The organism is Microbacterium enclense (genome assembly GCF_001456955.1).
Lineage (GTDB): Bacteria > Actinomycetota > Actinomycetes > Actinomycetales > Microbacteriaceae > Microbacterium > Microbacterium enclense.
Genome location: NZ_KQ758467.1, coordinates 654,725 through 712,395 on the forward strand (window position 1 = coordinate 654,725; position 57,671 = coordinate 712,395).

The 57,671-nt window shown below is 70.4% G+C and carries 44 protein-coding genes and 1 riboswitch (1 of these 45 cut by a window edge); of the genes, 15 read left to right on the plus strand and 29 right to left on the minus strand.

Features of this window, described 5'->3' with window-relative positions; translation table 11 throughout:
* Positions 1 to 271: 271 nt before the first annotated feature.
* The 6 genes from AS029_RS03045 to AS029_RS03070 all read right to left on the minus strand — a co-directional run bounded on the left by AS029_RS03045 (position 272) and on the right by AS029_RS03070 (position 7,229).
* Entirely contained in the window at positions 272 to 1,078 is an 807-nt protein-coding gene (locus AS029_RS03045) for an aldolase/citrate lyase family protein (protein WP_058231086.1), read from the minus strand.
* Positions 1,063 to 1,848: a fumarylacetoacetate hydrolase family protein gene (locus tag AS029_RS03050; protein ID WP_058231087.1), complete on the minus strand. Its 786-nt coding sequence runs from the start codon at positions 1,846 to 1,848 to the stop codon at positions 1,063 to 1,065. The genes AS029_RS03045 and AS029_RS03050 overlap by 16 nt, the downstream gene beginning before the upstream one ends.
* Positions 1,849 to 1,943: 95 nt before the next feature.
* A complete protein-coding gene (gene hpaD, locus AS029_RS03055; protein WP_058231088.1) occupies positions 1,944 to 3,095 on the minus strand; it encodes a 3,4-dihydroxyphenylacetate 2,3-dioxygenase in 1,152 nt (383 codons plus the stop codon).
* Positions 3,096 to 3,268: 173 nt separating this feature from the next.
* On the minus strand, positions 3,269 to 4,789 hold the full coding sequence (gene hpaE, locus AS029_RS03060; protein ID WP_058231089.1) for a 5-carboxymethyl-2-hydroxymuconate semialdehyde dehydrogenase: 1,521 nt from the start codon (positions 4,787 to 4,789) through the stop codon (positions 3,269 to 3,271).
* Positions 4,790 to 4,863: 74 nt separating this feature from the next.
* Positions 4,864 to 5,568, minus strand: coding sequence for a GntR family transcriptional regulator (locus AS029_RS03065; protein ID WP_058231090.1), 705 nt, complete (start codon positions 5,566 to 5,568; stop codon positions 4,864 to 4,866).
* Positions 5,568 to 7,229 carry a fumarylacetoacetate hydrolase family protein gene (locus AS029_RS03070; RefSeq protein ID WP_058231091.1) on the minus strand — a complete coding sequence of 554 codons (1,662 nt, stop codon included), beginning with the start codon at positions 7,227 to 7,229 and terminating at the stop codon, positions 5,568 to 5,570. The genes AS029_RS03065 and AS029_RS03070 overlap by 1 nt, the downstream gene beginning before the upstream one ends.
* A 116-nt stretch (positions 7,230 to 7,345) precedes the next feature.
* On the opposite strand from AS029_RS03070, the gene AS029_RS03075 reads away from it, so the two are divergent.
* Positions 7,346 to 8,728 (plus strand): MFS transporter, encoded by a 1,383-nt coding sequence (locus AS029_RS03075; protein WP_058231092.1) that lies wholly within the window; start codon positions 7,346 to 7,348, stop codon positions 8,726 to 8,728.
* 212 nt (positions 8,729 to 8,940) lie between these two features.
* On the opposite strand, the gene AS029_RS03080 is transcribed toward AS029_RS03075, so the two are convergent.
* Positions 8,941 to 9,360, minus strand: a complete 420-nt coding sequence (locus AS029_RS03080; protein ID WP_058231093.1) for a GNAT family N-acetyltransferase — start codon at positions 9,358 to 9,360, stop codon at positions 8,941 to 8,943.
* A 10-nt stretch (positions 9,361 to 9,370) separates the two neighbouring features.
* On the minus strand, positions 9,371 to 11,029 hold the full coding sequence (locus tag AS029_RS03085; protein ID WP_058231094.1) for a thiamine pyrophosphate-binding protein: 1,659 nt from the start codon (positions 11,027 to 11,029) through the stop codon (positions 9,371 to 9,373).
* A 414-nt stretch (positions 11,030 to 11,443) separates the two neighbouring features.
* Here AS029_RS03085 and AS029_RS03090 point away from each other — a divergent pair, with 414 nt between their 5' ends.
* Positions 11,444 to 12,919, plus strand: coding sequence for an aldehyde dehydrogenase family protein (locus tag AS029_RS03090; protein WP_228375862.1), 1,476 nt, complete (start codon positions 11,444 to 11,446; stop codon positions 12,917 to 12,919).
* Between the two features lie 359 nt (positions 12,920 to 13,278).
* Here the strand turns inward: AS029_RS03090 and AS029_RS03095 are convergent, their stop codons facing one another.
* The 5 genes from AS029_RS03095 to AS029_RS03115 form a co-directional block, all read right to left on the minus strand.
* Positions 13,279 to 14,760 (minus strand): APC family permease, encoded by a 1,482-nt coding sequence (locus tag AS029_RS03095; protein ID WP_058231095.1) that lies wholly within the window; start codon positions 14,758 to 14,760, stop codon positions 13,279 to 13,281.
* A 358-nt stretch (positions 14,761 to 15,118) separates the two neighbouring features.
* Positions 15,119 to 16,075: an AraC-like ligand-binding domain-containing protein gene (locus tag AS029_RS03100; RefSeq protein WP_058231096.1), complete on the minus strand. Its 957-nt coding sequence runs from the start codon at positions 16,073 to 16,075 to the stop codon at positions 15,119 to 15,121.
* A gap of 115 nt (positions 16,076 to 16,190) precedes the next feature.
* Positions 16,191 to 16,784, minus strand: a complete 594-nt coding sequence (locus AS029_RS03105) for a TetR/AcrR family transcriptional regulator (protein WP_058231097.1) — start codon at positions 16,782 to 16,784, stop codon at positions 16,191 to 16,193.
* A 150-nt stretch (positions 16,785 to 16,934) separates the two neighbouring features.
* Complete coding sequence (locus AS029_RS03110) at positions 16,935 to 18,986, minus strand: primary-amine oxidase (RefSeq protein WP_058231098.1); 2,052 nt, start codon at positions 18,984 to 18,986, stop codon at positions 16,935 to 16,937.
* 242 nt (positions 18,987 to 19,228) lie between these two features.
* Positions 19,229 to 19,933, minus strand: a complete 705-nt coding sequence (locus AS029_RS03115) for an IclR family transcriptional regulator (RefSeq protein ID WP_058231099.1) — start codon at positions 19,931 to 19,933, stop codon at positions 19,229 to 19,231.
* A gap of 97 nt (positions 19,934 to 20,030) precedes the next feature.
* Here AS029_RS03115 and AS029_RS03120 point away from each other — a divergent pair, with 97 nt between their 5' ends.
* Both AS029_RS03120 and AS029_RS03125 read left to right on the plus strand, forming a co-directional pair.
* Positions 20,031 to 21,914, plus strand: a complete 1,884-nt coding sequence (locus AS029_RS03120) for an FAD-dependent monooxygenase (RefSeq protein ID WP_058231100.1) — start codon at positions 20,031 to 20,033, stop codon at positions 21,912 to 21,914.
* Between the two features lie 395 nt (positions 21,915 to 22,309).
* Positions 22,310 to 23,782, plus strand: a complete 1,473-nt coding sequence (locus tag AS029_RS03125) for an NAD-dependent succinate-semialdehyde dehydrogenase (protein WP_058231101.1) — start codon at positions 22,310 to 22,312, stop codon at positions 23,780 to 23,782.
* Positions 23,783 to 23,934: 152 nt separating this feature from the next.
* Here the strand turns inward: AS029_RS03125 and AS029_RS03130 are convergent, their stop codons facing one another.
* Complete coding sequence (locus AS029_RS03130; RefSeq protein WP_058231102.1) at positions 23,935 to 25,374, minus strand: helix-turn-helix transcriptional regulator; 1,440 nt, start codon at positions 25,372 to 25,374, stop codon at positions 23,935 to 23,937.
* 117 nt (positions 25,375 to 25,491) lie between these two features.
* Between AS029_RS03130 and AS029_RS03135 the strand changes: the two genes are divergently transcribed.
* The gene (locus AS029_RS03135; protein WP_058231103.1) at positions 25,492 to 27,375 is read left to right on the plus strand and encodes a phosphoenolpyruvate carboxykinase (GTP); all 1,884 of its coding nucleotides are present in this window, start codon (positions 25,492 to 25,494) and stop codon (positions 27,373 to 27,375) included.
* 1,308 nt (positions 27,376 to 28,683) lie between these two features.
* Here the strand turns inward: AS029_RS03135 and AS029_RS03140 are convergent.
* The 7 genes from AS029_RS03140 to ribD all read right to left on the minus strand — a co-directional run bounded on the left by AS029_RS03140 (position 28,684) and on the right by ribD (position 36,853).
* A complete protein-coding gene (locus AS029_RS03140; protein ID WP_058231104.1) occupies positions 28,684 to 30,618 on the minus strand; it encodes an ABC transporter ATP-binding protein in 1,935 nt (644 codons plus the stop codon).
* A gap of 330 nt (positions 30,619 to 30,948) precedes the next feature.
* Complete coding sequence (locus AS029_RS03145) at positions 30,949 to 32,400, minus strand: MFS transporter (RefSeq protein ID WP_058231105.1); 1,452 nt, start codon at positions 32,398 to 32,400, stop codon at positions 30,949 to 30,951.
* A 210-nt stretch (positions 32,401 to 32,610) separates the two neighbouring features.
* A complete protein-coding gene (locus tag AS029_RS03150) occupies positions 32,611 to 32,964 on the minus strand; it encodes a hypothetical protein (RefSeq protein ID WP_058231106.1) in 354 nt (117 codons plus the stop codon).
* Positions 32,965 to 33,220: 256 nt separating this feature from the next.
* Entirely contained in the window at positions 33,221 to 33,694 is a 474-nt protein-coding gene (gene ribH / locus AS029_RS03155; RefSeq protein WP_058231107.1) for a 6,7-dimethyl-8-ribityllumazine synthase, read from the minus strand.
* Positions 33,694 to 34,962, minus strand: coding sequence for a bifunctional 3,4-dihydroxy-2-butanone-4-phosphate synthase/GTP cyclohydrolase II (locus AS029_RS03160; protein ID WP_058231108.1), 1,269 nt, complete (start codon positions 34,960 to 34,962; stop codon positions 33,694 to 33,696). Before AS029_RS03160 ends, ribH begins: the two co-directional genes overlap by 1 nt.
* A complete protein-coding gene (locus AS029_RS03165; RefSeq protein ID WP_058231109.1) occupies positions 34,959 to 35,639 on the minus strand; it encodes a riboflavin synthase in 681 nt (226 codons plus the stop codon). The genes AS029_RS03160 and AS029_RS03165 overlap by 4 nt, the downstream gene beginning before the upstream one ends.
* Entirely contained in the window at positions 35,639 to 36,853 is a 1,215-nt protein-coding gene (gene ribD, locus AS029_RS03170) for a bifunctional diaminohydroxyphosphoribosylaminopyrimidine deaminase/5-amino-6-(5-phosphoribosylamino)uracil reductase RibD (RefSeq protein ID WP_058231110.1), read from the minus strand. Before ribD ends, AS029_RS03165 begins: the two co-directional genes overlap by 1 nt.
* Positions 36,854 to 36,909: 56 nt before the next feature.
* Positions 36,910 to 37,059: riboswitch (FMN riboswitch) on the minus strand.
* Between the two features lie 370 nt (positions 37,060 to 37,429).
* On the opposite strand from ribD, the gene AS029_RS17170 reads away from it, so the two are divergent.
* Positions 37,430 to 39,154 carry a S8 family serine peptidase gene (locus tag AS029_RS17170; RefSeq protein WP_139168000.1) on the plus strand — a complete coding sequence of 575 codons (1,725 nt, stop codon included), beginning with the start codon at positions 37,430 to 37,432 and terminating at the stop codon, positions 39,152 to 39,154.
* A gap of 352 nt (positions 39,155 to 39,506) precedes the next feature.
* Here the strand turns inward: AS029_RS17170 and AS029_RS03180 are convergent, their stop codons facing one another.
* Complete coding sequence (locus tag AS029_RS03180) at positions 39,507 to 40,370, minus strand: Fpg/Nei family DNA glycosylase (protein ID WP_058231112.1); 864 nt, start codon at positions 40,368 to 40,370, stop codon at positions 39,507 to 39,509.
* 301 nt (positions 40,371 to 40,671) lie between these two features.
* Here AS029_RS03180 and AS029_RS17175 point away from each other — a divergent pair, with 301 nt between their 5' ends.
* Positions 40,672 to 41,535 carry an endonuclease domain-containing protein gene (locus AS029_RS17175; protein ID WP_058231113.1) on the plus strand — a complete coding sequence of 288 codons (864 nt, stop codon included), beginning with the start codon at positions 40,672 to 40,674 and terminating at the stop codon, positions 41,533 to 41,535.
* Between the two features lie 295 nt (positions 41,536 to 41,830).
* Here the strand turns inward: AS029_RS17175 and trpS are convergent, their stop codons facing one another.
* The 7 genes from trpS to sdhC form a co-directional block, all read right to left on the minus strand.
* The gene (gene trpS / locus AS029_RS03190) at positions 41,831 to 42,835 is read right to left on the minus strand and encodes a tryptophan--tRNA ligase (protein ID WP_074615812.1); all 1,005 of its coding nucleotides are present in this window, start codon (positions 42,833 to 42,835) and stop codon (positions 41,831 to 41,833) included.
* A gap of 196 nt (positions 42,836 to 43,031) precedes the next feature.
* Positions 43,032 to 43,880, minus strand: a complete 849-nt coding sequence (locus AS029_RS03195; RefSeq protein ID WP_058231114.1) for an exodeoxyribonuclease III — start codon at positions 43,878 to 43,880, stop codon at positions 43,032 to 43,034.
* A gap of 101 nt (positions 43,881 to 43,981) precedes the next feature.
* On the minus strand, positions 43,982 to 45,181 hold the full coding sequence (locus AS029_RS03200; protein WP_082642115.1) for a YihY/virulence factor BrkB family protein: 1,200 nt from the start codon (positions 45,179 to 45,181) through the stop codon (positions 43,982 to 43,984).
* Positions 45,182 to 45,323: 142 nt separating this feature from the next.
* Entirely contained in the window at positions 45,324 to 46,109 is a 786-nt protein-coding gene (locus tag AS029_RS03205) for a succinate dehydrogenase iron-sulfur subunit (RefSeq protein ID WP_058231115.1), read from the minus strand.
* Position 46,110: 1 nt separating this feature from the next.
* The gene (gene sdhA / locus AS029_RS03210) at positions 46,111 to 47,940 is read right to left on the minus strand and encodes a succinate dehydrogenase flavoprotein subunit (RefSeq protein ID WP_058231116.1); all 1,830 of its coding nucleotides are present in this window, start codon (positions 47,938 to 47,940) and stop codon (positions 46,111 to 46,113) included.
* Between the two features lie 46 nt (positions 47,941 to 47,986).
* The gene (locus AS029_RS03215) at positions 47,987 to 48,445 is read right to left on the minus strand and encodes a succinate dehydrogenase hydrophobic membrane anchor subunit (protein WP_058231117.1); all 459 of its coding nucleotides are present in this window, start codon (positions 48,443 to 48,445) and stop codon (positions 47,987 to 47,989) included.
* On the minus strand, positions 48,445 to 48,879 hold the full coding sequence (gene sdhC, locus AS029_RS03220; protein ID WP_074615813.1) for a succinate dehydrogenase, cytochrome b556 subunit: 435 nt from the start codon (positions 48,877 to 48,879) through the stop codon (positions 48,445 to 48,447). The genes AS029_RS03215 and sdhC overlap by 1 nt, the downstream gene beginning before the upstream one ends.
* A gap of 214 nt (positions 48,880 to 49,093) precedes the next feature.
* On the opposite strand from sdhC, the gene AS029_RS03225 reads away from it, so the two are divergent.
* The 8 genes from AS029_RS03225 to AS029_RS03260 all read left to right on the plus strand — a co-directional run.
* Positions 49,094 to 50,212 carry a mannose-1-phosphate guanylyltransferase gene (locus tag AS029_RS03225; protein WP_058231118.1) on the plus strand — a complete coding sequence of 373 codons (1,119 nt, stop codon included), beginning with the start codon at positions 49,094 to 49,096 and terminating at the stop codon, positions 50,210 to 50,212.
* Between the two features lie 234 nt (positions 50,213 to 50,446).
* Positions 50,447 to 51,511: a BMP family lipoprotein gene (locus AS029_RS03230; RefSeq protein WP_058231211.1), complete on the plus strand. Its 1,065-nt coding sequence runs from the start codon at positions 50,447 to 50,449 to the stop codon at positions 51,509 to 51,511.
* A 152-nt stretch (positions 51,512 to 51,663) separates the two neighbouring features.
* Entirely contained in the window at positions 51,664 to 53,184 is a 1,521-nt protein-coding gene (locus AS029_RS03235) for an ABC transporter ATP-binding protein (RefSeq protein WP_058231119.1), read from the plus strand.
* A complete protein-coding gene (locus tag AS029_RS03240) occupies positions 53,181 to 54,545 on the plus strand; it encodes an ABC transporter permease (RefSeq protein ID WP_175456618.1) in 1,365 nt (454 codons plus the stop codon). Before AS029_RS03235 ends, AS029_RS03240 begins: the two co-directional genes overlap by 4 nt.
* Entirely contained in the window at positions 54,542 to 55,840 is a 1,299-nt protein-coding gene (locus AS029_RS03245) for an ABC transporter permease (RefSeq protein WP_058231120.1), read from the plus strand. The genes AS029_RS03240 and AS029_RS03245 overlap by 4 nt, the downstream gene beginning before the upstream one ends.
* 43 nt (positions 55,841 to 55,883) lie before the next feature.
* Positions 55,884 to 56,285 (plus strand): cytidine deaminase, encoded by a 402-nt coding sequence (locus AS029_RS03250; protein WP_058231121.1) that lies wholly within the window; start codon positions 55,884 to 55,886, stop codon positions 56,283 to 56,285.
* Positions 56,282 to 57,595, plus strand: coding sequence for a thymidine phosphorylase (locus AS029_RS03255; RefSeq protein WP_175456619.1), 1,314 nt, complete (start codon positions 56,282 to 56,284; stop codon positions 57,593 to 57,595). Before AS029_RS03250 ends, AS029_RS03255 begins: the two co-directional genes overlap by 4 nt.
* Positions 57,595 to 57,671: the start of an adenosine deaminase gene (locus tag AS029_RS03260; protein WP_228375868.1), read on the plus strand. It continues 1,054 nt past the right edge of the window; the window shows 77 of its 1,131 coding nt (coding positions 1-77); it begins with the start codon at positions 57,595 to 57,597; its stop codon lies beyond the right edge, outside the window. The genes AS029_RS03255 and AS029_RS03260 overlap by 1 nt, the downstream gene beginning before the upstream one ends.

Below are 57,671 nucleotides of genomic sequence, written 5' to 3' on the forward strand. Positions count from 1 at the left end.
GAGGCGCCGTTTCTTGCACAGCGGGGCGTTTCTCGCGGAGAAAACACCGACTCACGCGAAGACGCCGCCTCGCGCGCGACACCCGCCGACTCGCCGGTTCTCGCGCAGCGCAGCGTTCCGCGCCGAGAAACGCGGTTTCGTGCCAGAAACGCTGCGACACGCCGTTTCTCGCACGGCGAAGCGTTTCTCACGGAGAGGAAACGCCGCCTCACGCGAAGAGAACGCCGCCTCGCGCGAAGAGAACGCCGCCTCACGCGAAGAAAACGCCGCCTCAGTAGCTCTCGCGCTCTTCGCTGAGGCTGCGGCCGGTGACGAATCGCGCCGCGAGGGCCTCCGACGCCCGGGCCAGCAGCGCCACATCGGCACCGACCGCGACGAAGTCGGCGCCCGCGTCGAGGTACGCCTCGGCCACCGCGGGATCGAAGGCGTTCACGCCGACCGGGGTCCCGGCATCCCGGCACGCGGCGAACACGGCGTGCACCGCCGCCACGACGTCGGGATGCGACTGCTGCCCGAGCAGGCCCATGGATGCCGAGAGGTCGGAGGGGCCGACGAAGACGGCATCCACCCCCTCGACGGCGGCGATCTCGGCCGCGGCGGCAACCCCGGCAGTGGTCTCGATCTGCACGGTGAGCGACACTTGGTCGCCGGCGCCGGTGAGGTACCCGTCGACGCGGTTCCAGCGGGCGCTGCGGGCGAGCGCGCTGCCGACGCCGCGGACGCCCCCGGGCGGATACCGGGTCGCGGCGACGGCGGCGCGAGCCTCGGCGGCCGACGACACCATCGGCACGATGAGGTTCTGCGCGCCGAGGTCGAGCACCTGCTTGATGACGACCGGGTCGTTCCACGGCACGCGCACGACCGGCGTGACCGGATACGCCGCGGTGACCTGCAGCAGGGTGAGCACGGTCTCGAGCGAGGCGGCCGAGTGCTCCATGTCGATGAGCAACCAGTCGAGCCCCGACCCCGCGGCGATCTCGGCGGCGACCGGGCTGCCCGAGCACACCCACATGCCCGCGAGCGGACGATCGGATGCCGCGAGGGCGGCGCGGAAGGCCGGGGTCAGACGAAGCGGCACGAGATCGTTCCCATCGGTCCGTAGTCGCAGAAGACGTCGTCGCCCCGCGACACCCACATCGGGCGCGTGAACGATCCTGCCAGGATGATCTCGCCCGCCTCGAGGCGCGCGCCGTGCTGGGAGAACTTGTTGGCCAGCCAGGCGACGCCGGTCGCCGGGTGGCCCAGGACGCCGGCGGCCACCCCGGTCTCTTCGATCTCGCCGTTGCGGCTGAGCACGCCCGGGACCCACCGCAGATCGATCTCGTCGGGGCGTTTGTGCACGTCTCCGAGCACCATCGCCCCATAGGCGGCGTTGTCGCTGATGGTGTCGACGATCGTGCGGCCCTCCAGCTCGATGTGCGAGTTGAGCACCTCCAGCGCCGGGACGGCGTAGTCGATCGCGGCGAGGGCGTCGTCGAGCGTGCAGTCGGGGCCGGCCAGCGGCGTCTTGAGCACGAAGGCGAGCTCGACCTCGATGCGGACGTTGGAGAAGTGCTCGACGGGGATCTCGTCGCCCGAACGGTAGACGGTGTCGTCGAACATCACGCCGTAGTCGGGCTCGGTGATCCCGGTCGCCTGCTGCATGGCCTTGGAGGTCAGGCCGATCTTGCGCCCGACGAGCGTGCGACCCGCGGCGAGCTGCGTATCGCGCCAGCGGCCCTGGATGCGGTACGAGTCGTCGACTGTGGCATCCGGGAATCTCGCCGTGATGCGCGGGATGACCGAGTGGGTGCGGTCCGCCTCGGCGAGCTCGGCCGCGATGGCGTCGATCTGTGCGTCGGTGAGCATGGGTCTCCTGTTCGTTCCGCGTGAGTCGCCAAGAATTGTCGCTTCGGATGGGTCCCCGGCGACAATTTTTGGCACCTCACGCGCGAAGGGGGGCGTCAGAGCTGGTTGCCGAGCTTGAACTCGGAACCGGATGCCGTGGCCTCGGGCGCGCGGGTGTAGCTGAAGCCGTCGGCGCCGATGGTCACGGCCATCTCGCTGGAGTCCTCGCGGGCGCGGACCGGCTGCGGGATGCCGTCGAGGTCGAGCACGAGCGAGCCCTCGGTGTACCACGACGGCACGACGGGGTTGCCCCACCAGTCGCGGCGCTGGTTGTCGTGGACGTCCCACGTGATGACAGGGTTGTCGGGGTCGCCGGTGTAGTAGTCCTGCGTGTAGATCTCGACGCGGTGGCCGTCGGGGTCGCGCAGGTACAGGTAGAACGCGTTCGAGACGCCGTGGCGGCCGGGGCCGCGCTCGATGGCATCCGATCGACGAAGGGCGCCGAGCTTGTCGCAGATGGCGAGGATGTTGTGCTTCTCGTGCGTCGCGAAGCACACGTGGTGCATGCGCGGTCCGTCGCCGCCGGTCATGGCGGTGTCGTGCACGGTGGGCTTGCGGCGCATCCACGCGGCGTAGACCGTGCCCTCCTCGTCCTGGATGTCTTCGGTCACGCGGAAGCCGAGCGCCTGCATGAAGTTGACCGCGCGGGGCACGTCGGGCGTGATCTGGTTGAAGTGGTCGAGGCGCACCAGCTCGCCCGGGATCTGCAGGTCGTAGCGCCACGACAAGCGCTCCTGGTGTTCGGTGTCGAAGAAGAACTCGTACGGGAAGCCGAGCGGGTCGACGACGCGGACAGAGTCGCCGATGCCCTTGGTGAAGCCGTTCGGCTCCCGGCGCACGTCGCAGCCGAGCTCGGTGTAGAACGCGACGGCCTTGTCGAGGTCGTCCGACGACCGCACCCGGTACGAGAACGCGGCGACCGCGGCGACCGGGCCCTTGCGCAGCACGAGGTTGTGGTGGATGAACTCCTCGGTCGAGCGCAGGTAGATCGCCTCGTCGTCCTCCTCGGTGACGTGCAGTCCCAGCACGTCGACGTAGAAGACACGGGATGCCGCGAGGTCGGTGACCACGAGCTCCATGTACGCGCAGCGCAGGATGTCGGGCGCGGGCGCCTCGGGGGTGGGGATCGGGTCGTCGGAGACGATGGGGGCCTCCTGGGTCACCCAGAACCCGGAGGAGGTCTTCTGTTCTTCGGTGTGCTTTGCCATGGATCGCGTCCTTGCGTGGGGTGTTCTGCGGGTCGGGGGTGGCTTCGACAGGCTCAGCCACCGTGCTTTCGGAGGTCCCTGAGCCTGTCGAAGGGACCGGGCGTTCTGCGGGTCGGGGGGTGGCTTCGACAGGCTCAGCCACCTGGCAACGACTCAGCCGTCGGCCGCCGGGCTCAGTGCCCCGGCGCCTTGCCGAACGTCGGGTTGTGGGCGGGGCCGAGCGTGATGTGCACGGCCTGCTGGTCGGTGTAGAAGTCGATCGAGCGGTAGCCGCCCTCGTGGCCGAGGCCCGAGGCCTTCACCCCGCCGAACGGTGTGCGGAGGTCGCGGACGTTGTTGGAGTTCAGCCACACCATGCCGGCCTCGACGTTCTGCGCGAAGTTGTGGGCGCGCTTGAGGTCGCTCGTCCAGACGTAGGCGGCAAGCCCGTACTTCGTGTTGTTGGCCAGCGCGAGCGCCTCCTCGTCGGTGTCGAAGGGGGTGATCGCCACGACGGGGCCGAAGATCTCCTCCTGGAAGATCCGCGCGTCGGGCGAGACGTCGGCGAACACCGTGGGACGCACGAAGTTGCCCTCCGGGAACTCCTCGGGGCGACCGCCGCCGGCGACCAGACGACCCTCGGTCTTGCCGAGCTCGACGTACGACATGACCTTCGCGTAGTGCTCGGGGTGCACGAGGGCTCCGACCTCGGTCTCGGGGTCGTCGGGATAGCCGACCTTCACGCGGTCGGCCTGCGCGGCGTAGCGCTCGACGAAGGCGTCGTACACGTCGCGCTGCACGAGGATGCGGCTGCCGGCGGTGCAGCGCTCGCCGTTGAGCGAGAAGACGCCGAAGATCGTCGCGTCGATCGCGGCATCCAGATCCGCGTCGGCGAAGACGATCGCCGGGCTCTTGCCGCCCAGCTCCATCGACAGGCCCTTGAGGAACGGCGCCGCGTTGCCGAAGATCAGCTGCCCCGTGCTGCTCTCGCCGGTGAACGAGATGAGCGGCACGTCGGGGTGCTTCACGAGTGCGTCGCCGGCATCCTCTCCGAGGCCGTTGACGAGGTTGAACACGCCCTCGGGAAGGCCCGCCTCCTCGAAGATGCCCGCCCACAGGGATGCCGACAGCGGCGTGAACTCCGCGGGCTTGAGCACCACGGTGTTGCCGGTCGCGAGCGCGGGGCCGAGCTTCCACGACTCGAGCATGAACGGGGTGTTCCACGGCGTGATGAGGCCGGCGACGCCGATCGGCTTGCGGTTGACGTAGTTGAGCTGACGGCCGGGCACCTTGAAGGCGTCGTCGGTCTGGGCGACGATCAGGTCGGCGAAGAAGCGGAAGTTCTCCGCGGCGCGGCGGGCCTGGCCGAGCGCCTGCGTGATCGGCAGCCCGGAGTCGAACGACTCCAGCTCGGCGAGGCGCTCGTCGCGCGACTCCACGAGATCGGCGATGCGGTGCAGCACGCGCGAGCGCTCGCGGGGGAGCATGCGCGGCCACGGCCCCTCGGTGAACGCCTTCCGCGCCGCCGCGACGGCGAGGTCGACGTCGGCCTTCTTGCCGGCCGCGGCCTGCAGGTAGGTCTGGTTCGTCACCGGGTCGAGCACGTCGAACGTGTCGCCGTCGACCGAGTCGACGAACCGGCCGCCGATGTAGTGCTGGATGCGCTCGGGCAGCTCGGCCGGCACGCGGCGGGCGGTGGTCTGCGGGGTGGTCATGGGGACTCCTTCGGTGAAGAGGGGTGGATGCCGGACGTCGCCGTCGTCGGGGCGCCGGGTCACGGCATCCGGGGTCAGAAAGCGGGGAGACCGAGCACCTGGTCGGGGTGCTCGTGGATCATGTACGCGTCGAGCGTCGCCGATCTGTGACGGCGCGAGACCTTCTCGATCTCGGCGAGAGGGGCACCGTTCTCGATGAGGACAAGGATGTTCTCGTGCTCGCGCACCGATTCGGCGGCACGGCCGGGCACGAAGCTGAACGTCGAGTCACGCAGGTGGCCGAGGCGGGCCCACTCGGCCTGCACCAGTTCGAGCATGCGCGGGTTGGCGCACTTGGCGAACAGGATCGCGTGGAACTCCTGGTTCAACGCGGTGAAGGCGCGGGGGTCGAAGTGCGCGAGCGTCTCGACCATGAGCTCATTGACCTCGCGGGCGCGGCGCACGTCGTTCGTCGTCAGCGCCCGGGCCGACAGGGCCGTCGCGGCTCCTTCGAGCAGGCTCAGCGCCTGCATGCTGAAACGGTAGGCGGTGTCGTCGACCATCGAGACGCGGGCACCGACGTTGCGCTCGAACATCACCAGGCCCTCGGCCTCGAGCTGGCGGATCGCCTCGCGCACCGGCACGACGCTCATGTCGAGCTCGCCGGCGATCGAGCCGAGCACCAGGCGGTAGCCCGGGGTGAACTCCTGCGAGGCGATGCGCTGCTTGATCCACTGGTACGCCTGCTGCGACTTGCTCAGGCTCGACGCGCGTGCGGTGGCCGGGGTCGTGGCATCCATCAGGCGTTCCTCTCGCTGTCGAACCGCGCGCGCCACTCGGCGTTCATCGGGAACAGTCCCTCGATGGGGTGACCGGATGCCACCTGGCCGGCGATCCACGCGTCCTCTTCTTCCTGGGCGAGCGCGGCGTCGGCCACTTCGTCGGCCAGGGCCGGCGGGATCACGATCACGCCGTCGCCGTCGCCGACGAGGATGTCGCCGGGCTCCACGGTGGTGCCGCCGCAGCCGACGGCGACGTCGGTCTGCCAGGGCACGTGCCGGCGTCCGAGCACGGCGGGGTGCGGGCCGGCGGTGAACACGGGGATGCCGACGGCGGCCACGGCCTCGGCGTCGCGGACGCCTCCGTCGGTGACGATCGCGGCGGCGCCCCGAGCGTGCGCGCGGATGGCGAGGATGTCGCCGAGCGTGCCCGAGCCGGTCTCACCACGGGCCTCGATGACGATGACCTCGCCCTCGCCGACCGCGTCGAACGCGCGCTTCTGCGCGTTCTGGCCGCCGCCGTGGGAGGCGAAGAGGTCTTCGCGATGCGGGACGAACCGGAGCGTCCGGGCCGTGCCGACGAAGCGGCTGCCCGGGGTGAGCGGGCGCACGCCGTCGATGGTGACGTCGTTCAGGCCGCGCTTGCGCAGCTGCCCGCTGAGGGCGGCGACGGGGATGCGCTCGAGCTTCGCGCGCAGCGCGGGGGAGAGGGCGGAGGCCGGGGTCTCGGCATCCGTCACGAGAACAGGGGATGCGACGGAAACAGGGTGATCCGCCGAGTTCTGGCCTGTTTCGGCGACATCTCCTGTTCTCGGCGCAGTGTGGGGCGCGCCGGTATCCGTTACCAGAACAGGGGATGCGGCGGGAACAGGCTGATCCGCCGGGTTCTGGCCTGTTTCGGTGACATCTCCTGTTCTCGTGGCAGCAGCGGCGGCGGCCGCTTCGGCCGAGCCCCAGGCCTCGGTGCGCTGCGTGTCGTCGACCGCGGGGAGCGAGCCGATCGCGGCATCCAACGCGCGCTCGCCCTGCACCACCGTGGTGCGGAGCCGACCGGTCGAGAGGGAGCCGGCATCCACCTGCACCTCGACGGTCTGACCGGGCGTGACCACCGACGAGCCCGCGGGGGTTCCGGTGAGCACGACGTCTCCGGTCTCGAGAGTGAAATGCTGCGACAGGTCGGCGACGATCTGGGCGAGCGAGAAGATGAGTCCCGCGGTCGTGTCGTCTTGCACGAGGTCGCCGTCGACCCAGGTGCGCAGGCGGAGGTTCGCCGGATCGACCGCGCGAGCGTCGAGGAGCGCCGGGCCGAGCGGGGTGTACCCGTCGCCGCCCTTGGAGCGCACGTTCGAGCCCTTGTCGTTCGCGCGCAGGTCGTAGAGACCGAAGTCGTTCGCGGCGGTGATGGATGCCACGTGCGACCACGCGGCATCCGGAGTCACCCACCGGGCCGGCTCGCCGATGACGAGCGCGATCTCGCCCTCGAAGGCGAGCAGCTCGGTGCCCGCGGGGCGCACGATCTCGGACCCGGATGCCGCGAGCGAGCTCGAGGGCTTGAAGAAGTACGAGGGTGCGGCCGGTCGGCGGCCGCGCTGATCGGCGCGCGAGGCGTACGAGAGGTGGACGGCCACGATCTTGCCGGGCCGCGCCCCGAGGGCGGCGAACCGGGGGTCGGTGTCGGTCATGGAGGCTCCCTTGCGTCGTATGTGAAATCGTATATGATCCGAATGGTGGGGGCAACCCCCGCATCACCCTCGACAGAGACGTCGCGGTATCGACGACGCCGTCAAAGGAGTTCCCAATGTCTCGCTCTTCCTCTCCGGGGTTCACGCCCACCGGAACCATCTCGGCGACCGGCGATCGACGCCGCGTCGTCTTCGCCACCGTCGTCGGCACCACCGTCGAGTGGTACGACTTCTTCCTCTACGCCTCGGCCGCCGGGCTGGTGTTCGGGCAGCTCTTCTTCGCCCCGGCCGGCCCCGGATTCGCGCAGATCCTCGCGTTCCTGTCGGTGGGCCTGAGCTTCCTCTTCCGCCCCCTCGGCGCCTTCCTCGCCGGGCACCTCGGCGACAGGTACGGCCGCCGTGTCGTCCTGATGCTGACGCTCATCCTCATGGGGGCGGCGACCACGCTCATCGGCGTGCTGCCGACCTACGAGGTCATCGGCGTGGCCGCGCCCGTGCTGCTCATGCTGCTGCGCGTCGTGCAGGGCATCTCGGCCGGCGGCGAGTGGGGCGGGGCGGTGCTCATGGCCGTCGAGCACGCCCCCAAGGCCAAGCGCAGCCTCTTCGGCGCCTCGCCGCAGCTCGGCGTGCCGCTCGGCCTGCTGCTGGCCAGCGGCATGCTCGCGCTCATGGCGCTGATCGCCCCCGGCGACGCCTTCCTCGCGTGGGGCTGGCGTGTGCCGTTCCTGCTGTCGTTCGTGCTGATCCTCGTCGGCTACTACGTGCGCAAGAAGGTCGAGGAGAGCCCGGTCTTCCTCGAGCTCGCCGAGCGCAAGGAGAAGACGCGGATGCCGATCGTGCAGCTGTTCCGCAAGCACGCGCTCCTGGTGCTCATCGCCGCCCTCGTCTTCGCCGGCAACAACGCGGTGGGCTACATGACCACGGGCGGCTACATCCAGCGTTACGCGACCAACCCCGAGGGACCGATCGGCCTGGCGACGGCGGACGTGCTGGGTGCGGTGACGCTGTCGGCGGTGTCGTGGCTGGTGTTCACGTGGATCGGCGGCTGGGTGGGCGACAAGATCGGTCGGCGCAACACCTACATCATCGGGTGGGCGGCGCAGCTGATCGGCGTCTTCCTGCTGTTCCCGCTCGTCAACACCGGCAGCATCGGGCTGCTCACCCTGGGACTCGTCGTGCTCACCGTCGGCCTGGGCTTCACCTACGGCCCGCAGGCGGCGCTGTACGCCGAGCTGTTCCCGGCATCCATCCGCTTCTCGGGGGTATCGATCTCGTATGCGATCGGCGCGATCCTGGGCGGCGCGTTCGCCCCGACCATCGCGCAGGCGCTCGTGGAGTCGACGGGCACGACGATGTCGGTGACCTGGTACCTCGCCGGGATGACGGTGCTCGGTCTCATCGCCACGCTGCTGCTGCGCGACCGCAGCGGCATGCCGCTCGGACCCGACCACGAGGCGGAGCAGGCCGTGAGCCCCGTGCGGGGACTGTCACGGGCCTGAGCCGTCGTGCGTCTCGGCCCCGTCGCGCGGAGGTGCGGCGGGGCCGCGGCGCGCGTGGCGCGGCGGGGCTGCGGTGCGCCGAGGCTCCGGTGCGGCGGGGCCGCGGCGCGCGTGGTGCTGCCGGGCCGTTCGGCGTGCCGGGCTCCGGCGATCTCCCCTGGAACGGGCCCGCGGTGCGGGCAGTGCACGCCCTCATGCCGCGGATCTCCGGATCACGGCACGGCGGTGCCGCGGGACTCGCCCGCCCACTCCATCCCCGGTGCGTCGTCGGGCCGGCGCGCGAAGCCGTTGCGCTCGTAGAACGCGGCGCGGCCGCGAGCGGCGAACAGCTGCACGTCGCGGACGCCCCGGCGGTGCGCCTCCCCGACGAGACGGCGCACGATCTCGGCGCCGATCCCGGCACCTCGGGCGCTCTCCGACACGATCATCTCGGTCACGAACGCGTGCAGAGCCCCGTCGCCGATCAGGCGGCCGAGGCCGACGAGACGGTTGTCGTCGTCGCGCGCGACGCACACGACCCAGCTGCCGGCGAGGGCGCGTTCGAACGTCTCGAGGGGCCACTGGCCCCAACCGGTCTCGAGATACAGCGCCGCGAACTCCGCGGCGGTGGGGGTTGCGATCGAGAACTGCACGTTCGAGACGTTAGCGCGAGGCGATCTCCTCCCAGAACGGCGCGGTGACGGCGGCGCTCACCCGCAGGTCGAGCAGCAGGAAGCCGCGGTCCTCGGGGGAGCGCGAGACCCAGGATGCCAGGGCGTCGAGGTCGTCGACTGCCTCGACCACCACACCCTCGGCGCCGAACCCGCGCGCGACGGCGGCGAAGTCGACCTGGGGGATGAGCATGGGGTCGGCGTGCAGACCCTTGACGCCGTAGTTGAGGACTTCGGCGCCGTATTGCGCGTCGTTCCACACCACGGCGATACCGCGGCCGCCGGCGACGCGGATGGCCGTCTCGAGGTCGGCGAGGGCCATGAGCCCGCCGCCGTCGCCGGTGCTGAGCACGATCGTGGCGTCGGGGCGGGCGATCGCCGCGCCCGGAACGCTGGGGAAGCCGAGGCCGATCGACTGGTAGGCCGTGCCCACCATGATCAGGCGGTCGGGCGAGGCGACGGGCCAGTACATGTTCGACCAGCCCATGAAGTGGCCGCCGTCGTGGACGACGACGCGGTCCTCCGGCAGCAGTTCGGCGAGGCGGGTGGCCGCGGTCCGCGGGTCGAGCCGCCCGTCGGGACCGAGCCCCTGCCCTTCGGGCTGGAGTCGGGCGGCAGCGAGATCGAGACCTCTGCCCCAGGTCGACGGTGACGCGCCGCGCAGACGCAGGCGTTCCGCGATCGCGACCGCGACGTCGGCGGCATCCCCCCGCACGTATCCGCCGACGTTCGGGTGCGTGGCGGTGGCGGCGAGATCGATTTGGAAGACGCGCGTGCCGGGCGCGAAGAGCTCACCGAAGCGCATCGTGAACTGGTTCAGGCCCGCGCCGAGAACCACGGCGACGTCGGCTTCGTGCACGAGCCGCATCGCCCCGGGCGCACCGAACCCGCCCGCGACGCCGAGGTCGCGCGCCGGATCCGAGAAGATGCCGCGGCCGAGGGCGCTCGTAGTCGTGAGTGCGCCCGTCAGCGCGGCCACCTCGTCAAGGGCGGCGCCCGCCCCCGCCAGCCACGCCCCGCGTCCGCCGAGCAGCACCGGGCGCTGCGCCGACGCCAGCGCCTCGACGATCTCATCGATCACGCCGTGGGCGTACGCGTCGAGCGGCGGGTGCTCGGGCGTCACCTGCGGTTCGGTGCCGGGGGCCGTGGCATCCGGGATCGCGCCCGCCTCGCGGGTCGCGACGTCGTAGGGGATGCCGACCACGACCGGCAGGCGGTAGGTGAGGGCGTGCTCAATCGCGATCACGATGGTCGCGGCGGCATCGCGGTGACCGACCGTATACGTGCGCGCGCCGACGGCTGCGGCCAGAGCGATCTGGTCGACGCCCCACGGTCGGGGGCCCGAGGTGGGCTCGTCGCCCACGATGAGCACGAGGGGGGTGCGCGCCTGGACGGCCTCGGCCAGCGCGGTGAGCGTGTTGGTGAAGCCGGCGCCGTAGGTGGCGGTGGCGGCGGCGAGGCGTCCGCAGGTGCGGTAGTGCGCGTCGGCGGCGACGACACCCGCGGCCTCGTGCCGCACGGCGACGAAGCCCGAGCCCGTGTCGCGGCCCAGCGCATCGAGGAAGTAGGCGTTGCCGTTGCCCATGACGCCGAAGACGGTGTCGATGTGGCGGGCGAGGGTGTGCGCGACGTGCGCGGAGACGGTGGGCATGACGGAAGACGCCTTTCGAGATGAACGGAATGGATGCCGTATGTGTCTCGCGGTCGTCCGCTACGTGCCCTTTTTTCGAGCAGCGACGCACGACCTCGTGCGCCTGACGCGATCGAGTATAGGGCCACGCTTCTCCGTTGACTTGCGCTGAATGCTCACGAAAGGGCTCTCGCGGCGTGCGTTCGGCGCAAGTCAGCGGGGGAAAGGCGAGCGGAGTGGCACGAGCGGGCCGGCCGCGCTCGCGCGCGATCGGGCGCGAGGCGTCGTGCCCCAGGGTGACCGGGGGCGCCACGAAGCGAGCGCGGCCGGTCTAGCGGCGCGCGCGGGGGGACAAGCGGCGACGGCGCGGCGGGCGGAGGCTGTCGGGGCGGGCTCGCAGTACCACGGCCCGGGACGCGAACCGAAGGAGCAACGATGTCCGACCCCACCCCTGCCCTCGCCGATCCCGAGGTCGAGGCCTCGACAGACGTCGCGTCGACGAACGCCGACGACATCGCCCTGCTCGCGCGCGTGCAGGCCCCCGAGGGGGAGGGGCGGGAGATCCCGGATGCCGCGACCCGCGACGTCATCGGCCGGGCACCCGTGCACACGGTCGCCGACATCGACGCCGCCGTCGCCCGTGCGCGCGCCGCACAGCCGGCATGGGACGCCGTCGGACACGAGGAGCGCAGCCGCCTGCTGATGGCCGCGGCCGACCGCATCGAGGCCAACGCCGAGGCGCTCGCCCGTCTGCTCTCGCGCGAGCAGGGAAAGCCGCTGGACGGCCCCAACGCCCGCTTCGAGGTGGGCGCGTGCGCCGCGTGGCTGCGCGCGACCGCGGCCACCGAGCTGAAGCCGGAGGTCGTGGTCGCTGACGGGCAGGTCCACGCCGAATTGCACTACCGTGCGCTCGGGGTGGTCGCCGCGGTGGGACCGTGGAACTGGCCCATGATGATCACCGTCTGGCAGGTCGCCCCCGCCCTGCGGATGGGCAACACCGTCGTCGCCAAGCCGAGCGAGTACACCCCGCTCAGCGTGCTGGCGCTCGTCGACGTGATCAACGAGGTGCTGCCCGCTGACGTGCTCATCGCCGTCTCGGGCGACCGTGACGCCGGCGCCCGGTTGACCGCTCACCCCGACGTCGACAAGGTCATGTTCACCGGCTCCACGGCCACGGGCCGCAAGATCATCGAGAGCTCCGCGGGCAACCTCGCCCGCCTGACGCTCGAGCTCGGCGGCAACGACGCCGGCATCGTGCTGCCCGACGTCGATCCCGCTGCCATCGCCGAGGGCCTGTTCTGGGGCGCGTTCATCAACACCGGTCAGACGTGCGCGGCGCTGAAGCGACTGTACGTCCACGACGACGTGTACGACGCCGTCGTCGAGGCGCTCGCCGGCTACGCCGCGCACGTGCCGATGGGTCGCGGCCTGGATGAGGGCACGGTGCTCGGACCGCTGCAGAACAAGCAGCAGTTCGACATCGTCGACCGGCTCGTCGAGGATGCCAAGGCCTCCGGCGGCCGCGTCGTGCTCGGCGGGGAGCCCGCCACCGATCTCGGCGAGCTGTTCTACCGCACCACGATCGTCGCCGACGTCAGCGACGGCGTCGCCCTCGTCGACGAAGAGCAGTTCGGTCCCGCCCTCCCCGTCATCCGGTACTCCGACGTGGAGGAGGCCATCGCGAGCGCGAACGGCCTCGACGTCGGCCTCGGCGCCTCGGTGTGGTCGAGCGACCGTGACGCGGCCCGCCGTGTTGCGGCGCGCCTGCAGGCGGGCACCGTGTGGATCAACTCGCACGGGGGCGTTCACCCGCTCATCCCGTTCGGCGGCGTGAAGGGCTCGGGCTATGGTCTCGAGTTCGGCGTGGAGGGGCTGAAGGCGCTGGGGGTGCCGCAGGTCATCAACGGCTGAGCGCCGCGCCGCTCCGTGTGAGAGCCGCGTCCCGTCGGGGCGCGGCTCTCTCCGTGCCCTGAAAGTCCCGCGCTCGCGCACCGCAGTCGACGCGGCGCAGGGGAGACGAGCGGATGCCGCTGTGGCATTCGATACCGTTCCGTCGGTTCGATTCTGTGGACGGCGCTCCGGCGTCGGCGCGGGTGTCGCCATTCTGTGGGGCGGCCCCGGGGTGTCGGGAGCGCGCGGGCCTGCGCCCCGGGCGCACGGCGCGCCACCGCACACGAAAGAGCCGCGCCCCCGGAGGGACGCGGCTCTCGATCGATGACGGCCTCAGCGCTCCACCGGACCGGCCGACGTCGGGCTCGTGGCATCCGTCATCACAGTCCGGGCACGGGGTCTTTGCCCTTCTCGGCGGATGCGACGTTGAAGGCCTCGAGGTCGTCGGCGAGCCCGGCGTAGACGGCCGGCTTGCGGCGGCGTAGGAAAGCGCCGTAGGCGATGCCGCCGATCACGGCGGCGACGAGCAGCAGCGGCATCATGCGGATCGCGGGTTCGTTGGAGCCGGCGACGATGTCGAAGTTCACCACCGCGAGGATCACGATGACCGACAGCGCGAGGAAGCCGATGCCGGGCGCGATCAGCGTGCTCCACCAGCGACGGTCGCCGCGGCGGCGGAAGAACGCCACGATCGACAGGGCGGCGAGAGCCTGCAGCACGATCACGGCGAGCGTGCCGAAGCCGAGCATCGCGGGCACGAGGTTGAGGATCGGGTCGAGTCCGACGAGGGCGAACGCACCCGCGACGATCGCCGCGAACCCGGCCTGCACGATGCCCGCGAGCTGCGGCGCGCCCGAGGCACGTGTACGGGCCAGGGCGTGGGGCAGCACGCGGGCGCGGCCGAGGGCGTAGAGGTAGCGGGTCGCGGAGTTGTGGAAGGCGAGCATCGCGGCGAACAGGCTCACCAGCAGCAGGACCTGCATGACGACCGTCAGCTGCGGGCCGAGGTAGGTCGCGGAGAGGCTGAAGATGAGGTCACCGGTGGCCAGGTGCTCCTGCGCGGTGCCCTGCGCCAGCGCGACCCCGGTGGCGCTGACCACTGCCCAGGTGGTGACGCCGAGGATCACGCCGATCGCGATGATCGCGGTGTAGGTGGCACGGGGGATGGTCTTCAGCGGGTTGCGCGCTTCTTCGCCGAACAGGGCGGTGGCCTCGAAACCGAGGAAGCCGGTGGCCGCGAGCAGCAGACCGATCGGGAGTGACCCCGAGAAGACGGCCTCGGGTGAGAAGGCGCCGAGGTCGTAGCCGGTCTGCACGAGCACCGAGACGTCGAAGACCACGAGCATCAGCACCTCGAGGACGAGGGCGACGCCGAGGACCTTCGACGAGAAGTCGACGCCGGTGCGTGCCATGACGAAGCACACGACGATCGACAGCAGACCCCACAGGTACCAGTGCATGTCGAAGCCCGTCAGCCCCGCGATGATCGACTGCATGAAGAAGCCGCTCGTGCCGATCGTGCCGACGACGAAGAAGTTGTAGCCGAGTGTTGCGATCAGACCCGCGATGAGCCCGCCGGTGCGCCCGAGGCCCTTCACGACGAAGGCGTAGAAACCGCCCGCGTTGACCAGCTGCTTCGACATCTGCGCGTAGCCCACGGCGAACAGCAGCAGGATCACGGCGATGATCAGGAACGATGCGGGCGTGCCTCCGCCGTTGCCGAGAGCGATCGCGAGCGATGCGACGACGACGATGCCGGTCAGCGGCGCGACGGCCGCGAGGACGAGGAAGACGATGCCGGCGACGCCCAGGGCGCCGCGCTGCAACGCGGTGGAGGAGCCGGCGGTGGTCGAGTCGGTCATGGCAGTCCTTCGGGTTCGGATTCCGAGCGGGCGTCAGCGTCCGCTGCAGTGATCTTGCTCCCGCCGCGCCCGCCCGACTTGACCGCCGGTGAGGGGGCCTGTTGCGTCCGCGCAGGGACGGATGCCGCGCGCCGACGGCGCGCACAGGATGGCGGCATGGACCTTCAGCTGAGCTCTCGCCGCGCCGTCGTCACCTTGGTCGCCGACGGGATAGACCGCGTTGCGATGCCGGTCGGACGCCCCGACGGTCGTGGTCGTCGCGAAAGATTCCGCGCCCCTGGCCACCGCGGGTCGTCGACCTCAGTGGCGCAGACCGTCGACGTGCCCACGATCGCGCCCGATGGCGCCGGGATGCGACTCAGCGCGCCGCGCGGCACTCGCTGGGCGAGAATCCGAACGCCGACTTGAAGGTGCGGCTGAAGTGCGCGGCATCCGGGAAGCCCCAGCGCGCGCCGATCGCCGACACCGACTGATCGGTGAGCAGAGGATCGGTCAGCTCGCGGCGGCAGCGCTCGAGGCGGCGCGTGCGGATGAGCGCGGCGACCGTGGTGCCCTGCCCCTGGAAGAGCGTGTGCAGATGCCGCGTCGAGATGTAGTGGGCGGCGGCAATGGTTCCGGGGCCGAGATCGGGCGCGGCGAGGTGGGTGTCGATGTGCTGCTCGACGCGGCGCCGGAGGGCGGCGTGCGGGTCGCTCGCCGCGACATCGGCGCCGAGTTCGTGCGCGTAGACGGTGGTCAGCAGGTCGAGCGCGGTGTGCACGAGCCGCGACCCCGAGGGACTCGCGACCTGGTCGAGGTGGGTTCCGAGCTGCGCGAGGAAGGGGGCGACGACACCGCCGAGTCCACCGTCGCCCGGCACGCGCACGGCGGTCAGCTGTGACAGGGCCGACGACGGCAGGGGCAGGGCGCTCGGCGCGAACATGGTCACGATCGTGCGGAAGTCGCCGCTGAACGTCAGCGTGTACGGGCGGGAGGTGTCGTAGACGGCGAAGTCTCCGGGGCGCAGGAGCGCTTCGCGGCCGTCCTGCACCAGAAGGCCGGTGCCGGCCAGCATGAGGCTCATCTTCACGGCGGGACCATCGGCGCGGGCGATCAGGTCGGGCGTGCGCTCGACCACGTGCGCCGAGGCGGCGACGGTACTGACGTGGATGCCGTCGGCCGACGCCGCGCGGATGCTGCCGCGGAAGCGGTCGGGGTCGGCGGCGGTGACGTGCAGCGGTACGAAGCTGTCGTCGACCGCTGCGCGGAACGCGGTCAGGTCGGCCGCGTGGATGGCCGTGACGCCCGATCGGGGGCGGGTGGTGACGATCGACATGGGAGACCTCCTCGTTTCCCTCGACATTCGGCTCCCACGTCATTTTTATCCGACGCTTGTAGAGCCAAAGTTTCCCGAATATTACCTCTCTGTGTCGTCAGTCGCGAGTGCCATCTCAGCGAAGCATGTCGACGAGCGCGTCGACGGTGGCGCGCATGCGCTGTTCGCGCGCGGTCTCGGGCAGCAGGATGCCGATGGCCTGCATGCCGTTGACCGCGTGCAGGATCGCGTCGCTCACGGCCTGCACGTCGAGTCCGTCGCGCACCTCGCCCTGGGCCTGCGCTTCGGCGACCATCTCGGCGAACGCCGCTTGCCACTCGCGCATGAGCCCGCGGAACATCTCGGCCAGAGCCGGATCGGCGGCGGCGTACTCGAGGAAGGCGATGACGATCCGCGCCTCGAGCGAGCGTTCTTCATCGATCGGCGCCGCCTCGAGCAGGAAGGCCCGCAGGGCCGCGAGGCCGGTGTCGCCCGTGCGCGCGCGCCCCTGCTCGAAGCGCGCGGTCGTCGCCGCGAAGACGTGCGCGAAGGCCGCCGTCAGGATCGCGCTCTTGTCGGGGAAGTAGTGCGTGACGCTGCCGTTGGCCAGACCCAGCTCGCGTGCGAGCTCGCGCATCGTCGTGGCCTCGATACCGCGCTCGGCGATCAGGCGCCACGTCGCCTGCACGATCTCGTGTCGGCGGGCCTCGTGATCCACGCGTCGGGGCACTCGCGTCCTTTCGTCTCGGCGACCGTCCGACCTTACCCGGGCAGCGGCGCGGGCTCCGACGTGAACGCCGACGCCGCGGCATCCGGAATCCGGAGCGCACCGCGCGGGTGCGGGCGGATCAGGATGCCGCGGCGCGGCCCCGCGAGACGGTCAGTGCCCGCAGTGGCAGGCGTCGCCCCCGCCGCAGCAGGACCCGCCGCCCTCCGCGTGCGCCTGCGACGACTCGGGCAGGTCGAGCGCGGGATTGCGGTCGAGGAAGCCGTAGGGCTTGAGCCAGAATCCGGCGTAGTCGACCGGCATGATCGGCCAGTCCTCGGGGCGCGGCACGTGGGTGAGGCCGAACGTGTGCCACAGCACGAGGTCGGCGCCGTCGATGGAGCGGTCGTCGGCCGTGTAGGCGGGCAGGCCCGCCCCGCCGGCGTGCGCGTTCGGGAAGCGGCCGGCGGGCCAGCGTTCCTCGGGGTCGTAGGCGGTGCCCCACAGGTGCTTGGTGGCGAAGGCCGCGCGTGCGGCGACCGTGGAAGCCGGGTCCGCCATCAGCAGAGCCGTCGGCTCCGGGATGAGGTGGTACGCCGTCGGCTTGCCGACGTGGTTGGTGCGCGTGGTCGACTGCACCTCCCACACGCGCGCGACCGAGGTGTCGGCCTCGCGCTGCGCCTCCTGCTCGGTGCGCAGCGGTGTGTGCGACCACGTGAAGGCGTTGCCGAAGGGGTTGTCCTCGCCCATCGGGATGCGCACGGCATCCACCTCGAACAACCGGTTCTCGTCGCCGTCGATCGCCATGTCGAGGCGCGCCGAGAACAGGTGCTGGTGCACGGGCGCGAACACGCCGGGGGCGATCTCGGGCGCGTGGCGGTTGGTCGAGCCGGGCACGCCGCCGCCGACGAACACGATGCCGGTGGCCTTGGCCTCGACCTGGATCGACCCGTCGAGGTAGAAGTACCAGAAGAAGCCGTAGTCGTAGTTGCCGATCGTGGCGAAGTACGACACCACGAGACGTCGCGACCGCCGCACGTGCGAGCCGACCGGACCGGGCTCGGTGTGCTTCCAGAGCACGCCGTAGTCCTCCTCGTGCATGCAGACCGCGTTCGGGATGCGCATGGCGTGCCCGTGGTCGTCGGCGACGTGGCCGTCGAAGTAGTGGATGACGCCGAGGCAGTCGCATCCGAGTTCGAGGTGGTTGGCGTTCTTGCCGAGCAGGTACTCGCCGGCGTCGAAGTAGCTGATCCAGAACCGGGTGTTGCTCGTGTCGCCGTAGGGCACGACCATCTCGGGCACGCTCGCGCGCGAGAGCACCGGGCGGTCGTCGAAGCGCACGTCGTGCAGCACGAGTCCCTCGCGGGCGTTGAAGTCGACGCGCAGCGTCCAGTTCTCCCACTGCACGTGCGAGCCCTCGACGTGGAAGCTCGGGCCCTCGGGCTGGGTGATCTCGATCGGCTTGAGCGTCGTGCGTGCGGGGCCGGTGGCCGCGGGGTCGTACCGCCCGCTGCCGGCGGGGACGGGCACGTCGCCCTCGTCTTCGATGCCGATCACGCGGTTCGCGGTGAGGTCGATGTGCACGATGAGCCCCTCGACGGGGTGCGCCCAGGCGATGTCGTCCTCGCTGTCGCGCAGGAACGTCAGCGACCGGATGACGCGGCGCCCGACCTCGTTCTCGCGCCCGACGAAGCCGGGGGCCAGGGGCGAGCAGAACGCGAGGTCGATGCGGTCGGCGAGGCCGCGGCGCTGCATCGCGGCGCGCCACTGGGGCGAGGCCTTGGCCAGCTCGGCGGCGCGCTCGTACTCCTCGAAGAGGTACTGCGGCTGGCCGTAGGGCGAGGTGTCGGCGGGGTAGCTGCGGCTCTGCACCACCACGCCCGCGCTGATCGACACGATGGCCTCGGTCACCTCGCCGGTCGCGGTGTCGAGCAGGGTGACGTCGGCGCGGCGGTCGATCGGGTCTCCCGGATGCCACGAGGCCACGGCCTTCTTGTCGGGCTCGGCGGGCAGCAGCATGGGCACGCGCACGCTCTCGCCGAGCAGCCCCGCGGCCACGAGGATGTCGCGCGTGCGCTCGATCTCCTCCGCGGCGAGGGGGTCGAGGGGGTGGACGGCGGGACCGGTGCCCGGGGCGCGTCCCCGCGGGACAGCGGCGTCCGCCGCGCGCTCGAGGTCGGGGTTCTCCATCGCCTGGTCGGGGACGGCGTGTGCGTGATCGTGCATGGTGGGGCCTCCGGCATCCACTCTCACCCGGCCGTGTCCTCGCGCGTTGACTGCCCGCGCACACCGGATGTCAGCGCGCGCGGGCCCTCGCCTCGCGCGGGCCCTCGCCTCGCGCGGGCCCTCGCGTCACGCGTGAGGGGTCGATCTTCGTCGCTTCGGGTCGTGCCAGGCGACAAGAATTGACCCCTCACGCGGGGAGGCGGGAGCCGGGACGCGCGTTGGGAGGCGGGAGCCGGGACGGGTCAGAGCGCCTGGCGGATCGCCGCCGCGGCGGCCGTCAGGCGGGCGGCGATGGCGGCATCGTCGGCATCCGCCGCGACGTGGACCGCCGCGATCGCCGCGGGCTCGCGCCCCTGCACGGCCAGCGGCACCGCCACCGCGCGCAGCGACGGCACCACCTCGTCGTGGCTGACCGCCCACCCGCGCTCCGCGGCATCCGCGACCTCGGCGGCGAGACGGGCGTCGACGTCGTCGGGCCAGCGCCGCGGCGGGAGCTGGGCGAGGATCGCGCGTCCGGGCGCGCCCCGGGTCACCGGATGCCGTGCCCCCGGCCGCTGCGCCACGGCGGTCACCGCGTGCCGCGGTTCGACGCTCGCGAGCGTCACGCATTCATCGTGGTCCAGCACGACGAGGAAGCACGTCATGCCCAGGTCGTTGGCTGCGGCCGTGAGCTCCGGCAGGGCCTCGGCCTGCAGGTCGGCGGCCACGCCCGCGGCCAGTGCGGCGAGGCCCGTTCCCAGGCGCACCGCGCCCGCGGCATCCCTCGTCACGAGCCCGTGGTCTTCGAGCGTGCGCAACAGCCGATAGGCGACCGATCGATGCAGCTCGACACGAGCGGCGAGGTCGTCGATCGTCAGCGGCGCGCGGGCGTCAGCGAGTTCTTCGAGCAGACGGATGCCGCGGCTCAACGTCTGCGACGCGGGCGGCGCATCTTGCCGAGGGGGCATGGGTCGGCTAACCTCTCGTTCGATAGCGGAACGGTGTGTTCGAATATAGAACATGCCACCTTTCGCGGCAAGCCCGACATCGACGTCAGGAGAAACGATGCAGTTCCATCACCACGGTTACGTCTCGGGTGACCCGCGCGTGCAGAACGCCGCCGGTACCGGGCTCGACCGCCCGACCGAGCTGCCCGACGACGTCGACGTGCTCATCGTCGGGTCGGGCCCGGCGGGCATGCTGCTCGCCGCGCAGCTGTCGCAGTTCCCGCAGCTCACCACCCGTCTCATCGAGAAGCGCGACGGGCGCCTCGCGCTCGGTCAGGCCGACGGCATCCAGCCGCGCAGCGTCGAGACCTTCCAGGCGTTCGGCTTCGCCGACCGCATCACCGCCGAGGCCTACAACATCGGCTGGATGAACTTCTGGGCCCCCGACCCCGACGACCCGCAGCGCATCATCCGCACGGCCCGCACCGAGGACTACGGCTACAAGATCAGCGAGTTCCCGCACCTGATCGTGAACCAGGCGCGCGTGCTCGACTACTTCGCCGAGGCCGCCGCCCACGGACCCGCGCGCATCGCACCCGATTACGGGGTGGAGTTCGCGGGGCTCATCGTCGGCGCCGACGACGTCGAGGTGCGCGTGCGCACGGCGTCGGGGGAGCGCACGATCCGCGCGAAGTACGTGGTCGGCTGCGATGGTGCGCGCAGCGGTGTGCGCCAGGCGATCGGCCGTACGCACGTAGGGGCGGCCGCCCGCCACGCCTGGGGCGTGATGGACGTGCTCGTCGAGACGGACTTCCCCGACTGGCGCATCAAGTGCGCGATCAATGCGGCGGCCGGCAACATCCTGCACATCCCGCGCGAGGGCGGGTACCTCAGCCGCATGTACATCGACCTCGGCGAGGTGGCGGAGGACGACGACCACCGCGTGCGCCAGACCCCGATCGAGGAGGTGATCGCCCGGGCGAACGAGATCCTGCACCCTTACACGATCGACGTGATGCAGGTCGCCTGGCACAGCGTCTACGAGGTGGGTCACCGGGTGACCGACCAGTTCGTCGACGACCTCGACCACCCCCGCGTCTTCCTCACCGGAGATGCCTGCCACACCCACAGCGCCAAGGCGGGCCAGGGCATGAACGTCTCGATGCAGGACGGCTTCAACCTCGGCTGGAAGCTCGGGCACGTGCTCACCGGTCTCGCCCCCGCCGAACTGCTGCGCACCTACGACGCCGAGCGCCGCCCCGTCGCCCAGCAGCTCATCGATTTCGACCGCGAGTGGTCGTCGCTGATGGCCCGCAAGCCCGGCGAGATCACCGACCCCGACGAGCTCGCGACCTATTATCTCGCCACCGCCGAGTTCCCCTCCGGTTTCGGCACGCATTACGCCCCGTCGCGGATCGTCGCGGCGGATGCGGCGCAGGAGCTGGCATCCGGATTCCCCGTCGGCAAGCGTTTCCAGAGCGTCGAGGTCGTGCGGGTGTGCGACGGCAACCCCGTGCACCTCGGTCACCACGCGCGCGCGGACGGGCGCTGGCGGATCTACGCCTTCGCGGATGCCGCGGGCTCGGCGCTGGCGGCGTGGGCGTCGCAAGCGCACGCGATCGTCGAGCGATTCACCCCCGCCGGTGCCGACCTCGACGCGGTCTTCGACGTCAAGGCGATCTACCCGGGGCGCTGGGAGGACGTCGTCGACGTGCCGTCGCTGTTCCGCCCCCGCTCGGGACCGCTCGGCCTGACCGACCTCGAGAAGGTGTTCGCCGCCGCGCCGTCGGCGTGGACCCGCAGCGACATCTTCGCCGAGCGCGGTATCGGCGCGGAGGGGGCCGTGGTGATCGTGCGCCCCGACCAGTACGTCGCCCACGTGCTGCCGCTGACCGATCCGGCCGGCCTCGAGCGGTTCCTCGCCGCGACGGTGACGCCGCACGCGGGATCCGCCGAGCCGGCGGCTGCGCGCGTCGCGGCCGACTCCGTCCCCTCGCGATAAACGCTTCCACGAGTGAGAAACGCCGGCACGCGCCGTGTCTCGCTCGGAAGGGCGTTTATCGGGCGGCGGAGAGGGGCCTGGCCCCGGCTCCGGGTCCAACGCTGCGGCCGGCTCTGTCCCCTCGCGATAAACGCTTCCACGAGTGAGAAACGCCGGCACGCGCCGTGTCTCGCTCGAAAGGGCGTTTATCGGGCGGCGGAGAGGGGCCTGGCCCCGGCGCTGCCCCCGGCTCCGGCGCTGCCCTCGGCTCCGGCTCGGGCCAGCCCCGGCACGAGCACCGCCGCGCTGGCCGCTACGGCGATCGCGCTGGCCGGCTTGTACGCAACGTATATCGGCGCACGCCCGTGTGCTGAGAAGAATGGGCGAGGAACCCCCGCCCCGATCCAGGAGAACCCATGACTGATTCGCGCGAGAGCGAGCTGCTGGCATCCGTCCCCACCGGCCTGCTGATCAACGGCGAGTGGCGCGCGGCCGGCGGCGGCAAGACGGTCGCCGTCAACGACCCCGCCACCGGCGACGTGCTCCTCGAGATCGCCGACGCCACTGTCGACGACGGCGTCGCCGCCATGGATGCCGCGGCCGACGCGTTCCCGTCGTGGGCGGCGACCCCGTCACGGGAGCGCGCCGAGATCCTCCGCCGTGCGTTCGATCTGCTGCAGGAGCGCAAGGAAGACGTCGCGCTGCTGATGACCCTCGAGATGGGCAAGCCCCTCGCCGAGGCGCGCGGCGAGGTCGGGTACGGCGGGGAGTTCCTGCGCTGGTTCAGCGAGGTCACCGCCCACACCCAGGGCCGCTACGGCGCGAACCCCGAGGGCACCGGCCGCATGATCGTCTCGCAGCACCCGGTCGGACCGTGCTACCTCATCACGCCGTGGAACTTCCCCCTGGCGATGGCCACCCGCAAGATCGCGCCCGCGCTCGCCGCCGGCTGCACGGTCGTGATCAAGCCCGCGACCCTCACCCCGCTGACGACGCTGTTCTTCGCGCAGATCCTGCAAGAGGCCGGCGTGCCCGCGGGCGTCGTCAACGTCGTGACCACCACGAACACCGGCCCGGTCTCGGAGCGCATCATCTCCGACCCGCGCCTGCGCAAGCTCTCGTTCACCGGCTCGACCCCCGTGGGCGTGAAGCTGCTGCAGCAGGCGGCACCCGGCGTGTTGCGCACCTCGATGGAGCTCGGTGGCAACGCGCCCTTCGTCGTGTTCGACGACGCCGACCTCGACAAGGCGGTCGAGGGCGCGATGCTGGCGAAGTTCCGCAACATCGGCCAGGCCTGCACCGCCGCCAACCGCTTCATCGTGCAGCGCGGCGTGGTCGAGGAGTTCACCCGCCGCGTCACCGAACGCGTGCAGGCAATGAAGATCGGCCGCGGCACCGAAGAGGGCGTGCAGATCGGCCCGCTCATCGACGACCGCGCCGTCGACAAGGCCAAGACCCTCGTGGGGGATGCCGTCGAGCGCGGTGCGACCGTCACCATCGGCGGGTCGCCCGTGGAGGGTCCGGGAACGTTCTTCGAGCCGACCGTCGTGTCGGACGTGCAGCCGGGGAGCGACATCCTCCGCGAGGAGATCTTCGGACCGGTGCTCGCCGTCATCCCGTTCGACGACGAGGACGACGCCGTGCGCCTCGCCAACGACACCGAGTACGGCCTCGTCTCGTACGTCTTCACCGAGTCGCTCGCGCGCGGTCAGCGCATGATCGACAAGCTCGAGACCGGGATGATGGGGCTCAACGTCGGTGTCGTCTCGAACGCCGCGGCGCCTTTCGGTGGCTGGAAGCAGTCGGGCCTGGGCCGCGAGGGCGGCGACGAGGGCATCCACGAGTACCTGCAGACGAAGTACACGCTGACGGCCAACCCCTACGCCTGAATCACCGGATGCCACGGCCCCGCGCCTTCTCGAGCGTCGGGGCCGTGGCATCCGTCGTCCCATCCGCTCTCCGCGTGAGTCGCCGAGCTTTGTCGCTTGCGAGCCTCCCGAAGCGACAAATCTTGGCGCCTCGCGCGTGCGATGCCCGGCACTCAGCCGTCCGCGTGCCGGTCCAAGAAGGCGAACACCTCGGCGTCGTCGACACCGGGGAACATGCCACGCGGGAGCGGCGAGAACATGTGCCGGTGCACGCGGGCGCTCGGCCAGGCTTTCCCCTTCCAGCGTTCGGCGGCCTCGGTGTCGGGGCGGCGGCAGCACGACTCGTCGGGGCAGTGCGACACCCCGCGCTTCGTCGTCTCGCGTCCGCGGAACCATCGCGCGTCGTCGAAGGGCACCCCGACGGTGATCGAGAAGTCGCCGTCGCTGGTCGTGCCGGTCTGCGTCGAGCACCAGAAGGTGCCGGTGGGGGTGTCGGTGTACTGGTAGTGCTCGGTGGTGCGGTTGTGCTCGGCGAACGCCGACCGCGCCGAGAACTTCTTGCAGACCACCTGTCCCTCGACCGATCCGGTGACATCGGTCGGCAGGGGGAGTCCGTCGTTCTCGTAGACGCGGGAGATCGCGCCGTCGCCGTCGACGCGCAGGAAGTGCAGATGGATGCCGAGGTGCGTCGTCATGAGGTTGGTCATGCGCATGGCCGCCGCCTCGTGCGTCACCCCGAAGGCGTCGCGGAAGTCCTCGACGGCGAGGTTGCGGTCCTTCTTTGCCTGCGTGAGGAAGGCGACCGAGCTCGTCTCGGGCATGAGGCAGCACGCGGCGTAATAGTTGATCTCGAGGCGCTGCTGCAAGAAGTCGGCGTAGTCGGTGGGCGGGCGATGCCCGAGCAGACGGTGCGCCATGGCCTGCAGGGCCATCGAGCGCAGGCCGTGCCCGCCGGGGATGGAGGCAGGGGGGAGATAGATGCGGCCGTTCTCGATGTCGGTGACCGAGCGGGCCGAATGCGGCAGGTCGCTGACGTAGATCAGTTCGAAGCCGAGCTGCTCCGCCATGATGCTGACCGTGCGGTGCGTGAGGGCGCCGGTCGCATGCCCGGCCGCCTTGAGCTGCTTCTCGGCGAGGCGTTCGATCTCGGGCAGGTGGTTCGACATGTCCCGCATCCTCAGACGCAACTCGGTGTTGGCGCGGCGGGCCTCCTCCGGGCTCGCGATGGTCTCGCGCTCGCGGCGCTGGAGTTCGCGGTGCAGTCCGAGCACGGCTTCGATCGTGTCGTCGCTCGTGCCCTTCGTGACCTTGACGGGAGGGATGCCGAGCTGCCGGAAGAACGGGCTGGTCTGCGCCCGGTCGAGTTCGATCTCGAGGGCCGCCCGTCGGTTGGGCGGTTCGGTCGACAGCAGCTCGGCGACCTCCGTCTCGGTCGCCCGGGCGATCTCCTGCAGGAGCGACAGCTTGGGTTCGCGCTTGCCGTTCTCGATGAGGCTCAGCTGACTGCCCGCCACTCCCACCAGTGCGCCCAGTTCGTCGAGCGTCAGACCTCGGGCGAGGCGATGATGCCGGATGCGATGGCCCAGGGTGGTGAGTTCGAAGGTCGACGCCATTCCTTGACCATATCGAAAGAATCGATGTTCTTACACCAAAATTCGCCGGAAAGTTGGTTTGCAAGGCTCCACCATGGAGGAACGACACCGAGTTTGCTCTCAACCGAGGAGAACGACATGGCTCTCGCCGACATCTTCAGCTCCACCCCGCGCACCGCCGCGCCCGCCGCTCGCACTCCCCGCCCCGGCTACGGAGTCCGTCCGGCCGTCGAGGGCCCGGGTCTCTCCGCCCTCACCGCGTGGGTCGACCAGGTCGCCGCGCTCACCCAGCCCGACCGCATCCACTGGGTCGACGGCTCGGCCGCCGAGAACGACGTGCTGCTGCGCGAGATGGTCGACGAGGGCAAGCTCATCAAACTCAACCCCGAGTGGCGTCCGGGTTCGTACCTGGCCCGCTCGCACCCCGGCGACGTCGCCCGCCTCGAGTCGCGCACCTACATCGCGTCCGAGAGCGAAGAGGATGCCGGTCCCACCAACAACTGGATCGCCCCGGCCGAGATCCGCCAGACGCTGAACGGTCTCTTCGAGGGATCCATGCGCGGACGCACGATGTACGTCGTGCCGTTCTCGATGGGCGCGGTCGGCGGTCCGCTGAGCCACATCGGCGTGCAGATCACCGACAGCGCCTACGCCGTGGCATCCATCGGCGTCATGACGCGGGTCGGCACGGCCGTGCTCTCGCAGATCGCCCAGGGCGCGCCGTGGGTGAAGACGGTCCACTCCGTCGGCGCTCCGCTCGCCCCGGGCGAGGCCGACGTCACCTGGCCCTGCAACGACGAGAAGTACATCGTGCACTTCCCCGACACCCTCGAGGTGTGGTCGTTCGGCTCGGGCTACGGCGGCAACGCGATCCTCGCCAAGAAGTGCTTCGCGCTGCGCATCGCCTCGGTCATCGGCCGCGACGAGGGGTGGCTCGCCGAGCACATGCTGCTCATCCGCGTCATCGACCCGAAGGGCAAGGCCTACCACGTGGCCGCGGCCTTCCCGTCGGCGTGCGGCAAGACCAACCTCGCGATGCTGCGTCCCACCATCCCCGGCTGGCGCGTCGAGACCCTCGGCGACGACATCACCTGGATCCGCCCCGGCGAAGACGGGCGCCTGTGGGCCATCAACCCCGAGGCCGGCTTCTTCGGCGTCGCCCCCGGCACCGGCGAGTCCACCAACGTCACCGCGATCGAGACGCTGTGGGGCAACACGATCTTCACGAACGTGGCCCTGCGCCCCGACGGCGACGTGTGGTGGGAGGGCCTGACCGACGAGGCGCCCCCGCACCTCATCGACTGGCAGGGCAACCCGTGGACGCCCGCGTCGGGCCGCCCGGCCGCGCACCCCAACTCCCGTTTCACGGTCGGTGCCGCGCAGTGCCCGCAGATCGCTGAGGACTGGGAGGCGCCGCAGGGCGTACCGCTCGACGTCATCCTGTTCGGTGGCCGTCGCGCCACGAACGTGCCGCTGGTCGTCGAGGCCACCGACTGGTCGCACGGCGTCTTCATCGGCTCGACGGTTTCTTCGGAGAAGACCGCCGCGCAGGAGGGAACGGTCGGCGAACTCCGCCGCGACCCGTTCGCGATGCTCCCGTTCTGCGGCTACAACATGGGCGACTACTTCGGCCACTGGCTGAGCGTCGGCCAGAAGCTGCGCTTCGACCGCGCGCCGCGCATCTTCCAGGTCAACTGGTTCCGCAAGGGCGACGACGGCCGCTTCCTGTGGCCCGGATTCGGCGACAACGCCCGCGTGATCGACTGGATCATCCGCCGCGTCGACGGACAGGTGGATGCCGTGGACAGCCCGATCGGACGCCTGCCCCGCGTCGAAGACCTGGAGCTTTCGGGCCTGGATCTGCCCGCGGCCGACCTCGACGAGCTCTTCTCGATCGACACGGCATCGTGGCTGGCCGAGGCCGATCTGACCGAGGAGTTCTACGACACCTTCGGCTCGCACCTGCCGGCCGCGCTGCGCGCCGAGCTCGCCGCTCTGCGCTACCGCCTGCAGCGGGCCTGATTCCGCTCGCTCCGCCCCGCCGATGCGCGGCGGCGGAGCGAGCGTCTCGACTCGACGCCCCTTCCGTTCTTGGCGCGCGGAGGGGGCGTCGTCCTGCCCCGCGGTGCCCGGCGCGTCCGGCGGGTCCGCCCCGCGGTGCCCGGCGCGGCCGGCGGGTTCGCCCCGCGGTGCCCGGCGCGGCCGGCGGGTTCGTTCCGCGCGGTCGTTGTGCGGCGCCGGGGTCGTGGTGCCGCCGCTCCGCGCGCCCCCGCCCGTGCGTTCGGGTGTCCCCGGCCGTGCGCCCGTGCGCCCTTCCCTCGCTGACTTGCGCCTTGTGCTCGCGGGAGGCGCTCTCCGCCGTGCACGCGGCGCAAGTCATCGGGGTGGGGCCGGGCCGTGGGCCGTAGCCGCGCGCATCCCCGGTGCCGTGTGCTCTTTCCTGGATGACTTTCGCCTTGTGGTCGCGCGAGGCGCCGTCCGCCGTGCACGCGGCGCGAGTCATCGGGGCCCCGCCGTGGGCGGTAGCCGCGCGCCGCGGCCCTGTGCCGTGCGCTCTCTCATCGCTGACTTGCGCCTTAAGCTCGCGCGAAGCGCCCTCCGCCGTGCACGCGGCGCAAGTCATCGGGGTGGGGCCGGGCTGTGGGCCGTAGCCGCGCGACCCGCACGGTGCCGTGTGCCCATTCAACGCTGACTTGCGCCTTGTGCTCGCGCGAGGCGCTTTCCGCCGTGCACGCGGCGCAAGTCATCGGGGTGGGGCCGGGCCGTGGGCCGTGGGCCATAGCCGCGCGCATCCCCGGTGCCGTGTGCCCTTTCCTGGATGACTTTCGCCTTGTGCTCGCGCGAGGCGCCGTAGGCCGTGCACGCGGCGCGAGTCATCGGGGTGGGCCCGGGCCGTGGGCCGTGGGCCGTAGCCGCGCGCCGCGGCCCTGTGCCGTGTGCCCATTCAACGCTGACTTGCGCCTTGTGCTCGCGCAAGGCGCCCTCCGCCGTGCACGCGGCGCGAGTCATCGGGGTGAGGCCCCACCGTGGGCGTGGGCGTGGGCGTGGGCCCGGGCCGTGGGCCCGGACGTGGCAGTGGGGAGCGGGGCCGGGCTGTCGGTGTGGCCGTCGGGCGCGGGCCCGGGCCATGGGCGCGCGCCGTGGGCGGTGAGCCGGCGCGGCGGTGACTTGCGGGAACGGTACCGCCACAGCCCCGTTTCGCGTGCACAAGGCCGAAGTCACCACCGGCGGAGCAACGGCGGAGCCCCGGAGGCGCGGAGAAGGGGCCTGCAGAAGGGGCGGGGGAGGGCCGAGAGCGTGGGCGCGGCCCCCGCGACGGCCCCGCCCGCGTCAGACCAGAAGCTGGTGCTTCGCGAGATCCCGGTACAGGGGAGTGGATGCCACGAGCTCGCTGTGCGTACCCTGACCGACGACGCGGCCGTCTTGCAGCACGACGATGAGGTCGCTGTCGACGACCGTCGAGAGCCGATGCGCGATCACGAGCAGCGTGCGGTCGGTCGCGACGGCGTCGATGGCCTCGCGCATGCGCTGTTCGTTGACGCCGTCGAGCGACGAGGTCGATTCGTCGAGGAGCAGCACCGGGGGAGCGGCCAGCAGCGCTCGCGCAATCGCCAGGCGCTGACGCTCGCCGCCCGACAGCATGACGCCGTCTTCGCCCACCGGCGCGTCGACGCCGAGCGGGTTGCGCTCGAGCACGTCGCCGAGGTTCACGGCGCGCAGCACCCGCTCGCAGTCGGCATCGGATGCCGTGGGGGAGGCGAGGCGCAGATTGTCGGCGATCGTGCCGGCGAGCGTGGGGGCGTCTTGCTCGACGTATCCGAAGCGTGCGCGCAGTTCGTCGCGCGACCGGTCGCGGGCGTCGACGCCGTCGATGAGGACGCTGCCGTCGGTGGGGTCGTAGAACCGCTCGACCAGCGAGAGGATCGTGCTCTTGCCCGCGCCCGACGGGCCGACCAGCGCGACCCGAGACCCGCGCGGAACGGTGAACGACACGCCCCGCAGCACCTCGTGATCGGTCTCGGCCGGCAGCTCGCCGGTGTCGAGATGCACGTCGGCCAGCACGGAGCGCGCTTCCTTCGCGGCGGCTTCGCGCGCCTTGACGACGTGGTCGGGGTAGCGGAACCGTACCTGACGGAACTCGATCGCCGCGGCATCCGTCGCCCGCGATCCGCGCGCCGTGACGGCGTCTCCGGTCGCGGCGGGTGCCTGCGGCTGTGAAACGGCACCGGCCGGCGTGCTCGCGCGCACCCGGTCGCCGTCGTCTTCGAGGGGCAGGTCGAGCACTTCCTGGATGCGGCCCAACGCGCCCAGCGCCTGGTTCACCGAGGTGATGGCCCCGATCGCCGAGGCGAGCGGCTGCACGAGCAGGAAGAGGAAGATCACGAACGTGACGAGAGAGGCGACGTCGATGGCGCCGGAAGCCACCCGATACCCGCCCACACCCAGCACGACCAGCAGCGACACCTGCAGGGCGACGAAGGCGATGGGCACGATCAGCGCCGACACGCGCGCGATGCGCACGCCCGCGGCGTACGCGGCAGTGGCGGTCTCGGTCACCGCCGCGATCTCGCGTTCGGTGGCGCCGGCGGCGCGGATGGTGCGGATGGAGCCCACCGCCCGCTCGACGCCCGACGACAGCTCGCCGACCTTCGCCTGCTGGACGGCGGATGCCGAGCGGATGCGCGTGCTCAGCAGCACGACCACCGCGAGCGAGGCGCCGACGACCACGATGATGAGCACGAGCAGCAGCGGGTCGATGAACGCCATGGCGATCACGGCACCGATGAGGATGAGCGCGTTGCCCACGGCATCCGCGAACCCCTGGGTGAGCACCGCGTAGAGCAAGGTCGTGTCGGTGCCGACCCGCGAGACGAGGTCGCCGGTGCGGCGGGCGTCGAACTCGCTGACGGGCAGGCGCAGGATGCGGGCGATCAGCCGCTTGCGCGACGAGTAGACCACCGCCGTGCCGGTGCGCTGCAGCAGGTAGTGCTGGAAGCCCGAGATGATCGACGACAGCACGACGAAGCCCACGAGCAACCACACCAGGGCCCCGAGCGGCACGGCGTTCTGCACCCGCGAGATGACCTCGCCCACGAGCAGCGGCTGCGCCAGCGTGGCGGCCGCGCCCAGCACGCTCAGCACCGCGACGACGGCGAGCGTGCGCTTGTGCTCGAGCAGGAAGGGCAGCAGCTGACGGAACGACGCGCGCGGGCCCTCGGGCACGCGGCGGCCGCGTCGACCGCGCGCGGGAGCGGGAGAAGACATGCAGACCTCGGGAAAGGAAATGGGGTTGCTTCGACCGTACCTCCCGTCGCTATGCGCGGGCCGCAGTGCACAACTCCTGCTGTGGCTGCACCGGCGCGGAGCGTCAGCGCCGGTCCGCAGCGTTGTGCAGGAGGTGTGCTCGCGCCGGCCCGGGCCGCGCAGGTGGAGGGGGGAGTCGGGGGGACAGGCGGCTGGTGCACACCTCCTGCCAGAAGCCCCCGAGCGCCCCGCCACCTCCCGCCCACGTCGCATTGAGCCCTGCGTCGCTGAGAACGACGGATGCCACGAGGCCCAGGCCCCGTGGCATCCGATGCTCTGCGACGAACCGCGTTACGGCGCGATCGCTCCGGCGGCGATGTTGTCGTCGTAGTCGACGTCTTTCGTCTCGGGCGAGAGCACGAGGGCGATGAGCGTCAGCACGCCCATGGCCGACAGGTACAGACCGACCAGCCACGGGTTGCCCTCGCCGGTGGCCCACAGCGCCACCGCGACGATCGGCGCGAGAGCGGCACCGAGGATCGACGAGACGTTGTACGAGATGGCCGACCCGGTGTAGCGGGTGTTCGTCGGGAACAACTCGGGCAGCACCGCACCCATGGGGCCGAAGGTCGCGCCCATCAGCAGGAAGCCGAACACGAGGAACGCCTGCACGAGTGCGCCGGTGAACTTCGGATCCGCGTGCGGCAGCAGGAACACCGAGAACGTCAGGCCGAACACGATGATCGCGATGGTCACGCCGATGAGCAGGCGCTTGCGCCCGATCGCATCGGCCACCGGGCCCGACAGCATGGTGAAGACGCCGAAGAACACCACGCCGATGATCTGCATGATGACGAAGTCGGTGTAGCCGAAGCCGAGCCCCGGCACGTAGGCGGCGGCGTCGAAGGCGGTGCCGGCCTTCTCGGCCGCGGCGGCGGCGCCCTCGATCGTCGGCTTGGTGCCGTACGAGAGCGTGAAGCTCGTCATCAGGTAGAACAGCACGTACGTCGCCAGCATGATGAACGTGCCGAGGATCAGCTGCTTCCAGTTGCGGCGCACGACCTCGCCGAGCGGGAACTTGCGGATGACACCGCTCTTCTCGGCCTTCGCGAACGACTCGCTCTCGACGAGCTTGAGGCGCACGTAGAGGCCGACGATGACCATCACGGCCGAGAACAGGAACGGCACGCGCCAGCCCCAGGCGAGGAACTCCGCCGAGCGCTGCGCGGTGCCGTCGGGGTGCGGCAGCGCGAAATTGATGACGAGGAACACCGTATTGGCGATGATGAAGCCGATGGGGGCGCCCAACTGCGGGAACGTGCCGAACAGGGCGCGCTTGCCCTTCGGGGCGTTCTCGGTCGCGACCAGTGCCGCACCCGACCACTCGCCGCCGAGGGCGAAGCCCTGCGCGAGGCGCATGATCAGCAGCAGCACGGCCGCCCAGACGCCGATCTCGTTGAACGTGGGCAGGCAGCCGATGAGGAAGGTGGCGACACCCATCGTGAGAAGGGATGCCACGAGCGTGGCCTTGCGACCGAAGCGGTCGCCGAAGTGGCCGAACACGATGGCGCCGAGGGGGCGCGCGACCATGGCGGCGCCGAAGACGCTGAACGACAGCAGCAGCGAGGTGGTGTCGTTGCCGGTGGGGAAGAACAGCACCGGGAAGACGAGCACCGCCGCGGTGGCGTAGGCGTAGAAGTCGTAGAACTCGATCGTCGTGCCGACCAGGCTCGCGGTGATGACACGCGAGCGTGGGTTGGCCGGGGCGACGGCGGAGCGGGTGGTGGGGGATGAGGAGGTCATGAGCGCCTGACGAGAGGGTCGAACGGTCGCGTCCGGGGTCGGACGCGGCGGTGTCGCGCGCGCTCGCGGGGGTGGGTGCGAGTGTGGAGGCGAAGAATCACCGGGACGTCCCCGCGTCAGGGGCGTCAGACCCTCCAGTCTATGCGTGCGCTGAGTGAACGCCGCACGTGTGCGCCCCTTTGTGAGAGGAGCGTTGGCGCGCCGGGGCGATCAGCGCCAGATGACCGCCAGCGCCGCGTTGAGCAGGGTCAGGATGCCGATGAGCCAGAAGATCGCGGAAGGCAGCGCGTCCGTGCGCTTCTGCCTCGCCGATCCGATGCCGAGCAGGGCGCCGATCACGAGCAGCACGACGAGCTTGATCGCGATCTTCGTGTAGTTCAGGTCGTGGTCGAGGCCCCAGGGAGCCGACAGCGCCAGGCCCGACAGCAGGGAGATCCCGAGGGCGGGGTTCATCAGCCGGGTGATGCGGTTGCGGCGCGCCACCGCCTCGACGACCCACGCGCCGAACAGCACCGCGAAGCCGACGAGGTGCACGAGGATGACGACGTTGCGCAGGATCTCCATACGGGTCAGATTATGGATGCCGTGCCGCGGTCGCCAGCAAGGCGGGCCTCACCGTGGGTCTCGGCGCAGCCGCCACGATGAGGTCCCTGAGCCTGTCGAAGGGTCCGGCCCCCGCGGTGCCCCCGGTGGCTTCGACGGGCTCAGCCACCGAGATGAGGTCCCTGAGCCTGTCGAAGGGACCGGCCCCCGCGGTGCCCCCGGTGGCTTCGACGGGCTCAGCCGCCTCGGGCCTCCGAGCCCGCCCGGTCGACCGGGCTCAGCCGCGCAGCTCCCGCAAGACCAGAGCCGTGCGGATCGCCGCGTCGGCGGCCTCCTCGCCCTTGTCCTCCTTGGAGCCCTCGAGTCCCGCGCGGTCGAGACCCTGCTGCTCGTCGTCCAGCGTCAGCACGCCGAAACCGACGGGCTTGCCGGCGTCGAGCGCAACGCGCGTCAGGCCGTCGGTCGCCGCCGACGACACGAATTCGAAGTGCGGCGTCCCCCCGCGGATGATCACCCCGAGCGCCACCACGGCATCCGCCCCGCCCTCGAACGCCGCGCGAGCGGCGACCGGCAGCTCGAACGAACCGGGCACCCGCACGATGCGGTACGTCGCGCCCGTGGCATCCAGGATCCGCTTCGCCCCGGCGATGAGGCCGTTCGTGATGACCTCGTGCCACGTGCCGGCGATGACGACGATGTTCAGGTCGGAGGCGTCGACGCCCCCGGTCTCGGGTGCTCCACTGCCGGCCATCAGGCGCTCTCTTCCTTCATGTGCGCGAGCGCGTCGCGCAGGTCGTCCTCGGCGATGACGTGCCCCATGCGGTCACGCTTGGTCTCGAGGTACTGGTGGTTGTTGGGGCCGACGCCGACCAGCAGGGGCACCTGCTCGACGACGTCGAGGCCGAAGCCGCGCAGCTGCGCGACCTTGTCGGTGTTGTTCGTCAGCAGGCGCACCTTCTCGACCCCCAGGTCGGCGAGGATGCCGGCGGCCGCGGCGTAATCGCGGGCATCGGCGGGCAGACCCAGGGCCAGGTTGGCATCCACCGTGTCGAGTCCCCGCTCCTGCAGGTTGTACGCGCGCAGCTTGTTGATGAGGCCGATGCCGCGCCCCTCATGGCCGCGCATGTAGATGACGATGCCGCCGTCGCGGTCGATGGTGTCGAGCGCGGCGTCGAGCTGGGGGCCGCACTCGCACTTCAGCGATCCGAAGGCTTCGCCCGTCAGGCACTCGGAGTGCACGCGCACCAGCGGTGCCGGCTCGAGGAGGTCGCCCGAGACGACGGCGAGGTGGTCGGTGCCGGTGACGCGGTCCTTGTACGCCAGGAAGCGGAACGTGCCGTGCGAGGTGGGCACGTTCGACTCGGCGCGCAGGCTCACGCGGCGCCGGGCGGGCGCGGCCGTGGGCGAGGGATCGATCTCGTTCAGGTGGGCGATGAGCTGCTCGATCGTGATGACCGGGATGCCGTCGCGCTCACCGAGCTCGAACAGTCCGGGCAGGCGCATCATGCTGCCGTCCTCGGCAACGACCTCGGCGATCGCGCCGACCGGTTCGAGTCCGGCCAGGCGCATGAGGTCGACGGCCGCCTCGGTGTGCCCCGCACGTTCGCGGACGCCGCCGTCGACGGCGCGCAGCGGGAGCACGTGTCCGGGGCGGATGACGCTGGTCGGCACCGACTCCGGGTCGGCGAGCACGTTGAGCGTGCGCGCGCGGTCGGCGGCGCTGATGCCGGTGGTCACACCCGACGCGGCGTCGACGCTCACGGTGTACGCGGTGCCTCGCGCGTCCTCGTTGACCTCGACCATCGGGGGGAGGTCGAGCCGGTCGGCCCACTCGGCGGGCATGGGGGCGCAGACGTATCCGCTCGACCAGCGGACCGTCCAGGCCAGCCACTCGGGGGTGGCGAGCTGGGCCGAGATGATGACGTCGCCCTCGTTCTCACGGTTCTCGTCGTCGGCGACCAGGATCGGGCGTCCCTGACGAAGGGCTTCGAGGGCCTCGGGGATGGTGGACAGGCTCATGCGGAGCCCCTCTCGGTCGTTGCGGCGGATGCCGCGGGGTTCTCTTCGGTGCCGCGGGTCTCGGTGGCGGGCGTGCGGAAGGCGAGCATGCGCTGCACGTGGCGCGCGAGGATGTCGGTCTCGAGGTTCACCGGCCGTCCGGCCTCGGCGGTACCCAGCGTCGTCGCCGTGAGTGTCTCGGGGATCAGCGACACCTCGAGCCACGGCTCGGGGTCGCCTGCGGGGCTGACCGCGCTGACGGTGAGCGAGACGCCGTCGATCGCGATCGACCCCTTGTCGACGACGAGCGGGGCGAGATGGCTCGGGATGCCGACCCGCACGACGCTCCACTGTGCGCCTGGGCGCACCTCGCGCACGGTCCCCGTGCCGTCGATGTGGCCCTGCACGATGTGTCCGCCGAGCCGGCCATGGGCGGCGGTGGCCCGCTCGAGGTTGACCGCGCGGCCGGGCGCCACGTCGGCGAGCGTCGACATGTCGAGAGTCTGCTTCATCACGTCGGCGGTGAACCAGTCCTCGCCGCGGTCGACCACGGTCAGGCACACCCCGCTGACCGAGATCGAGTCGCCGTGACCGGCGTCCGACACCGCGACGGGGGCCGTGACGGTGACCCGGACGCCGTCGCCCGAAGGCTCCACGGCGGTGATCGAGCCGATCTCTTCGACGATTCCGGTGAACATCAGGCGTCTCCTCTGTTGTCGCTGGCGGGCGCGGGCGCGGTGAACGCGGGCTCGGCGGTGGCGGGCTCGGTGGCGGCGGGCTCGGTTGCCGCCGGTTGCGCCGCCGGGCGAGCCGCAGCCCGTGGCGTGGGTGCGCCGGGGGCCGCAGCCCGGGGCGTGGGTTCACCGGGGTCCGCCACCCGTGGCGTGGGTGCGCCGGGGGCCGCCGCGGGACGGGCGACGAACAGCGTGTCGTCGCCGAGCTGCTGGATGGATGCCACGGTCAGCCGCCGCGCGTCCGCGATGCTCGCGACGCCGATGTCGCCGAGGGCGAGGCGCGAGCCGCCGAGAAGCACGGGGGCCACATAGACGAGCAGCTCGTCGGCGAGCCCCTCGCGCAGGAACGCACTCGCGAGGGTGGGGCCGCCCTCGACGAAGACGCGCTGCAGGCCCCGCGCGGCGAGGTCGGTGAGCACGGCGTGCAGGTCATGCGTCGCGTAGAAGAGGGGCTCGCGCGGATGGCGGCGCACAGCGGCATCCGGGGCCGTGTCGCTCTCGCCGATGACGACGGGCACGGGCTGCGCCTCGAGCAACGAACCGTCGGCGGCGCGCGCGGTCAGCGCGGGGTCATCGCTGCGAACTGTGCCGGTCCCCGCGATGATCGCGTCGGCCTCGGCGCGGCGCGCGTGCACGTCGCGGCGGGCGGCGGGTCCGGTGATCCACTGGCTGGTGCCGTCATCGGCCGCGGCGCGACCGTCGAGGCTCTGCGCCCACTTGACGGTGACGTGGGGGCGGCCGGTGCGCTGGAGGGCGGCCCAGTCGTGGACGAGGGCCGCCGCTTCCGACGCGGCGAGACCCGCTTCGACGTCGACGCCCGCAGCGCGCAGGCGCTCCGCCCCGCCCGCTGCGGCATCCGTGGGATCGTCGAGGGCGTAGACGACGCGGGCGACGCCGGCCTCGATGAGCGCGACGGCGCACGGTCCGGTGCGGCCGGTGTGATTGCACGGCTCCAGGGTGACGACCGCCGTGGTGCCTCGGGCTTCGCCGGGCGCGAGCTTCGACAGGGCGTCGACCTCGGCGTGCGGTGTGCCCGCGCCGCGATGGAACCCCTCCGCCAGCACGTCGCCGGCCGGAGAGAGGATGACCGCGCCGACCTGCGGGTTCAGCCCGCGCGGGCCGCGCCGGGCGAGCAGGAGCGCTCGCCGCATGGCGTCGATCTCGGCGGCGGATGCCATTTCCCTGTCCTTCCCGCGGTGTCGGGGCGGGACCAGCGGGAAGGCGCGACGCGCCGTCCGTGCTGCCTCCTATCCGGACTAGCGAGGGGGAACCCCCGCATCACCGTCGGTCCCGGATTTCCACCGGATCGGCCCCACCGCGTGACGCGGAGGGGTTCGCGGACTGTCACCGCCGGTTCGGATTCTCACCGACCCCGGAGCACGTTGTTGCACTTCTGAGTGTAGTGAACGTGGCGGTGGCGGTTTCATTCCCCGGAACGGGGCGAAACACGCGCGTTCGACGGGACCGGGGGTTTGCTCGCATGCGGGCGGGCGAGTCCGCGTGCCTGGTCGCGCCGCGCGGGCGGGCGTTCGTGCATGTCTTGTCGCGCCGCACGGGAGGGCGGGCGGGTGCGCTCGTGTCGTCGCGCCGCGCGGGCGGGCGGGCGTGCGGACGCCTCCCGCGACCGCAACGGCGGCGCAACCTATACCAAAGAATCCCGGACGCGTCACCTGGTCGAAACTTTTAGGCCCTATTCTTTTCGTCGGCGGGCTTTCCTATCATTCCGCCTTGAATTCTTCGCGAGGGTTGAGGGAATGGCTTTGAAGATTTTCCGTCCCGCGAGCGCGATGGTGGCCGTGGCCGCCGTTCTGCTCGCCGGTGTGGTCGGTGCGTCACCGGCGTCAGCAGCGACGCGCCCGGCGGGCGACTACGTCATCGGGCTCGCCGACGGCGTCGACGCGGCCGCGCTCGCGGCGCGCTACGGCGTCGACGTCGACGACCGGTACACGGCCGCACTGAACGGCTTCGCAGCGAGCCTGACGGCCGAAGAAGCGACGGCACTGGCCAACGACCGCCGCGTCAGCATCCTGGCGGCCGATGTCGAGGTCGAGGGCTTCGCGCAGATGGACACCCCCACCCCCAGGACCGTGCAGGCCGACAAGGCGCCGGTCAACGCGGGCGACGGTGTGCAGACGCCCTGGACCGGTCCTGCGGTCGCGGTGATCGACTCGGGCGTGAACCCCCACATCGACTACAACCTCGTCAAGGCGGTCAACTGCCTGGGCACCAGCGACGAGCGCGACGGCAACGGTCACGGCACCGGCGTCTCGGGGTACATCGCGGCTTACGACAATGATTTCGGCACGGTCGGTGTCGCCCCCGGCGCGCCCATCTATTCGGTTCGCGTGATGGATGCCAAGAACAAGGGCACGCTTTCTTCGGTGCTCTGCGGTGTCGACTGGGTCGTCGCGAATGCAGCGACCTACAACATCAAGGTCGCCAACATGAGCCTCGGATTCGAAGGCGTCGACGACGGCAACTGCGGCTACTCCAACAGCGACGCGCTTCACCAGTCCATCTGCCGCCTGACGTCGCAGGGTGTCGTCGTGGTCTCGGGTGCCGGAAACGGTGCCACCGACCTCGGACGCGTCCTCCCCGGCTCGTACGACGAGGTGCTGGTGGCGACGAACATGGCGGACTACGACGGCAAGCCCGGCGGACTGGCCGCGAGCACCTGCGGCCTCTCCACCAAGGACGACTCGCCCTGGCTGAACACGAACTACGCCGTCTCCGACGCCGACAAGGCCCACACGCTCGCCGCGCCCGGCACCTGCCCGTACACCACGCTGAAGGGCGACCGCTTCGGGTACATCCAGTCGGGCACGTCCATGGCGACCGCCGCCCTGAGTGGTGTCGTCCTGAACTGCTTCGCCACGGGGACCTGCTCCGGCATGACCACCCCGCAGGTCATCCAGCAGGTCATCGGTCAGGCGAAGGCAGCAGACGCGAAGGGTCACACCTGGTTCGGCAGCCCGTCGGCCGCCGGCTCCTCGCCGAGCAAGTACTACGGCTACCTCGCCACCGTCGCCCCCACGGGCTCCGGCCCGGCGCCGACCCCGACGCCGACTGCCACGCCGACGCCGACCGCATCGCCCACGCCCACCGCATCGCCGACCCCGACGCGCACGCCGACGCCGACTGCGACGCCGACTGCTTCGCCTACGCCGACGGCGTCGCCCACCCCGTCGAAGGACACGACCGCACCGACGACGTCGATCGTCAGCCCGACCACGGGCACGACGATCACCGGACGCGGCGACCTCGTCGCCTCGGCGAGCGACAACGTCGGTGTGACCGGTGTCAGCTTCTGGGCGGGCTCGACCAAGCTCGGTGATGCCGTGCGCGGCAGCGACGGACTCTGGCGCACCACGCTCGACGCCAGCCAGTACCCCAAGGGTCGCTACCAGATCCGCTCGCGCGCCGTGGATGCGGCCGGCAACATCGGGTGGAGCCCGATCGTGACGATCGCGGTCGGCTGACCCTCTGACGACAACGGCGGGTGACACTCCGGTGTCGCCCGCCGTTGTCGTTCCCGCGGCCGCGGTGCTTCGATCCGGTGGCGTCGGTGCGGATACCGGCACCTCTCGCGCGATGGCGGAGATGCCGGGCGCTTCGATCCGGCGGTGTCGCTGCGGATGCCGGCGTCTCTCCAGCGGTGACGGAGATGCCGGGCGCTTCGATCCGGCGGTGTCGCTGCGTGTATCGGCAGCTGTCCCGCGGTGGCGGGGATGCCAAGCGGATGACCGCGAGGTCTCCGGACCGCAATGGTGGTCTCGTCGCTGACCGGACGAAGTCTCCTGGAAGCTGGAACCGGTGGACAGCGTCGCCGCGCTACTTCAGCAGGCGCGACAACCGGCGGTCGGCGAGCAGCTTGCCGCCGGTCTGACACGTCGGGCAGTACTCGAGCGAGTTGTCGGCGAAGAAGACACTTCGCACCTCGTCGCCGCACACCGGGCACGCCTCGCCGCGCCGCCCGTGCACGCGCATGCCGCGGCGCTTGGCATCCTTCAGCTCCGCCGGCGGCTTGCCGCGGGCAGCCTCGATCGCTTCGGTGAGGGTGGTGGTCATCGCCGTGAAGAGGCGGTCGACCTCATCGTCGGTGAGGGTGGCGGCGAGGGCGTAGGGCGACATCTTCGCCGCGTGGAGGATATCGTCGGAGTAAGCGTTGCCCACGCCCGCGATGATCGACTGGTCGCGCAGCACGCCCTTGATCTGCGTGCGCCGACCGGTGAGCAGCGCGCCGAACTCCGCCCGGCCGAAATCGTCGTCGAGCGGGTCGGGTCCGAGGCGCGCGATGCCGGTCACCTCGGCCGGGTCGGTCACGGCGTACACGGCGAGCGACTTCTTCGTTCCCGCCTCGGTGAGGTCGAACCCCGAGCCGTCGTCGAAGCCCACCCGTAGGGCGATGGGCGTTTTGCCCGGCTTTATCAGCGTCGTGGGCAGCGCGTCGTACCACCGCAGCCAACCGGCCTTCGCCAGGTGGAACACGAGATGGATGCCGCCGTCGGTGGCGATGTCGACGAACTTGCCGTGCCGCTCGACGCCGGTCACCTGCGCGCCGACGAGATCGGTCAGGGGAGGGGAGTACGTCTTCAGGGCGTTGATGGCCGACACGGTGGCCTTGTCGACGCGCAGCCCCGCGAGGCGGCCCCGCAGGAACTCGACGAGCCCTTCGACCTCTGGCATCTCCGGCATGCGCCCATCGTGTCACGCCCCTCCGACATGGGACGAGGCCTTGCGTGGCGGCTGGTGCGTTCGGGGCAGAGTGGTGGTTCACCGTGCGGCCTGCAGAACGCCGTCGCAACACATACGTCGCACGCGACATAACGCAGGAATTCCATCCCAGTTCCCCCACGCGCGGGCCACGCGGCTGCCTGCGCGGCCCGCTTTTCCTGCGTCGTGTCCGGTTCCTCCCCGGGACCGCAATTCGTGGAGCAGTGCACGATTCCGGCCACGACGCACGGCGAGGAGGGGCGAGATCATTCATCGTCGTCCGATGGAGAACCAACACCCGCCGGCATTCCCGCTCGACACGGTCATGTCATACGCCGAACTGCGCGCGGCCGGGGCGACTCGTGCCGGTATTCGCGAAGCCCTGGCGACCGGGGCCCTGCGCCGTGCGCGGCGCGATGTCTACGTCGGCGGTGGAGTCCACGAAACCGTCGTCGCGGCTCAACGTGTCGGCGGTCGATTGGATTGCATCTCGGCCGTCGCGGCGGCCGGGGTCTTCGTTCTCGATCGCTCGAGCCTTTATGTACAGGTGGAGCCGACTCATTCGCGACTACGCTCGCCGACTTCGCGTCGCCGCAGCCTGACCGCCGCGTCGGACGTGGTCGTGCATTGGCGGCATAGTGAGCGGGGTGCCGCGCACTCGATTCCTCTCACGGAGGCATTGGCCGTCGCCGTCCGGTGCCAAGGGCGCAGAGCCTCGATCGCGATGCTCGACAATGCGCTGTACCAATGCCTCATCGATGAGGCCGACCTAGGGGATCTGTTCGCGGGCCTTCCCTCGAAGTACGCAGCTCTACGGCCGCTCCTCGACGGTCGCGCCGAGGCGGGCTCCGAGAGCATCGCGCGTTTGCTGCTCAAGAACCTGGGCTGTTCTGTGCAGGTGCAGGTGCAGATCGACGGCGTCGGCCGTGTGGATCTGCTCATAGACGGCTGGATCGTCGTCGAGTGCGACAGTCGAGCACACCATGCCGGGTGGGAGGCGCAGGAGCGGGATCGGCTGCGCGATCTTCTGCTGGCTGAGCGGGGGTATGTCGTCATCCGACCGACGGCGAGCATGATTTTCAGCGACCCGAAACTTTTGCGCCGTGCCGTGCATGGCCTCAGATCCTCCGCTGCCGTTCACCGCTGAGGACACGACACAGGAAACGTGTGCGGAGCGGTCTTCAGGGGTGCGGTCAGGGCCCACCGACCACCGGAATTCCTGCGTTGTGTCTCTCAGCGACCTTCAGCGGAGTCGGCGCTGTGACGTTTTCGGAGATGGGGTCACAGCTGCCGGCGCATACACAACGCAGGAGAGTGGCGACGTAGGACTGCCGTGCCATTTGACGGCGCCGCGAGAAGCGCGGTTTCCCTGCGTGATGTCGCCGCGGTAGAACGGCGACGCCCGCACGAACGGTCGGTCGTGCGGGCGTCGAGCGAGCAGGTCAGCCGCGGCGGAGCAGGCCGATGCGGTCGTAGACGTCGGCGAGGGTCTTCTCGGCGACGGATGCCGCCTTTTCGGCGTTCACGGCCAGCACGCGGTCGAGCTCGGCGGGGTCGGCCAGCAGCTCGAGGGCGCGCTCGCGCACCGGCTCGAACTCGTTCACGACGACCTCGGCGAGGCCCTTCTTGAAGTCGCCGTAGCCGCGACCGGCGTACTCGTCTTCGATGGCGGCGATGTCGCGACCGGTGAGGGCCGAGTAGATCACCAGCAGGTTCGAAACCCCCGGCTTCGCGTCACGGTCGAAGCGCACGGCGCCCTCGGAGTCGGTGACCGCGCGCATGATCTTCTTCGCGCTGACCTTGGGCTCGTCGAGCAGCCACAGCACGCCCGCGTCGGACTCCGCCGATTTCGACATCTTCGACGTGGGATTCTGCAGGTCGTAGATGCGGGCGGTCTCGCGCTGGATGACGGGCTTCGGCACGGTGAACGTCTCACCGAAGCGCTGGTTGAACCGCTCGGCGAGATCGCGCGTGAGCTCGATGTGCTGCTTCTGGTCGTCGCCGACGGGAACCACGTCGGTCTGATACAGCAGGATGTCGGCCGCCATGAGCACCGGGTAGGTGAAGAGGCCGACGTTGGTGGCATCCGTGCCGTACCGAGCTGACTTGTCCTTGAACTGGGTCATGCGGCCCGCCTCGCCGAAGCCGGTGAGGGTCGAGAGCACCCACTGCAGCTCCGCGTGCGCGGGCACATGCGACTGCACGTACAGCGTCGAACGGGACGGTTCGATACCGGCGGCGATGTACTGCGCGGCGGTGCGACGCGTCTTCTCGCGACGCTCGGCCGGGTCGCCCGGCTGCGTGAGGGCGTGCAGGTCGACGACGGAGAAGAAGGCGTCGTACTCGTCTTGCAGGTCGCGCCACTGCAGCAGGGCTCCGATGTAGTTGCCGATCTGGAGGCTGTCGGCGGAGGGCTGCATTCCGGAGTAGAGGCGCTGCTGAGTCACCCCTCGATCCTAGGCGTCGGCGCACAACCGCCGCGGCGCGCGGGCGCTGCGACAGGTGACGCGGGCGCTATGACGCGTGCACGCGGGCTCTGCGCCGGCCAGCGTTGTGTGAACACGGCACCGCTCGGGCGGCGACGCGAGAACGCGGGCGCCGCTCGGTCGCTGACGATACGTGAACGCTGGACGCGCCCGCGGGTCAGCGCCCGAGCGTGTAGTCGACGATGACGGGGGAGTGATCGCTCCAGCGGGTGTCGTACGACGGTGCTCGATCGACGCGGTAGTCGGTGACGCGCTCCGCGAGGGCAGGGGTGACGACGTGGTAGTCGATGCGCCAGCCCGAGTCGTTGTCGAACGCCTTGCCGCGCATCGACCACCACGTGTACGGACCCTCGACGTCGCCGGCGTGACGACGCCCCACGTCGACCCACCCGAGACCCGTGCCGGTGGAGCCGTCGACGCCCTCTACCTGCTCGCCGGCGGAACCGAAGAAGCGATCGAAGTACGCGCGCTCGCGGGGCAGGAAGCCGGCGTTCTTGCGATTGCCGCGCCAGTTCTTGATGTCGAGCTCGCGGTGGCCCACGTTGAGGTCGCCCATGACCACCGCGAGCTCGGTCGTCGCGCCGAGCTCGGTGAGGCGTTGCTCCATGGCATCGAGAAAGAGCCACTTCGCGTCTTGCTTGGGCGTATCGACCTCGCCGCTGTGCACGTAGGCGCTGATGACCGTGACGGTCTCACCGTCGATGTCGAAGTCGGTCTCGATCCAGCGGCCGGAGGCGTCGAGCGGCTCGGGACCGAGGTGGGTTCGCGTCTCGACACCGGGGAGGCGGCTGATGATCGCCACGCCCGCTCGGCCCTTCTGCAGCGACTCGTCGTTGACGATCTGCCATCCCGGCAGCGCCTCGGCAAGTTGCTCTGCGGTGGCCCGCACCTCTTGCAGGGCGACGATGTCGGCCCCGGAGGACTCGAGCCACTCGCTCATTCCCTTGCGGACGGCGGCACGGATGCCATTGACGTTGACGGAGACGATACGCACGGAACGAGCCACCCGACGAGCCTAACCGCGACCTCCGACATCGCTCCCGGCGCGGCCGCCCCGTCGTGGCATCCCTGCACGCCATCCATGCAACGGGCGGGCCGGGGCGGAGGTCATTCCGGGATCAGCGACGCGCGCCGCGGTGCCGGCACGTCGGCTTCGGCGCGGGCGAGCGTCTTCTCGGCGGCCGTGAGCCGCCGGCGTGCCCGCCAACGCCACGGCCAGCGCGCGAGGGCGAGTGCCTTCTCGGCCTCGCGCACGCCCACCTGCGCCGCGATCACCAGCGCCGCCTGCTCCATCGCACGGCGGTCTTCGGGGGAGCGCAACGGCACGTCGTTGTCGCCGGCCGCGACGGCGATCCACGCGGCCGAGACCAGGATGACGATGCCGATGAAGCGGAACCACAGCAGGAACCCGATGAGCACCGTGAACGTCGACAGCAGCGGATTGGTGGGGGTGTAGACGACGAGGAAGCCCGCTCCGACCTGCAGCAGCACCATGCCCGTGGCTCCGACGAGGGCACCGGGCCACGCGCGCCGCCACGACAGCGTCGTTCCCGTGAGGAAGCGGAACAGCGCGGCGAGGGCGACGGTGTTGATGCCGAAGGCGACGACGAGCGACACCGCCCGCGCCCCGAGGATCCACCCGGCCGTCTCGCGATCCCAGCCGATGAGGCTGAAGACGAGGTCGATCGCCCCGGTTGTCACGGTGCCCAGCAGAGCGCCGACCAGCAGCGAGACGCCGAAGAGCACCGACGCCAGGAAGTCGCGCGCCTTCAACATGACGTAGTTGCGCATGTCGAAGGGCAGCCCGAAGGTGTCGCGCACGGCGCGGCGGGTGAAGGTGACGAACCCGATGGCCGTCCAGATGACGACGACGACGGCGACGCTTCCGGTGATGGTGAGCAGGCTGCCGCTCTGCTGCGTCGCCTCCTCGACCTGTTCGGGTTTGACGAGACCGTTCTCGCTGATCAGGCCCGGGATGTAGCTGTTGACGATGCGGATGAGCCCCTCGACCGCCATGCGGCTCCCGCCGAGCCAGAGACCGACCGCCGCGAAGGCCAGGTACAGCGCCGAGAACACGGCGAACAGCGCCTGATAACTCATCCCCGCCGCCAGCAGGAAGCCGTTGTGCTGCAGGAAGTGGCGCCACACCCGGATCGGAAACCACTGCGCGATCCTCGCCGCACGGGCGATGGGCTGATCGAGGCGGTCGCGAACGGCGGACTGGGCCGCCTCGAACCGGGCGCGCAGCGGAGCCTCGTCGTCGCGGACCGCGGGCAGCGGGCGCGCGTCGTGGCTGGTCTCGGTCACCCGTCGAGCCTACTGAGTGGATGCCGCGCCGCTCGGCGCCTCTGCACAGCTCCGGCGGCGCTGGCATCAACGCCGAACGGCGGGGCACCGACCCTGCGACGAGCTCAGGGACAGGCGCACCCGCCGTTCGAGAGGGGAGGGGTCAGCGACCGCCGCGCAGCACGGCCTGCTTGACCTCGGCGATGGCCTTGGTGACCTCGATGCCGCGGGGGCACGCCTCGGTGCAGTTGAACGTCGTGCGGCAGCGCCACACACCCTCTTTGTCGTTGAGGATGTCGAGGCGCACGTCTCCGGCGTCGTCGCGCGAGTCGAAGATGAAGCGGTGCGCGTTGACGATCGCGGCGGGGCCGAAGTACTGCCCGTCGGTCCAGAAGACGGGGCACGACGAGGTGCACGCGGCGCACAGGATGCACTTGGTGGTGTCGTCGAAGACCTCGCGGTCGACGATCGACTGCACGCGCTCCTTGCCCGGCTCGGGCTTCGAGTTCGAGATGAGGAAGGGCTGCACCTCGCGGTAGGAGGCGAAGAACGGCTCCATGTCGACGATGAGGTCCTTCTCGAGCGGCAGACCCTTGATCGCCTCGACGTAGATCGGCTGCGAGATGTCGAGGTCTTTGATCAGCGTCTTGCAGGCCAGGCGGTTGCGGCCGTTGATGCGCATGGCATCCGATCCGCAGATGCCGTGGGCGCAAGAGCGGCGGAACGACAGCGAGCCGTCGACCTCCCACTTGATCTTGTGCAGCGCGTCGAGCACGCGGTCGGTGGAATACAGCTCCACGTCGTAGTCGACCCAGCGCGGCTCATCGTCGACCTCGGGGTCGAAGCGGCGGATGTTGAAGGTCACCAGGAACGACTGGATGCCGGTGTCTTCGGGGGTCTGCTCGACCTCGTCGGAGACGTCGACGTTCTCGAGAACGGTGGATGCCATCTCAGTACTTCCTCTCCAGCGGCGGGTAACGCAGTTCGCCCGCCTCGTTCTTGGTGAACACCACGGGCTTCCAGCCGAGCTCGATGTGATCGGCCGGGTGCGACGAGTGGGGGTCTCCCGACAGGTACGCCATGGTGTGCTGCATGTACTTCTCGTCGTCGCGCGTGGGGAAGTCGTCGCGCATGTGACCGCCGCGGCTCTCCTCGCGGTTCTGGGCCGAGTAGACGACCACCTCGGCGAGGTCGAGCAGGAAGCCCAGTTCGACGGCCTCGAGCAGGTCGGTGTTGAAGCGCTTGCCCTTGTCGTCGACGTGGATGTTCTTGTAGCGCTCGCGCAGGTCGGCGATCACGTCCATGACGTGGGCGAGGGACTCGTGGGTGCGGAACACCTGCGCGCCCTTGTCCATCTCGTCCTGCAGCGTCTTGCGCAGCACGGCGATGCGCTCGGTGCCGCTGTTGTTGCGCAGGCCCTCGATGAGACCGCGCACCTCGGCGGCGGGGTCTTCGGGCAACGGCACGAAGTCGGCGGTCTTGACGTACTCGACGGCGTTACGGCCGGCGCGCTTGCCGAACACGTTGATGTCGAGCAGCGAGTTGGTGCCCAGGCGGTTGGAGCCGTGCACCGAGACGCACGCGCACTCACCGGCGGCGTAGAGGCCCGGCACGACGGTGTCGTTGTCGGCGAGCACCTCGGCCTTGATGTTGGTGGGGATGCCGCCCATCGCGTAGTGCGCGGTCGGCATGACCGGCACCGGCTCGACGACCGGGTCGACACCGAGGTAGGTGCGGGCGAACTCGGTGATGTCGGGGAGCTTGGTCTCGAGCACCTCGGCGCCCAGGTGCGTGCAGTCCAGCAGCACGTAGTCGCGGTGCGGGCCGGCACCGCGGCCCTCGGCCACCTCTTGAACCATGCAGCGGGCGACGATGTCGCGGGGCGCGAGGTCTTTGATGGTGGGGGCGTAGCGCTCCATGAAGCGCTCACCGCTGGCGTTGCGGAGGATCGCGCCCTCACCGCGCGCACCTTCCGTGAGCAGGATGCCGAGACCGGCGAGGCCGGTCGGGTGGAACTGGAAGAACTCCATGTCCTCCAGCGGCAGGCCCTTGCGCCACACGATGCCGACGCCGTCACCGGTGAGTGTGTGGGCGTTGGAGGTGGTCTTGAAGATCTTGCCGAAGCCGCCGGTCGCGAAGACGACGGCCTTCGACTGGAACACGTGCAGCTCGCCGGTCGCGAGGTCGTAGGCGACGACACCGGCGACCTGGGTCTTGCCCGCGGCATCCTTCACCGTGATGAGGTCGAGCACGTAGAACTCGTTGAAGAAGTTGATGCCGAGCTTGACGCAGTTCTGGAAGAGCGTCTGCAGGATCATGTGACCGGTGCGGTCGGCGGCGTAGCACGCGCGGCGCACGGGGGTCTTGCCGTGATCGGCGGTGTGGCCGCCGAAGCGGCGCTGGTCGATCTTGCCCTCGGGGGTGCGGTTGAACGGCAGACCCATGTTCTCGAGGTCGATGACGGCGTCGATCGCTTCTTTGGCGAGGATCTCCGCGGCATCCTGGTCGACGAGGTAGTCGCCGCCCTTGATGGTGTCGAAGGTGTGCCACTCCCACGAGTCCTCTTCGACGTTGGCGAGCGCCGCGGCCATGCCGCCCTGCGCCGCACCGGTGTGCGAGCGGGTCGGGTAGAGCTTCGAGATGACGGCGGTCTTCGCGCCGGGACCGGCCTCGATGGCCGCGCGCATTCCCGCGCCGCCGGCGCCGACGATCACGACGTCGAACTGGTGGTAGTGGACGCCGTCCTTGACGACGGAGTCCGAAGAAGTCTGAGTGCTCACGTGTGCGATACCTCTGCTGTCAGGGGAAAGAAGGGATGCCACAGGCTCACGCCGCCTGGCACACGTCCCACAGGGAGCTGCTCTCGGTGACGCCGAGGCAGGGGTCGAAGGTGAAGACGACGAGGGTGCCGAGGAGGATCAGGAATCCGGCGGACACCCACAGCGAGCCGACGAGGATCTTGCGGATCTTCGCGTTCGTGACGTAGTCGTTCACGATCGTGCGCATGCCGTTCGCGCCGTGGATGAGCGCCAGCCACAGCATCAGCACGTCCCACCACTGCCAGAAGGGCGAGGCGAGCTTGCCGGCGACGAACGCGAAGTCGATCTGGTGGATGCCGTCGCCCGTCATGAGGTTGACGAACAGGTGGCCGAAGATGAGGACGATCAGCAGCACGCCGGAGGCGCGCATGTAGATCCAGCCCCACTTCTCGAGGTTGGAGCCCTTCTTGCGGACGCTCGGCGTGCGCGGGGCGGGGATCGTGGCGGCTTCTTGGGCGACGGACATCAGTGGCTCCCGGTGACGGCGCTGAAGACGTTGATCAGGTGGCGGGGGGTAAATCCGAGCATCGTGACGACCCAGAGGCCCAGCACGCCCCACCAGAGCTGGCGCTGGTGACGCGTGGCCCACGGCCAGAAGTCGACCAGGATGATGCGCAGGCCGTTGAACGCGTGGTACGCGATCGCGCCGACGAGCGCCACCTCGCCGAGCCCCATGACGGGGTTCTTGTAGGTGCCGATGACCGCGTCGTACGCCTCGGGCGAGACGCGGATCAGGGCCGTGTCGAGGATGTGCACGAGGAGGAAGAAGAAGATGGCGACGCCGGTGATGCGGTGCAGGACCCAGGACCACATGCCCTCGCGGCCGCGGTAGAGAGTGCCGCGGGGCCTCTTCGATGTGGTCTCTTTCACCGACGGCGTGGCACGTGCTGGTGCTGACACGGTCGTCCTCCCTGATCGAACACGGTGTTGGGGACCCGCACGGGTCCCGAGCGTCACACGGGCGCCACTGAATACTACGTCCGGGCTATGAACGGCGGGGATTAGGGCGGCCTAAGACTCTCTCGATATCGAGATATTCCGGAGGCCGTTTCACCCGGTCCGCCGGCGCGCGACGATCCGGGTGCTCCGGGTGCGGACCGCTAGGGTCGGAGCCATGGCAGACCTCGCTATCGACGACTTCTACGCCGTGATCCCCGCCGGGGGGATCGGCAGCCGCCTCTGGCCGCTCTCGCGGGCGGACGCCCCGAAATTCCTCCACGACCTCACCGGCTCGGGTCAGACCCTGCTGCGCGACACGTGGGACCGACTGTCCCCGCTCTCGGGCGAGGGCCGCATCGCCGTCGTCACGGGTCGCGCCCACCGCGCCGCCGTCGAGCGCGAGCTCCCGGGGGTTCCCGATCACAACGTGTTCCTCGAGTCGGAGCCGCGAGACTCGTCGGCGGCCATCGGTCTCGCCGCGGCGATCCTGGTGCGCCGCGAGCCCGACGTGATCATCGGCTCCTTCGCGGCCGACCACGTCATCCGTCAGACCCGGCAGTTCGAGTTCGCCGTGCGTCAGGCGGTCGCAGTGGCCCGAGAGGGGTACATCTGCACCATCGGCATCCAGCCCGCCGAGGCGTCGGTCGGCTTCGGGTACATCAAGAAGGCCGACGAGCTCATCGTCGACGGAGCGCCCGAGGCGTACACGGTCGAGCGCTTCGTCGAGAAGCCCGATCTCGAGACCGCCAAGCAGTACTTCGCCGACCGCGACTACCTGTGGAACGCCGGCATGTTCATCACCCGTGCCGACGTGCTCCTGGCGGAACTCGCCGTCAACGAGCCCGAGCTGCACGCGGGCCTTCTCGAGCTGGCCGAGGCGTGGGACGACCGCGACCGCCGCGGCCCCGCGGTCGACCGCATCTGGCCGGGCCTCAAGAAGATCGCCATCGACTACTCGGTCGCCGAGCCCGCGGCGGAGAAGGGGCGTCTCGCCGTCATCCCCGGCCACTTCGACTGGGACGACGTGGGCGACTTCGCCAGCCTGTCGAAGCTGAACTCCGGCGGCGGCCGCAACGAGCTCGCCATCCTCGGCGAGGACGCCCGCGTGCTCTCCGACGCGTCCAGCGGCATCGTCGTCTCGCAGACCAAGCGCGTCATCAGCCTCATCGGCGTGCGCGACATCGTCGTGGTCGACACCCCCGACGCCCTCCTGGTCACCACGACCGAGAACGCCCAGCGCGTCAAGGGCGTCGTCGACGCGTTGAAGCTGACCGGTCGCGGCGACGTGCTCTGACACCGGATGCCGCAGACTGCGGCATCCGGTTCCTTCTGATGACGCATCGTGTGGCGTCCGGATGACGCGAGATTGCGTCTTTGTAACCATTGGCGCGCACCGCGGCTCCCGGCGCGCAAGCACGGCGACACAGTAGGTAACGTGACGGGATCGTCCCCCGAACCCGTTGGGGGCATCCGTCTTGGAGGACCATTCGTGAAGACCACGAAGAAGGCCGTCATCAGCGGCTTCGCCATGATCGGCGCCGCCGTGCTGCTCGCCGGTTGCGGTGCAGCGCCCGAGAGCGCCGGTGGCGCGTCGGCCGGCGCCGGCGCGAGCGACTACCTGCCCTGCATGGTGTCGGACGCCGGCGGCTTCGACGACAAGTCGTTTAACCAGCTCGGCAAAGAGGGTGTCGACGCGGCCGCGGCAGAGCTCGGCTCGAAGACCCCCATCGAGGTCCAGTCGCAGGCCGAGACCGACTACGCGTCCAACCTCCAGAACCTGGTCGACCAGGGCTGCAACACGATCGTCACCGTCGGATTCCTCCTCGCCCCCGCGGCGCTCGAGTCGGCCACGGCCAACCCCGACCTCGAGTACGTCTCGATCGACGACACCGTCGACAGCGACTTCGACGGGCAGACCGACGCCCCCAACATCAAGCCCATCATCTTCGACACCGCTCAGGCGGCCTACCTCGCCGGCTACCTCGCCGCGGGCACGTCGAAGACCGGCGTCGTCGGCACCTTCGGCGGCCTGAACATCCCGACCGTGAGCATCTTCATGGACGGCTTCGCGCAGGGCGTCGAGAAGTACAACACCGACAACGGCACGTCGGTGCGCCTCGTCGGGTGGGACCGCGCGGCGCAGGACGGCTCGTTCACCGGTGGCTTCGAGGCCAACGACACCGCGCGCCAGACCGCGCAGGCCCTCATCGACCAGAACGTCGACGTGCTGCTGCCCGTCGGTGGTCCGATCTACCAGTCGGCCGCGGTCGCCATCCGCGACGCCGGCCGCGAGATCGCGCTCGTCGGTGTCGACGCCGATGTCTACGAGACCGACGAGTCGGTCAAGGACCTGCTCCTGACGTCGATCCGCAAGGGCATCGACGTCGGTACGAAGGACGCGATCGTCGCCGCCGGTAACGGCGAGTTCGACGCGGCTCCCTTCATCGGCACGCTCGAGAACGAGGGCGTGGGCCTGGCCCCGTACCACGACTGGTCCGACCGTGTGCCGGCCGAGCTGACCAGCAAGATCGACGAGCTCAAGGCGCAGATCGTCGACGGCTCCATCACCGTCGAGTCTTACCTCGCCGGCTGAGAGCCCGCATCGCCTCGGGGGAGGCCGGCGCACGCCGGCCTCCCCTCCCTTTATGGGCGGTGAACGACCGCCCGTGCCCGGGTCCGCTCACGAGGCGGCCCTTCTCGTCGGACGCCTGCCGCGTCCGGCGTCGAGAACTTAGGATCGGGAACATGAAGCTCGAACTCCGCGGGATCACGAAGACCTTCGGATCCCTGGTGGCGAACGACCACATCGACCTCACCGTGGAGGCCGGCGAGATACATTGCCTGCTCGGCGAGAACGGTGCCGGCAAGTCCACCCTGATGAACGTCCTCTACGGTCTCTACCAGGCCGATGGCGGCGAGATCCTGCTGAACGACGACGTCCAGCACTTCTCCGGCCCCGGCGACGCGATGCGCGCGGGCATCGGCATGGTGCACCAGCACTTCATGCTGATCCCGGTCTTCACCGTCGCCGAGAACGTCATGCTTGGTCACGAGCCCACCAAAGCAGGGGGGCGTCTCGATCTCGGCGCCGCCCGCGCGAAGGTGAGGGAGATCTCCGACCGCTTCGGCTTCGACGTCGACCCCGACGCGCTCGTCGACGATCTCCCCGTCGGCGTTCAGCAGCGTGTCGAGATCATCAAGGCGCTCTCGCGCGATGCGAAGGTGCTCGTCTTCGACGAGCCGACCGCGGTGCTGACCCCGCAGGAGACCGACGAGCTGATGGCGATCATGCGCCAGCTCAAGGCTGCAGGCACCTCGATCGTCTTCATCACGCACAAGCTGCGCGAGGTGCGCGAGGTCGCCGACCGCATCACCGTCATCCGGCTGGGCAAGGTGGTCGGCGAGGCCGAGCCCACCGCCTCCAACGCGGAGCTCGCCTCCCTCATGGTCGGTCGCGCCGTCGAGCTCACCGTGCAGAAAGAGGCGCCCACGCTCGGCGAGGTGGGGCTGTCCGTCTCGGGATTGACCGTCGTCGACGCCATCGGGCAGGTCGTCGTCAACGACGTCAGCTTCGACGTCCGCCGCGGCGAGGTCCTCGCGATCGCGGGCGTGCAGGGCAACGGTCAGACCGAGCTCACCGAGGCGCTCGTCGGTCTGCAGGAGCGGGTCGAGGGCTCGATCACCCTCGACGGCACGGAGCTGAACGGCTCCTCCGTGCGCGCGGTGCTCGACGCCGGCGTCGGTTTCGTTCCCGAAGATCGCAAAGAAGACGGTCTGGTGGGGGAGTTCTCCATCGCCGAGAACCTCATGCTCGACCGCGCTGACGGCGCTCCGTTCGTCAAGAACGGCGCGCTTCAGCTGACGACGCTCACAGCCTTCGCCCGTGACAAGGTCGCCGAGTTCGACGTGCGCACCCCGTCGATCGAGACCCCCGTCGCGCGCCTGTCCGGCGGTAATCAGCAGAAGGTCGTGCTCGCCCGCGAACTGAGCCGCGATCTGCGTCTGTTCGTGGCGGCGCAGCCCACCCGCGGCGTCGATGTCGGATCGATCGAGTTCATCCACAAGCGCGTCATCGAGACCCGCGATGCGGGCGTTCCCGTCATCGTCGTGTCGACCGAGCTCGACGAAGTGACCGCGCTCGCCGACCGGATCATGGTCATGTACCGCGGACGCGTCGTCGGCATCGTGCCCGGTGACACCTCGCGCGACGTGCTGGGCCTCATGATGGCCGGCGAAGCGCCCCAGAACGAAGGAGTCGCCGCGTGAGCGATCCCCACAGCCCGCACGACCCGAACGTCTCGCGTGCGGATCGCGCCGCCGAGGTCGCCGACGCCACGAGCGCCGACATCGCTCTCGAGGGCGGGTCGCGGGTCGCCCCCGCCGCGGGAGCGCGCGTCGTCCCCTCCGCACCCGCGCCCGACGAAGACCGCTGGCGTCGTGCGCTGCGCGAGATCGCGACCGGCAACGCGATCATCTCCGTTCTCGCCGTCGTGCTCGCGCTGCTGGTCGGCGCGATCATGATCGCGGCCACCGACGAGAACGTCCAGGCCGCCTCCGGCTACTTCTTCGCCCGCCCTGGCGATACCTTCGCGGCCATCTGGCAGTCCGTTTCGGGCGCCTACGCCTCGTTCTTCCAGGGCGCGATCTACAACTTCCGTCGCCCCGAGTTCGCCACCGGCATCCGTCCGCTCACCGAGACGCTGACCTTCGCGACCCCCCTCATCGCGGCGGGCCTCGGCGTCGCGCTGGCCTTCCGCGTCGGCATGTTCAACATCGGCGGACGCGGACAGATGCTGGTCGCCGCCGCAGCCGGCGGCTACGTCGCCTTCGCCTTCGACCTGCCGTGGGGCCTGCACATGGTCGTCGCGCTGGTCGCGGGCGTCGTCGCGGGAGCGCTGTGGGCCGGTATCGCGGGTCTGCTGAAGGCTCGCACGGGCGCGCACGAGGTGATCGTCACGATCATGCTCAACTACGTCGGCTTCTATCTGGTCTATTACCTGTTGCGCACCCCCGGTCTGCTGCAGGCTCCGGGCTCGAGCAACCCGACGACGCCCGCGATGAAGGACACCGCGGTCTTCCCCGACCTGTTCGGGCCGGCCTACAACCTCCACTTCGGATTCATCCTCTCGCTCGCCGCCGTCGCGCTCGTGTGGTGGATCCTCGAGCGCTCCTCCCTCGGCTTCCGCTTCCGTGCGGTGGGGCTGAATCCGAACGCGGCTCGCGTGGCCGGCATCAACGTCAAGTCGATGTACGTGGTCGCCATGCTCATCTCCGGCGGCCTCATCGGCCTCGCGGGTGTCGACCAGGTCCTCGGCACGGTGACCACCGGCTTCTCCAGCGGGATCGACGCCGGCATCGGCTTCGACGCCATCACCGTGGCCCTGCTGGGCCGGTCCACCCCCGTGGGTGTGCTCGTCGCCGGCATCCTGTTCGGCGCCTTCAAGGCCGGTGGATTCTCCATGCAGGCCGCCAACGGCGTGCCGATCGACATCGTGCTCGTCGTGCAGTCGCTCATCGTGTTGTTCATCGCCGCTCCGCCCCTCGTGCGCGCGATCTTCCGCCTGCCGGCCCCGGGAGTACGCCCGGTCAAGGCCCGCACCCTCAAGAAGAAGGAGGCGGCCAAGTGAGCACCACCGCCCCGCACCACGAGGCTTCGCCGGCGTCGGACGCGCTCGACAAGACCGTCGTCCTCAGCTGGAAGGCCCCCGTCGTCTACGGCGTCATCACCGTGCTCGCCGCGGTGCTGTTCGTCATCGCACGCCAGGACGGCGACGCGGTCTTCCGCATCTCCAGCCCCGGCGAGTTCCTGCAACTGCCCGAGGTCGTGCTCGGCGGCGTCGTGACCGGCGTGGTCTGCACCGTCCTTCTCGCGCTCATCACCGTCGCGAGCGTCCTGCTCGTGCGCGCGCACCGCCGGCCGCCCCTGTGGTTGGCCGTGATCTTCGCCCTGGTGTTCATGGTCGGGTTCCTCACGTGGGCCGCCGCCGGTGCCACCACCTCGGTGATCCCGCTCACGGGTCTGCTCGCGGGAGGCCTGAGCCTGTCGGTTCCGCTGATCTTCGGCGCGATGGCCGGAGTGCTGAGCGAGCGGGTCGGCGTGGTCAACATCGCGATCGAAGGCCAGCTGCTCGCGGGTGCCTTCACGTCGGCCGTCGTCGCCACGGCGACCGGCAACCCGTTCGTCGGGCTGCTGGCCGCCGGCGTCTCGGGGGTGCTCGTGTCGTTCGTGCTCGCGGCGTTCGCGATCAAGTACTTCGTCGACCAGGTGATCGTCGGTGTGGTGCTGAACGTGCTGGTGGTGGGTCTGACCAGCTTCTTCTTCTCGCAGCTGCTGGCTCCGAACGCGGCCACCCTCAACTCGCCGCCGCGGTTCCCGCGCCTGCCCATCCCGGTGCTCGCCGACATCCCGATCATCGGACCGATGCTGTTCAACCAGGCCGTCATCGTCTACCTGATGTACGTGACGGTGGCGCTGGTCTACGTGGGCCTGTTCCACACCCGGTGGGGCCTGCGGCTCCGCGCGGTGGGTGAGCATCCGCAAGCCGCCGACACGGTCGGCATCAACATCGCGAAGACCCGCTTCTGGAACGTGTCGCTGGGTGGGGCCATCGCCGGTTTGGGAGGGGCGTTCTTCACCCTCGGCTCCGTGGGCGCCTTCAACAAGGAGATGACGGCCGGCGCCGGATACATCGCGCTGGCGGCGGTCATCTTCGGCCAGTGGGACCCGATCCGCGCCACCCTCGCCGCGCTCCTGTTCGGCTTCGCCTCGAACCTGCAGAACACCCTCGGCGTCATCGGATCGCCTGTGCCCAGCGAGTTCATGCTCATGCTGCCGTACGTGGTGACGATCTTCGCCGTCGCCGGTCTCGTCGGAAAGGTCCGCGGGCCCGCGGCCGCCGGCAAACCGTACATCAAGGGCTGACCCGGCCCCCTTCCCCCTTTACGAGAGGACCCCTCACTCCACGATGACCGACATCGACTGGGACGAACTCCGTTCCGCCGCGACGGATGCCATGCACCGCGCGTACGCGCCCTACTCCCGCTTCAAGGTGGGCGCTGCCGCGCTCGTCGCCGACGGCCGCATCGTCTCGGGATGCAACGTCGAGAACGCCTCGTACGGGGTGACGCTCTGCGCCGAGTGCGGACTGGTGTCCGAGCTGCACATGTCGGGCGGGGGCCAGCTGGTCGCGTTCGTCTGCGTCGACGGGGAGGGCCGCACCCTCATGCCGTGCGGGCGCTGCCGTCAGTTGCTGTTCGAGCACGCGATCCCGGGCATGCTGCTCGAGACCGTCAGCGGCATCCGGACCATCGACGAGGTGCTGCCCGATGCGTTCGGTCCGCGCGACCTCGAGGAGGCGGCCCGGTGACCTATCGACAGGCTCAGGGACCGGTGCCGGAGGCCTACGACGCGGTCGACATCATCCGCGCGCAGCGCGACGGGCGCGCCATCACCGAGGGTGAGATCCGCTGGCTGGTCGACGCGTACACCCGTGGCTACGTGATGGACGCGCAGATGTCGGCCTTCACCATGGCGGTATTGCTGAACGGTCTCGGCCGTGACCAGATCCGCGTGCTGACCGACGCGATGATCGCCTCGGGTGAGCGGATGGACTTCTCCTCCCTCGGCAAGGTCACCGTCGACAAGCACTCCACCGGCGGAGTGGGCGACAAGATCACCCTGCCGCTGGCCCCCCTCGTCGCTGCCTTCGGCGTCGCCGTGCCGCAGCTCTCGGGCCGCGGGCTCGGGCACACCGGCGGAACGCTCGACAAGCTCGAGTCGATCCCCGGCTGGCGCGCGGCGCTGTCGAACGACGAGATCATGGCGCAGCTCGCCGACGTGGGCGCGGTCATCTGCGCGGCGGGTACGGGCCTGGCCCCGGCCGACAAGAAGCTCTACGCGCTGCGCGACGTCACCGGCACGGTCGAGGCGATCCCCCTGATCGCGTCGAGCATCATGTCGAAGAAGATCGCCGAGGGCACCGACTCGCTCGTGCTCGACGTGAAGTTCGGCTCGGGCGCCTTCATGCAGGACATCGACCGCGCGCGCGAGCTCGCCGAGACGATGGTCGCCCTCGGCACGGATTCGGGCGTGAACACCACCGCCCTGCTCACCGACATGAACACCCCGCTGGGTCTCGCCATCGGCAACGCCAACGAGGTGCGCGAATCGGTCGAGGTGCTCGCCGGCGGCGGCCCCGCCGACGTGGTGGAGCTGACCGTGTCGCTCGCGCGTGAGATGCTCGCCCTCGCCGGCCAGCCCGACGCCGACGTCGAGAAGGCGCTGCAGGACGGTCGCGCGATGGACGTGTGGAACCGCATGATCCGCGCACAGGACGGCGACCCGGATGCCGCACTCCCGACGCCGCGCGAGACGCACACGGTCGTCGCCGAGCGATCGGGCGTCGTCACCCGCGTCGAGGCCCTGCCCTTCGGCATCGGCGCGTGGCGCCTGGGCGCCGGTCGCGCCCGCGCCGAGGACGCGGTCGTGCACGCCGCGGGCATCGACCTGCACGTCACCGTCGGCCAATCGGTCGCCGCCGGTCAGCCGTTGTTCACCCTGTCGGCCGACGACGAGTCGCGGTTCGAGCGAGCGCTCGGGGCCGTCGAGGGAGCACTCGAGATCGGCGACGCCGCCCCCGCCGCGTCGCCGCTCGTGCGTGAGCGGATCACCGCGTGATGGCATCCGGAAAGAAGAGCACCGTGGCATCCGACGACTTTCGCATCGGCCGCACCAAGATCGCCGACCTGCCCAA

Excerpts from the sequence above, each read along its gene's own strand:
- AS029_RS03050 (WP_058231087.1), bottom strand. The coding sequence starts at position 1,848 with ATGCTCACCGACGCACAGATCGACGCCATCGCGGCCGAGCTCGCCGAG.
- hpaD (WP_058231088.1), bottom strand. The coding sequence starts at position 3,095 with ATGGCAAAGCACACCGAAGAACAGAAGACCTCCTCCGGGTTCTGGGTG.
- hpaE (WP_058231089.1), bottom strand. The coding sequence starts at position 4,789 with ATGACCACCCCGCAGACCACCGCCCGCCGCGTGCCGGCCGAGCTGCCC.
- AS029_RS03065 (WP_058231090.1), bottom strand. The coding sequence starts at position 5,568 with ATGGATGCCACGACCCCGGCCACCGCACGCGCGTCGAGCCTGAGCAAG.
- AS029_RS03070 (WP_058231091.1), bottom strand. The coding sequence starts at position 7,229 with ATGACCGACACCGACCCCCGGTTCGCCGCCCTCGGGGCGCGGCCCGGC.
- AS029_RS03075 (WP_058231092.1), top strand. The coding sequence starts at position 7,346 with ATGTCTCGCTCTTCCTCTCCGGGGTTCACGCCCACCGGAACCATCTCG.
- AS029_RS03085 (WP_058231094.1), bottom strand. The coding sequence starts at position 11,029 with ATGCCCACCGTCTCCGCGCACGTCGCGCACACCCTCGCCCGCCACATC.
- AS029_RS03090 (WP_228375862.1), top strand. The coding sequence starts at position 11,444 with ATGTCCGACCCCACCCCTGCCCTCGCCGATCCCGAGGTCGAGGCCTCG.
- AS029_RS03095 (WP_058231095.1), bottom strand. The coding sequence starts at position 14,760 with ATGACCGACTCGACCACCGCCGGCTCCTCCACCGCGTTGCAGCGCGGC.
- AS029_RS03100 (WP_058231096.1), bottom strand. The coding sequence starts at position 16,075 with ATGTCGATCGTCACCACCCGCCCCCGATCGGGCGTCACGGCCATCCAC.
- AS029_RS03110 (WP_058231098.1), bottom strand. The coding sequence starts at position 18,986 with ATGCACGATCACGCACACGCCGTCCCCGACCAGGCGATGGAGAACCCC.
- AS029_RS03115 (WP_058231099.1), bottom strand. The coding sequence starts at position 19,933 with ATGCCCCCTCGGCAAGATGCGCCGCCCGCGTCGCAGACGTTGAGCCGC.
- AS029_RS03120 (WP_058231100.1), top strand. The coding sequence starts at position 20,031 with ATGCAGTTCCATCACCACGGTTACGTCTCGGGTGACCCGCGCGTGCAG.
- AS029_RS03125 (WP_058231101.1), top strand. The coding sequence starts at position 22,310 with ATGACTGATTCGCGCGAGAGCGAGCTGCTGGCATCCGTCCCCACCGGC.
- AS029_RS03130 (WP_058231102.1), bottom strand. The coding sequence starts at position 25,374 with ATGGCGTCGACCTTCGAACTCACCACCCTGGGCCATCGCATCCGGCAT.
- AS029_RS03135 (WP_058231103.1), top strand. The coding sequence starts at position 25,492 with ATGGCTCTCGCCGACATCTTCAGCTCCACCCCGCGCACCGCCGCGCCC.
- AS029_RS03140 (WP_058231104.1), bottom strand. The coding sequence starts at position 30,618 with ATGTCTTCTCCCGCTCCCGCGCGCGGTCGACGCGGCCGCCGCGTGCCC.
- AS029_RS03145 (WP_058231105.1), bottom strand. The coding sequence starts at position 32,400 with ATGACCTCCTCATCCCCCACCACCCGCTCCGCCGTCGCCCCGGCCAAC.
- AS029_RS03150 (WP_058231106.1), bottom strand. The coding sequence starts at position 32,964 with ATGGAGATCCTGCGCAACGTCGTCATCCTCGTGCACCTCGTCGGCTTC.
- ribH (WP_058231107.1), bottom strand. The coding sequence starts at position 33,694 with ATGGCCGGCAGTGGAGCACCCGAGACCGGGGGCGTCGACGCCTCCGAC.
- AS029_RS03160 (WP_058231108.1), bottom strand. The coding sequence starts at position 34,962 with ATGAGCCTGTCCACCATCCCCGAGGCCCTCGAAGCCCTTCGTCAGGGA.
- AS029_RS03165 (WP_058231109.1), bottom strand. The coding sequence starts at position 35,639 with ATGTTCACCGGAATCGTCGAAGAGATCGGCTCGATCACCGCCGTGGAG.
- ribD (WP_058231110.1), bottom strand. The coding sequence starts at position 36,853 with ATGGCATCCGCCGCCGAGATCGACGCCATGCGGCGAGCGCTCCTGCTC.
- AS029_RS17170 (WP_139168000.1), top strand. The coding sequence starts at position 37,430 with ATGGCTTTGAAGATTTTCCGTCCCGCGAGCGCGATGGTGGCCGTGGCC.
- AS029_RS03180 (WP_058231112.1), bottom strand. The coding sequence starts at position 40,370 with ATGCCGGAGATGCCAGAGGTCGAAGGGCTCGTCGAGTTCCTGCGGGGC.
- AS029_RS17175 (WP_058231113.1), top strand. The coding sequence starts at position 40,672 with ATGGAGAACCAACACCCGCCGGCATTCCCGCTCGACACGGTCATGTCA.
- AS029_RS03205 (WP_058231115.1), bottom strand. The coding sequence starts at position 46,109 with ATGGCATCCACCGTTCTCGAGAACGTCGACGTCTCCGACGAGGTCGAG.
- AS029_RS03215 (WP_058231117.1), bottom strand. The coding sequence starts at position 48,445 with ATGTCCGTCGCCCAAGAAGCCGCCACGATCCCCGCCCCGCGCACGCCG.
- AS029_RS03225 (WP_058231118.1), top strand. The coding sequence starts at position 49,094 with ATGGCAGACCTCGCTATCGACGACTTCTACGCCGTGATCCCCGCCGGG.
- AS029_RS03230 (WP_058231211.1), top strand. The coding sequence starts at position 50,447 with ATGATCGGCGCCGCCGTGCTGCTCGCCGGTTGCGGTGCAGCGCCCGAG.
- AS029_RS03235 (WP_058231119.1), top strand. The coding sequence starts at position 51,664 with ATGAAGCTCGAACTCCGCGGGATCACGAAGACCTTCGGATCCCTGGTG.
- AS029_RS03250 (WP_058231121.1), top strand. The coding sequence starts at position 55,884 with ATGACCGACATCGACTGGGACGAACTCCGTTCCGCCGCGACGGATGCC.